Origin of the sequence: Actinomyces sp. 594, from assembly GCF_019325145.1 — a bacterium.
GTDB lineage: Bacteria > Actinomycetota > Actinomycetes > Actinomycetales > Actinomycetaceae > Actinomyces.
This window is the reverse complement of the sequence record NZ_PIZC01000058.1, coordinates 130,728-178,582: the sequence shown is the minus strand read 5'-3', so window position 1 is coordinate 178,582 and position 47,855 is coordinate 130,728. Positions and strand designations below refer to the sequence as shown.

At 70.0% G+C, this 47,855-nt stretch carries 35 protein-coding genes and 1 pseudogene; 21 read left to right on the top strand and 15 right to left on the bottom strand.

What is annotated here, in order from left to right:
- Together GZ998_RS10630 and GZ998_RS10625 are read left to right on the top strand one after the other, a co-directional pair.
- Nucleotides 1-876: pseudogene (locus GZ998_RS10630) on the top strand (glycerol kinase); the annotation flags it as partial.
- 82 nt (nt 877-958) lie between these two features.
- A complete protein-coding gene (locus tag GZ998_RS10625; RefSeq protein ID WP_219109819.1) occupies nt 959-3,199 on the top strand; it encodes an ATP-dependent DNA helicase RecG in 2,241 nt (746 codons plus the stop codon).
- Between the two features lie 68 nt (nt 3,200-3,267).
- Here GZ998_RS10625 and rsmD read toward each other — a convergent pair whose 3' ends face one another.
- A complete protein-coding gene (rsmD, locus tag GZ998_RS10620) occupies nt 3,268-3,882 on the bottom strand; it encodes a 16S rRNA (guanine(966)-N(2))-methyltransferase RsmD (protein WP_219109807.1) in 615 nt (204 codons plus the stop codon).
- 505 nt (nt 3,883-4,387) lie between these two features.
- Between rsmD and GZ998_RS10615 the strand changes: the two genes are divergently transcribed.
- From GZ998_RS10615 to GZ998_RS10585, 7 genes are all read left to right on the top strand, one after another.
- Complete coding sequence (locus GZ998_RS10615) at nt 4,388-7,861, top strand: glycoside hydrolase family 2 TIM barrel-domain containing protein (protein WP_219109806.1); 3,474 nt, start codon at nt 4,388-4,390, stop codon at nt 7,859-7,861.
- 200 nt (nt 7,862-8,061) lie between these two features.
- Nucleotides 8,062-8,613, top strand: a complete 552-nt coding sequence (coaD, locus tag GZ998_RS10610; protein ID WP_161923777.1) for a pantetheine-phosphate adenylyltransferase — start codon at nt 8,062-8,064, stop codon at nt 8,611-8,613.
- 13 nt (nt 8,614-8,626) lie between these two features.
- Nucleotides 8,627-9,214, top strand: coding sequence for an ATP synthase F0 subunit B (locus tag GZ998_RS10605; protein WP_161923778.1), 588 nt, complete (start codon nt 8,627-8,629; stop codon nt 9,212-9,214).
- Between the two features lie 102 nt (nt 9,215-9,316).
- Entirely contained in the window at nt 9,317-9,943 is a 627-nt protein-coding gene (locus GZ998_RS10600; protein ID WP_162679505.1) for a DUF177 domain-containing protein, read from the top strand.
- Nucleotides 9,943-10,830 (top strand): ribonuclease III, encoded by an 888-nt coding sequence (gene rnc, locus GZ998_RS10595; RefSeq protein WP_161923779.1) that lies wholly within the window; start codon nt 9,943-9,945, stop codon nt 10,828-10,830. The genes GZ998_RS10600 and rnc overlap by 1 nt, the downstream gene beginning before the upstream one ends.
- 14 nt (nt 10,831-10,844) lie before the next feature.
- A complete protein-coding gene (mutM, locus tag GZ998_RS10590) occupies nt 10,845-11,876 on the top strand; it encodes a bifunctional DNA-formamidopyrimidine glycosylase/DNA-(apurinic or apyrimidinic site) lyase (protein ID WP_219109805.1) in 1,032 nt (343 codons plus the stop codon).
- 63 nt (nt 11,877-11,939) lie between these two features.
- On the top strand, nt 11,940-12,593 hold the full coding sequence (locus tag GZ998_RS10585; RefSeq protein ID WP_161923780.1) for a response regulator transcription factor: 654 nt from the start codon (nt 11,940-11,942) through the stop codon (nt 12,591-12,593).
- Nucleotides 12,594-12,764: 171 nt separating this feature from the next.
- On the opposite strand, the gene GZ998_RS10580 is transcribed toward GZ998_RS10585, so the two are convergent.
- Genes GZ998_RS10580 through cydD form a run of 3 tightly spaced genes read right to left on the bottom strand, consistent with a single transcriptional unit; the run spans nt 12,765 to nt 18,305 of the window.
- Nucleotides 12,765-14,591: a GAF domain-containing sensor histidine kinase gene (locus GZ998_RS10580; RefSeq protein ID WP_161923781.1), complete on the bottom strand. Its 1,827-nt coding sequence runs from the start codon at nt 14,589-14,591 to the stop codon at nt 12,765-12,767.
- Nucleotides 14,584-16,479: a thiol reductant ABC exporter subunit CydC gene (cydC, locus tag GZ998_RS10575; RefSeq protein ID WP_219109804.1), complete on the bottom strand. Its 1,896-nt coding sequence runs from the start codon at nt 16,477-16,479 to the stop codon at nt 14,584-14,586. Before cydC ends, GZ998_RS10580 begins: the two co-directional genes overlap by 8 nt.
- Nucleotides 16,476-18,305, bottom strand: a complete 1,830-nt coding sequence (cydD, locus tag GZ998_RS10570; RefSeq protein ID WP_219109803.1) for a thiol reductant ABC exporter subunit CydD — start codon at nt 18,303-18,305, stop codon at nt 16,476-16,478. The genes cydC and cydD overlap by 4 nt, the downstream gene beginning before the upstream one ends.
- Nucleotides 18,306-18,647: 342 nt before the next feature.
- Between cydD and GZ998_RS10565 the strand changes: the two genes are divergently transcribed.
- Nucleotides 18,648-18,941, top strand: a complete 294-nt coding sequence (locus GZ998_RS10565; protein ID WP_162679508.1) for a hypothetical protein — start codon at nt 18,648-18,650, stop codon at nt 18,939-18,941.
- Between the two features lie 144 nt (nt 18,942-19,085).
- On the opposite strand, the gene cydB is transcribed toward GZ998_RS10565, so the two are convergent.
- Nucleotides 19,086-20,213, bottom strand: coding sequence for a cytochrome d ubiquinol oxidase subunit II (gene cydB / locus GZ998_RS10560; protein WP_219109802.1), 1,128 nt, complete (start codon nt 20,211-20,213; stop codon nt 19,086-19,088).
- A gap of 113 nt (nt 20,214-20,326) precedes the next feature.
- On the bottom strand, nt 20,327-21,823 hold the full coding sequence (locus GZ998_RS10555) for a cytochrome ubiquinol oxidase subunit I (protein WP_219109801.1): 1,497 nt from the start codon (nt 21,821-21,823) through the stop codon (nt 20,327-20,329).
- A gap of 605 nt (nt 21,824-22,428) precedes the next feature.
- Between GZ998_RS10555 and GZ998_RS10550 the strand changes: the two genes are divergently transcribed.
- From GZ998_RS10550 to GZ998_RS10520, 7 genes are all read left to right on the top strand, one after another.
- Entirely contained in the window at nt 22,429-25,365 is a 2,937-nt protein-coding gene (locus tag GZ998_RS10550; RefSeq protein WP_219109800.1) for an Rne/Rng family ribonuclease, read from the top strand.
- Between the two features lie 253 nt (nt 25,366-25,618).
- Nucleotides 25,619-25,939: a 50S ribosomal protein L21 gene (gene rplU / locus GZ998_RS10545; RefSeq protein WP_073327243.1), complete on the top strand. Its 321-nt coding sequence runs from the start codon at nt 25,619-25,621 to the stop codon at nt 25,937-25,939.
- A gap of 60 nt (nt 25,940-25,999) precedes the next feature.
- A complete protein-coding gene (rpmA, locus tag GZ998_RS10540) occupies nt 26,000-26,257 on the top strand; it encodes a 50S ribosomal protein L27 (RefSeq protein WP_161923786.1) in 258 nt (85 codons plus the stop codon).
- 110 nt (nt 26,258-26,367) lie between these two features.
- Nucleotides 26,368-27,927, top strand: a complete 1,560-nt coding sequence (gene obgE, locus GZ998_RS10535) for a GTPase ObgE (RefSeq protein ID WP_219109799.1) — start codon at nt 26,368-26,370, stop codon at nt 27,925-27,927.
- Nucleotides 27,924-29,174 (top strand): glutamate 5-kinase, encoded by a 1,251-nt coding sequence (proB, locus tag GZ998_RS10530; RefSeq protein ID WP_162679513.1) that lies wholly within the window; start codon nt 27,924-27,926, stop codon nt 29,172-29,174. Before obgE ends, proB begins: the two co-directional genes overlap by 4 nt.
- A gap of 1,332 nt (nt 29,175-30,506) precedes the next feature.
- Nucleotides 30,507-31,832: a glutamate-5-semialdehyde dehydrogenase gene (locus GZ998_RS10525; protein ID WP_219109798.1), complete on the top strand. Its 1,326-nt coding sequence runs from the start codon at nt 30,507-30,509 to the stop codon at nt 31,830-31,832.
- 53 nt (nt 31,833-31,885) lie between these two features.
- The gene (locus GZ998_RS10520; protein WP_161923789.1) at nt 31,886-32,284 is read left to right on the top strand and encodes a hypothetical protein; all 399 of its coding nucleotides are present in this window, start codon (nt 31,886-31,888) and stop codon (nt 32,282-32,284) included.
- 57 nt (nt 32,285-32,341) lie between these two features.
- Here GZ998_RS10520 and GZ998_RS10515 read toward each other — a convergent pair whose 3' ends face one another.
- The 9 genes from GZ998_RS10515 to GZ998_RS10475 all read right to left on the bottom strand — a co-directional run bounded on the left by GZ998_RS10515 (nt 32,342) and on the right by GZ998_RS10475 (nt 44,068).
- Nucleotides 32,342-33,004 carry a response regulator transcription factor gene (locus tag GZ998_RS10515; RefSeq protein ID WP_161923790.1) on the bottom strand — a complete coding sequence of 221 codons (663 nt, stop codon included), beginning with the start codon at nt 33,002-33,004 and terminating at the stop codon, nt 32,342-32,344.
- Between the two features lie 28 nt (nt 33,005-33,032).
- Nucleotides 33,033-34,505 carry a HAMP domain-containing sensor histidine kinase gene (locus tag GZ998_RS10510; protein ID WP_308807220.1) on the bottom strand — a complete coding sequence of 491 codons (1,473 nt, stop codon included), beginning with the start codon at nt 34,503-34,505 and terminating at the stop codon, nt 33,033-33,035.
- 87 nt (nt 34,506-34,592) lie between these two features.
- A complete protein-coding gene (locus GZ998_RS10505; protein ID WP_162679515.1) occupies nt 34,593-35,666 on the bottom strand; it encodes a serine kinase in 1,074 nt (357 codons plus the stop codon).
- A complete protein-coding gene (locus GZ998_RS10500) occupies nt 35,663-36,868 on the bottom strand; it encodes a phosphotransferase family protein (RefSeq protein WP_162679516.1) in 1,206 nt (401 codons plus the stop codon). The genes GZ998_RS10505 and GZ998_RS10500 overlap by 4 nt, the downstream gene beginning before the upstream one ends.
- 8 nt (nt 36,869-36,876) lie before the next feature.
- Nucleotides 36,877-38,757: an ABC transporter ATP-binding protein gene (locus GZ998_RS10495; RefSeq protein ID WP_202616269.1), complete on the bottom strand. Its 1,881-nt coding sequence runs from the start codon at nt 38,755-38,757 to the stop codon at nt 36,877-36,879.
- Nucleotides 38,750-39,871, bottom strand: a complete 1,122-nt coding sequence (locus GZ998_RS10490) for a glycosyltransferase family 4 protein (protein WP_219109797.1) — start codon at nt 39,869-39,871, stop codon at nt 38,750-38,752. Before GZ998_RS10490 ends, GZ998_RS10495 begins: the two co-directional genes overlap by 8 nt.
- Entirely contained in the window at nt 39,871-41,088 is a 1,218-nt protein-coding gene (locus GZ998_RS10485; RefSeq protein WP_219109796.1) for a glycosyltransferase, read from the bottom strand. Before GZ998_RS10485 ends, GZ998_RS10490 begins: the two co-directional genes overlap by 1 nt.
- Nucleotides 41,085-42,467 carry a glycosyltransferase family protein gene (locus GZ998_RS10480; protein WP_257505849.1) on the bottom strand — a complete coding sequence of 461 codons (1,383 nt, stop codon included), beginning with the start codon at nt 42,465-42,467 and terminating at the stop codon, nt 41,085-41,087. Before GZ998_RS10480 ends, GZ998_RS10485 begins: the two co-directional genes overlap by 4 nt.
- A 290-nt stretch (nt 42,468-42,757) precedes the next feature.
- Nucleotides 42,758-44,068 carry an anaerobic C4-dicarboxylate transporter family protein gene (locus GZ998_RS10475; protein WP_161923795.1) on the bottom strand — a complete coding sequence of 437 codons (1,311 nt, stop codon included), beginning with the start codon at nt 44,066-44,068 and terminating at the stop codon, nt 42,758-42,760.
- Nucleotides 44,069-44,432: 364 nt separating this feature from the next.
- On the opposite strand from GZ998_RS10475, the gene nadD reads away from it, so the two are divergent.
- The 4 genes from nadD to GZ998_RS10455 are packed head-to-tail and all read left to right on the top strand — an operon-like array spanning nt 44,433 to nt 47,736.
- Nucleotides 44,433-45,116, top strand: coding sequence for a nicotinate-nucleotide adenylyltransferase (gene nadD / locus GZ998_RS10470; protein ID WP_161923796.1), 684 nt, complete (start codon nt 44,433-44,435; stop codon nt 45,114-45,116).
- The gene (locus tag GZ998_RS10465) at nt 45,109-46,662 is read left to right on the top strand and encodes a hypothetical protein (RefSeq protein ID WP_219109795.1); all 1,554 of its coding nucleotides are present in this window, start codon (nt 45,109-45,111) and stop codon (nt 46,660-46,662) included. Before nadD ends, GZ998_RS10465 begins: the two co-directional genes overlap by 8 nt.
- Before the next feature lie 57 nt (nt 46,663-46,719).
- Entirely contained in the window at nt 46,720-47,100 is a 381-nt protein-coding gene (gene rsfS / locus GZ998_RS10460; RefSeq protein WP_161923798.1) for a ribosome silencing factor, read from the top strand.
- A 27-nt stretch (nt 47,101-47,127) separates the two neighbouring features.
- Nucleotides 47,128-47,736, top strand: a complete 609-nt coding sequence (locus tag GZ998_RS10455; RefSeq protein ID WP_161923799.1) for a histidine phosphatase family protein — start codon at nt 47,128-47,130, stop codon at nt 47,734-47,736.
- Nucleotides 47,737-47,855 lie beyond the last annotated feature (119 nt).

Here is a 47,855-nt window from a genome sequence, read left to right as displayed (position 1 = left end):
CCCCGTGCGGCCCTGCCTCGCCAGGGCCGCGCCCGCCAGGTATGTATCCACCACCTGCACCCGACGGCGCTTGCAGTCGCCCCCACCTGGGACGCCGATGAGCCTCCGCTGCCCTTCTCCGGTGCCGGTGACAGCCGGGTGGTCTCCTTCGAGCGGCTGGCCAATCGCCGCAATCGGGGGCTGCCCGTACACGGCGGTACGGATTCCGCCTCCCGTGCCGCCCAGCGCGTGGGTGTGATTGCTTGTACTCGTGCCCCCGGCCTCATAGAGCAGTTCGCGCGCACGGGCGCTGTGGTGGTCCTGAACCCGGAGCGCGACGGCATTGTCCGCGCCGCCGGCGACCTCGGTGTCGCCCAGGCCATTGTGCTGCCCTGCGATTCTCGGGCCGCTGCCAGTGCTCATGAAGCCGCCCGGTTCCTGGCCGCGCGCTCCGCGGTGTCCTCCGTGCGCGGTGCCGGGAGCGGCGAGGCCGCCCGCACAGTTCCGGATGGCGTGCGCCTGCTGGTGTGCGACACCGATGACGAGGCGCGGGTGCTGGCGGCAGCCGTCGCCGTCGCCGGACAGACCGAGAATGCTGAGCTCGGTGCGCTGGCCACCCGCACGGGAAGCGTGGCTGCCGGCGTGCGCACAACGGCCCTGACCGGATCGGAGGCCGAGGCGGACGCAGTCGCTGCCACCCTTACCGCCGTGCTGCGCCCAGACGATGAACTCGTCACCGTGATTCTCGGCCGTGAGGCCTTGCCCGATGTCGGCGCCATGGCGGCCGCCGCCGTGGTCCGCTACGCCGAGCAGCAGGGCCTGTTACCCGACACCATAGAGATCGTCATTCACGCGGGCGCCCAGGCCGCCCCCGACGTCCTCATCGCCATTGGGTGAGCCGGCGCCCATGACCCCCGAAGCCGGCAATCCTCCCGGGCGGCGTACCCCCCGCGGCGCCGTACCCCTGCTCGACCGCCCGCTGGACCGGCTCCTGGGAAAGGCAACCGCCGCCCAGCTCGCCAAGCAGGGGCTGAATACGCCCCGCGCCCTGCTGCGCCTGTATCCGCGCCGCTATGACATGTGGGGGGACCTGACCGACCTGCGCACCCTGAAGGACGGCGAGCAGGCCACCATTCAGGCGCAGGTGGTACGTGCGGCCTCGCGCCGCACCCGGGGCGGTAGGCCTCCTGCCCTGCTGGAGGCCACCGTCACCGACGGTAGCTCCAACATGGACCTGGTTATGTTCGGCAACCACGGCCAGATGCGGCAACGCGCCGAAAAGCTGGCCCCCGGCACCACCGTGCTGCTGCACGGCAGGGTCGGGCTCCACCACGGACGCAAGCAACTGGCCGGGTCCCGCTTCCAGGTCCTGGATGAGCTCGATGACGCCGAGCGTGAGGCGCTCCTGGCGCGGCCCATGCCGATTTATCCCGCCACCGAGTCCATGCCCTCCTGGATGGTGTCCCGAGCGGTACGCACCATACTGGAGCAAATAGGCCCCGAGGACGTGCCCGAGCCACTGCCCGAGCAGGTACTCGCCGCGGAGGGACTGATTGACGCCTACACCGCCTACAAGTGGGTGCACGCCCCTGAGGAGGCTGCTCAGTGGCGCGCCGCCCGCCGCCGCCTGCGCCACGAGGAGGCCCTGGTACTGCAGACCGCCCTCGTGCAGCGCCGCCTTCAGCACGCCGCTGAGCACACCTCCGTGGCGTGGCCGGTCCCCGGCAGTGACTCCCTGCTCGCTGACCTCGACGCCGCCCTGCCGTACTCCCTCACAGCCGGGCAGACACGCGTAGGTGCGCAGATCGCCGACGCCCTTGACTCCACCGCGCCAATGCAGCTTCTTCTTCAGGGGGACGTAGGCAGCGGCAAGACCCTGGTCGCACTGCGGGCCATGCTGCAAGTGGTAGGCGCCGGAGGACAGGCCGCCCTCCTGGCGCCCACGGAGATCCTGGCGGCCCAGCACCGGGCCTCCCTGGAGGCCCTGCTGGGCCCGCTTGCGCGCGCAGGCATGCTCGACGGCGGGCAGCGCGCCACCCGCGTCCGGCTGCTGACCGGCTCCACCCCGCCGGCGCAGCGCCGCCAGCTGCTGGCGGACCTGGCCGGCGGGGAGCCGAGCATCCTGGTGGGCACGCACGCCCTGCTGTCGCAGACGGTGCAGATCCCCCGCCTCGGGCTCATCGTCGTTGATGAGCAGCACCGCTTTGGCGTGGCCCAGCGTGACGCCCTGCGCGAGCGCGGCGGCGTTACTGATCCCACCACGCTCGCGCAGCGCACCCCGCATCTGCTGGTGATGACAGCCACACCCATTCCCCGAACCATTGCCATGACCGTGTTCGGAGACCTGGATACGGCGGTACTCGACGAGCTGCCCGCCGGCCGCAGCCCGATCACCACCCGGCTGGTGCCCTGGGAGCGTGAGTCCTGGGTGGAGCGTATCTGGCGGCGCGCAGCCGAGGAGGTGGCTGCAGGCGGGCGCGTGTATGTGGTGTGCCCGCGTATCGATGCCAACGACGCCGGGGCGGACCCGGAGGAACCGGACCCGCAGGCCACGGCGCTGCTGGACGAGGCCGGCGGCCTCCCGCCGGAGGAGGCCGCGGCACGGCCGCTCGCCGCCGTAGTCGACTGGGCACAGCGCCTGGCTGACGAGCCCGCGCTCGCGGGAGTGGGTATCGGCGCATTGACCGGCCGAATGACTGCGGCCGAGAAGGACACCGTCATGGCGGACTTCGCTTCCGGGCGCACCCCGGTGCTGGTCAGCACTACCGTGGTGGAGGTGGGCGTGGACGTGCCGGAGGCCTCGATGATGGTGATCCTGGACGCTGATCGCTTTGGCCTGTCGCAGCTGCATCAGCTGCGCGGGCGGGTGGGGCGTGGCGAGCGGGAGTCCGTATGCGTGGCGGTGACCGGGGTGCAGGTCGGCAGCCCGGCATACCACCGGCTGAAGGCATTCGGAGACATCACTGACGGTTTCCGCCTGGCGGAGGCGGACCTGGAGTTGCGTAGCGAGGGCAATGTGCTAGGTGCTGCCCAGTCGGGGCGGCGTAGCGACCTGGACCTGCTGCGCGTCTCCCGTGATGGCGCGCTCATCGCGCGGGCGCGGGCGCAGGCGGAGGCGGTCATCGCTGCCGACCCGACCCTGGCCGAGCATCGGGACCTGGCCGCCGCCATCGCCGACCGGCTGGACGAGGAGGCTGGCGCCTACCTGGAGCGGTCCTGACACGCTGGCGCGCACCGGTGCGGGGTCGGCGGGCCGAATCGTCCCGGCCCGCGGCGCGGGCGGGCCGATCAGTGCCCGGCCGACCCCGCGTCGGCCGAGGCGCCGTCGTCGGAAGTGCCGTCGTCTTCGGGCTCGGCGAACCAGAGCGTGGTCTCCCCGTATTTTCGCTCGGAGAAGCAGCGCAGCCCCGCGGGCCAGGACGGCTCGGGGGAGCGCGAGGAACGCTCGACCACGACCACCGCGTCCGGTGCCAGCCAGGGGTCCTGGTGGCGGGGGAGCGGGGCCAGCATGGCGGCCAGGGCGGCCTCGTCGACGTCATAGGGCGGGTCTAGCATCACCAGGTCCACGGGTGCGCCCGCGGGACCGGCCAGGAAGGCCTCCACCTTCGCGGTGGCGCTGCGCACGCCGCGCAGGCCGAGGGCGCGGATGTTGGCGTCGCACACGCGGGTGGCGCGGCGGGAGGCATCCACAAGGGTCACGTCCGTGGCACCGCGGCTGGCCGCCTCCAGGCCGAGTGCGCCCGAGCCGGCGCACAGGTCCAGCACGCGCGCATCGGCGACCACCCCGTAGTGCTCGAGCCGGCCGAACAGGGCCTCGCGCACCCGCTCGGAAGTCGGGCGGGTGCCGGCTGCGGGCACCTCGATCCGGCGCCCACCGGCGCTCCCGGCCACAATCCTGGTCATGGGGCGAGCCTAGAGGACTGATCCCCGAGACGCGGACCGAGAGGGAACGGTGCCGGGCCGGCTCCGCACCGCCGCAGTCGAGGGCGGAGCAGGGCGCCGCACGCTTAGCCGAATGTCTGAAGGTAGGGATCCGCGTGATTCTGCGGTTTGTCTGCCGGGTCAGGAGTGACGGGAAGTCTCCTGCGTGCGCCGGTCGCCTCGGCGCACGCAGGAGCGTCCACACCCGTTCACCCTCAATTCAGCGATTCCGCGTAGTTCCAATGAAAAGCTTTAAAATGGTGGGCTGCTAGCGGAGGCCTGAGCGTGCGGGGCAACCGTTACCGCCCCGCGGTTCCGGCTGACGCGTAGCTATCGACCTCGACCCGTCACTACTACCGGCCCGGGTGTGGGGCTGAGGGCGTGCGCTGCGTGCCGGCGAATGGCTCCAGTACCACTAGGCTTGGGGCGGATACGCGAACGCCGGGGTGACACCGGAGACACTCCGTTGGGATCGGGAGGAAGACACATGCCGCGCACCGTCATCGGAGCCGCTGACTTCGATCAGGGCATGCAGCCCGAGGCCGGGGCGGGCGGCCGGACCATGCACCCCTGGCTGCTCCCCACCGTGCCCGGGCCCGGCCGCGGCCGCCACTTGCCGCCGCGCGCCTGGGTCGCGCCCGAGAGTACGAGCGCCCCGAGCCTCTCCCTCAACGGCACCTGGGCCTTCCGCCTGTACCCGCAGGCGCACCCCGAGGGCTTGGACGAGCATGGCGAACCCATTGTCCCGGTCTTTGACACCGCCGACGCCTCCCTTGGCCCCTGGGGCGAGATCGACCTGCCCGCCCACTGGGTGCTCACCGGCGACGGCAAGCGCGGCCTGCCCTGGTACACCAACGTCCAGTACCCCATCCCCGTGGACCCGCCGTACGTGCCCGATGAGAATCCCACCGCGGACCACGTGCGCACCTTCACCCTCCCCGCCGACTGGCCCCTGGAACAGGGAGGCGCCCGCCAGGTGCTACGCCTGGACGGGGCGGAGTCCTTCGCCTCCGTGTGGCTCAACGGCACCTGGGTCGGCACCACCCAGGGTTCGCGCCTGCCCTCCGAGCTGGACGTGACCGGCCTGCTGCGAGCGGGGGAGAACACCGTGGCCGTTCGCGTATCCCAGTGGTCCCCCGCCACCTACGTGGAGGACCAGGACCAGTGGTGGCTGCCCGGCGTCTTCCGTGACATCACCCTGCTGCACCGGCCCGCCGGGAGGGTCGAGGACGTATTCACTCGCACTGACTACGACCCCGCCACCGGCACCGGCTTCCTTGAGGTCGACGTGGCCGCCCCGCCCGCCGCCTTCCCGGTGCGGGTTGAGCTTCCCGAACTAGGCCTGGCCGCCGAGCTGGCCGCTCCCGGCACGGCCCGCCTGACCGCGCCCGCGGCCCAGCCCTGGAGCGCGGAGGTGCCGCGCCTGTACGACCTGGTGCTCACCGCCCGGGAGGAGACCGTGCGCCTGCACGCCGGCTTCCGCCGCCTGGAGGTCATCGACGGCCAGGTACGCGTCAACGGGGCCCGCCTGATCATCGCCGGCGTCAACCGCCACGAGGTCAACGCCCACCGCGGCCGCGTCTTCGACGAGGCCTGGGCGCGCGCCGACCTGGCGGCCATGAAGGCCCACAATGTCAACGCCATCCGCACCTCCCACTACCCGCCCCACCCGCGCCTGCTCGACCTGGCCGACGAGATCGGCCTGTGGGTCATGGACGAGTGCGACCTGGAGACCCACGGCTTCGAGGCGCACGGCTGGCGGGGCAACCCCACCGATGATCCGGCTTGGCGAGAAGCCCTGATGGACCGTGCTCGCCGCATGGTTGAGCGCGACAAAAACCACCCGGCGATCATCTTCTGGTCTCTGGGCAATGAGTCCGGCACCGGGCGCAACCTGGCTGCGATGAGCCAGTGGATCAAGCACCGCGACCCCGGCCGCCTGATCCACTACGAGGCCGACTTCGCCGGTGCCTACACCGACGTCCACTCGCGCATGTACCCGACCCTGGAGGAGGTCGAGGCCATCGTCGGGTGCGGGGCGGAGACCACCGGCGCCGACCGCGCCGCTCCCGCCAGTACGCCGGTCGCCGTAACCGGACATGCCGCGGCGAGCCTGACACCCGCCCAGAATGCGCGCGTGCGCACCCTGCCGTTCATCATGTGCGAGTACCTGCACGCCATGGGCACCGGCCCCGGCGGCATCGACGACTACACTGCGCAGGTCGAGCCCAATCCCCGGCACCTGGGCGGATTCGTGTGGGAGTGGCGCGATCACGCCCTGGTCGACCCGCGCCCCGAGGCGGCCGGTGCGCTGCGCTACGGCGGCGACTTCGGCGAGGTCGTGCACGACGGCAACTTCGTGTGCGACGGGCTCGTCTCCGCCGACACCGTTCCCAGTGCCGGCACTACCGCCTGGGCCAATGCGGTCGCCCCGGTCCTGGCGACCTGGGGCGGTGACGCCGCGAGCCCGCGCCGGGACGCCGGCACGGTGCGGGTGCGCAACCGCTTCCATGCGCGCACCACTTCCGGACTTACGCTCGCCTGGCAGGTGACCGTGGCCGCCGCCGACGGTGCGGCCGCGGCCGGGACCGCGTCTGCCCCAGCGGCTCTGGCCGCCGGGGCGCCGGCTCCCGATGCCGCCGCCCACAGCGATGTGCTCGGTAGGCTCACTGCTTTCGGGGGAGCCGCCACCGGAGAGTCCCCGCTGCCCGAGCTCGCTGCTGGGGAGGACGCGGTGCTGGACGTGCCCGAGCTGGCGGCCGCCGTCGACCGCGCCTGCGCAGCAGGCCGTAGCGTCCACGTGCTCACCGCCGTGCTGGACCCGCTCATCCCAGGAGTAGCCGACACCGGGCCCCGCCAGGTCAACCCGGCCGACAGCGCCCCGCTGCTGCCCCAGGTGGCGTGCGCCGATGCCGCCGGGCGCCGAGTCGTGTCCACCCGGGAGGTGGAGGTTGCGGCCCCATCGACTGTCCCCACACCGACCGGGCCCGCATCAACGAATGCGCCCGCAGGCGACCACGCCGGGGCCGCGAGTGCCGCGGGCCCGGGAACGGCCACTCTTGGCGCGGCGCCGGTCCGGGTACGCGGCGGCATCAAGCTGGGAGCCGCCCTACTGGACGACCGCGGCCGACTCAGCGAGTTGGGCGGGATCGGCTTCGTCGGCCCGCTGACGACCGTCTGGCGCGCCCCCACTGACAACGACGAAGGGCACGGTCCCATCGACTACTGGCACGTACCACCGAGCCACACCAACCTCGGTGCGGGCGCCGGCCGCCCCGGCCCCTCCGCGGCCGACCGCTGGCGCCAGGCCCGCCTGCACCTGATGAGCGAGCGGCACGTGGCCACCGCCGTCGAGGGCGGCGCCGTCGTTGTGCGCACCCAATGCGGCGCGCCCCAGCAGGCGTGGGCCCTGGAGACCACCACCACGCTGACCGCCGAAGCCGGTGGACTGCGGTTGCGCACCGAGATCATCCCCACCGGGGACCTGCCCGCCGTGCTGCCCCGCCTGGGGGTGCGGCTGGGGCTGCCCGCTGGCCTGAACCGCGTCACCTGGTCCGGCATCGGTCCTGCCCCCGCCTACGCGGACCTTTCCGGGGCCGTGCGCCACGGCGCCTTCACCGGCGACGTGTCCATGCTGTGGCAGCAGCCGGTACGCCCCCAGGAGGGCGGCACCCGCCCCGGCCTGCGCCGCCTGCAACTCGGTGGCGACGCCGGACGTCTGACCGTCGCGATCCCGCCCGCGGCCCCGGTCGCCTTCTCCCTGAGCCCGTGGAGCCTGAATAACCTCACCGCCGCCGAGCACGCGGAGGAACTGCACCCGGACACCCACCTGTGGCTGCACCTGGATGCCCTGCACCACGGCATCGGCACGCGCTCCTGCGGCCCGGACGTGCGCCCGGAGGCCGCCGCTGCGCCCCGGCCGGTAGTCGTGGAGGCCTGGCTCGGCGTGCAGCCCGCCTGATGTCGTCATGTGGGCTGGCGCCGAGCCGTGCCGATGCGTCGGCGCGGGCGGGGCGCACGGCCGACCGGGCCGCCTCGCTTGCGGCCTCTTCGGTGGAGCCCTCTCGGTGGCGGGCCGGCGGCCACCGGTTGAGCACACTCGTCGTCCCTGTTTCGGCGCGCGTCCCCACCCGCTCGGGACCGTTCCGCTAGCCTCGCGGCGTGACGCTCGCGGTGTACCCCGGAACCTTTGACCCGATCACCCTCGGGCACGTCGACGTCGTGCGGCGCGCCGCTAGCCTGTTTGACCGGGTCATCCTCGGCGTTGCCCACAATGCGGCCAAGGACGCCTCCCGCCTGTTCGGTATTGAGGAGCGGGTGGCGCTGGCCCGGGCCGCACTGGCTGGTATTCCGGGGGCGGAGGTCGCCGTCGTCCCCGGCCTGCTCGCTGACTTCTGTGCGCAGCGGGGTGCAGACGCCATAGTCAAGGGCCTGCGCAACGGAAGCGACTTTGACGCCGAGGTGCCCATGGCTCTGCTCAACCGGGAGCTTGGCGCCCCCGAGACCTTCTTCCTGGCCGCTGCGCCCACACACGCCCACGTGTCCTCCTCGCTGGTGAAGGATATCGCCCGCCACGGCGGGGACGTGTCGGCTCTCGTGCCCGACGGCGTCGCCGCCGCCCTGGCTCGCGCTCTGCCCGCCCGGTCGCCGGGTCTCGTGGCGGAGACTCGCCCGACCACCGTCAGCGCCGACCCCGAAACCCTGTTGAACTGAAGGACGACTAACTGTGACTACCCGCGCCGATGCCGGAGACGACCTGCTACGCATCCTCGACGAGCTTGACGAGCTCGTCTCCACCGCACGCTCGCTGCCTATGAGCACTTCCGCGATCGTAAGCCGCCAGGACGTGCTCGAGCTGGTTGACCGCGCGCGCCAGGCCGTCCCCACCGCGGTGCACCGGGCGGAGGAGATCGTCGCGGACGCAGACGCGGTCCTCGCGCAGGGCCGCGAGGAGTCCCAGCGGATCCTCGCCCACGCCCAGGAGGAGGCGGAACGGCTGGTTGCCGGAGAGAACATCGTGCGCATGGCCAATGACCGCGCCGATGCCATCATCTCTGCCGCGGAGGAGCGCGCTAAACGGCTGCGGCACGGCGCTGATGACTACTCCGACCGCTCCCTGGCCGCACTGCAGTCGGAGCTCGACAAGCTCTCCGAACAGGTGCAGGCCGGCCGTGAGGCACTGGCCGCCCGCCTGGGGACCGCCGCAGACGAGGCGGCCGACGCCGAGCGTGAGCGCCAGGACGCCGCCCGACACTTCGCCGGCTGGTCCGTGGACCCGGCGGCCACCAGTAACTGGATGAAGGGCGGGCGCTAGGCTGTTACTCCCCTTCGCGGGTAGATTCGCCCCCGCAGTCGTACCGGGGTGCCCCGACCGCCGCAGCGATCCGCGTCCCGAAACCTTCCAGGAGGAGCACCAATGGCCAGCACGGCCGGACTCGTCGTAGACATCGTCGACCTGCCGCAGCAGGTCGGCACAATTAAGAACGTCCATCTGAACACCACTGCGCCGGCTGATCTGGGCGCTGAGATGATCGGCGCCCAGGAGGGCAGCCCCCTGACTGTGGACGCTGAACTGACCAGCTTGGATAATGGCGTACTGGTCCGCGGGAACGCCGAAATCCACTTGCGAGGTCAATGCGTGCGCTGCCTGCGCGATATTGCGGAGGACACGACCATCTCCTTCGATGAGCTCTACTTCACCCCAGAGGCGGCCCGCGCGCAGGCCGCGGAGGGCGATGAGGAGGCCGACGAGTTGTTCCTCGTGGGTGACGCCACTTTGGACCTGGAGCCAGCCCTGCGTGATGCACTTGTGCTCGCCCTGCCCTTCCAGCCGCTGTGCCGCCCGGATTGCGCCGGGTTGTGCTCGCAGTGCGGCGAGCGGCTGGATGACCTGCCCGCAGGTCACCACCACGAGCAGCTGGATCCCCGCTGGTCGGCGCTGGCCGCCCTGCTACCCGAGGCGCAGAGCAGTGCCTCCGCGGATGCCGGTGCTGCGGATGATTCGAAGGACCCGGACGCGCCGCACGATCAGGAGCAGCGCTGATGGGCTCACGGCGTAGGAAACGGCGTAACGAGTCAGCGGCGCGCGAGGACGTGGAGGCGCTCGTCTTCCGCTGGGGCGAGCGCATCGACCCGGATCTGCTCGACTTGGCGCTCACGCACCGGTCCTGGGCCCATGAGCACGGCAGTCCACCCACGAATGAGCGGCTGGAATTCTTGGGCGACTCGGTGCTCGGCATCATCGTCACCGAGAATCTCTATAACGCCCACCCGAACCTGCCTGAGGGGCAGCTGGCCAAGATGCGTGCCGCCACCGTGTCCGAGCCCGCGCTGGCGGCAGTCGCCCGGGACCTGGGCCTGGGCGAGTTCATCAAACTCGGCCGGGGTGAGGCCCTGTCCGGTGGCCGCGACAAGGACTCCATCCTGTCCGACACGGTTGAGGCCCTCATCGGCGCCACCTACCTGACCACCGGCCTGGAGCCGGTACGCGCCGTAGTAGAGCGCCTGGTGTCCCGTTTTCTCGACGACGCCTCAATGCTGGGCGCGGGCCTTGACTGGAAGACCAGCCTGCAGGAACTCGCCGCCGTCCACGGCCTGGGTAATCCCGTCTACGAGGTCACGGCTACCGGCCCCGACCACCGTCGCGTGTTCTCCGCCAGCGCCGCCGTTGAGGGCCGGGTGCGCGGGGAGGGGACCGGGACCTCCAAGAAGATTGCGGAGCACGCCGCGGCTGAGGCCGCCTACGCGGCTATTCTCGCTTCCCACGGCGATGGGGGATTGCACCTGCCTGGGGTCAATGAGGCATTACGCGCCGACCTGGGCGCGGAACCGGCCGGAGGCCCGCACGCGGCAGGTGCGGCGGAAACTGCACCGGTGCCGGCGCTTGAGTCCTTGCCGGATGAGGCTGCACCTGAGCCCGCGGCAGGCTGAGCTGGGCGGGACCAATGCCTGAGCTGCCTGAGGTTGAAACTGTCCGAGCGGGTCTGGCCCGTCATCTGACCGGACGGGTGGTGGAGCGCGTGGAGGTACTGGACCCGCGGCCGCTGCGGCGGCAGCGGGGTGGTGCGGAAGCCTTCGTGCAGCTGCTGGCAGGGCGTTCCTTCAGCGCCGCGGTACGCCGGGGCAAGTTCCTCTGGCTGCCGCTGGACGACGGTGCCGCACTAGTCGCCCACCTGGGAATGAGTGGGCAGCTGCTAGTCAGCGGCACCGCGTCCGGCCGGGAATCGGCCCAGGCGGGTGCGGAGGCCTCGCAGGCGTTCCTGGGCGACCCGGACGCGTCCCGTGTAGACCTGACTGCTACGCGTGCCCCGCAGCCAGTGGAGGACTCGGGCGCTCGCCCGCGCCACTTGCGGGTGCGCCTCCACCTGCGTCCCGTTCCCAGTGATGCGCCAGGCGGCGCCGTGCTAGACCTGGTTGACCAGCGCATGTTCGGCGGGCTGCGTATAAGCGACATGGTCCCAACCGCGGATGGTGCGCCGGGCGGCGCGGGCAGCTCAGCCCCGCTCATCCCCAGCGATGTCACTCACATTGCCCGTGACCTGCTTGACCCGCATCTGGACCGGCGCGCCGTCATCGCCAAGATCCGCGGATCCGCCAGGGCGGTTAAGACCCTGCTGATGGACCAGGGTGTGGTCTCCGGCATCGGCAATATCTACGCGGACGAGGGACTGTGGGCCGCCCGGGTGCACGGCCTGCGGCCGGGCAGGGCGCTGGGCCCGCGGGTGACGGCAAGGCTGCTGGACGCCACCGCCGAGGTCATGGGAAGGGCCTTGGCGGTGGGTGGAACCAGCTTCGATGCCCTGTACGTGGATGCCGACGGCGCCGCCGGCTTCTTCGCCCGTTCGCTGGCCGTATACGGGCGCGCCGGACAGGAGTGCCGACGCTGCGGCACGCCCCTGCGCACCGAGACGGTCGGGGGCCGCAGCCATGTGTACTGCCCCAGGTGCCAGAGACGGCCGCGGCAGGCACAGCACTGAGACGGGGCCGCCCGGCTCCGGTCGACTGTGACGTAGGTCCCCGCTGCTGATAGGCTCTGGTGTATGCAGAGTGCTTCCGCGACTGAAACGGTCCGCGTCATGATCGTGGACGATCATGAGATCGTCCGTCGAGGCATCGCCGAGATCATCGAGCGCGCTGACGGCCTTGACGTGGTCGCTGAAGCCGGCTCAAAGGCGGAGGCGATCCGCCGCGCCGAGCTCATGCGCCCGGATGTGGTGCTGGTGGACCTGCAGCTGCCGGATGGCACCGGCATCGAGCTCATGCAGGCTCTGCGCGAGTCGGTGCCGGAGGCACTGCCAATCGTGCTGACCTCATTCGATGATGATGAGGCCCTGGCGGAGTCACTCGACGCCGGCGCCCGGGCCTACCTGCTCAAGACTGTGCATGGTGCGGAGATCAGCGACGTAGTGCGGGCGGTGGCCTCCGGGAGAGTGCTGTTGGATGAGCGTACTGTGACTCGCCGTCGAGCCGATCATGACGACCCCACCGCAGATCTGACCAATGCGGAGCGCAAGGTGCTCGAACTGATCGGTGACGGCCTGTCCAACCGCGAGATCGGCGAGCGCCTTGGAGTGGCGGAGAAGACGGTGAAGAATCACATCACCTCGCTGCTGGCCAAGATGGGGCTGCAAAGGCGTACCCAGGTGGCCGCGTGGGTCGCCGGCCAGCGGGCTTCCGGCTGGCGCCGCAATTAATGATCCCAGAGCGATTCACCGGCGATTCGGAGTAACGGCCGTACGCGGCGCCAATCCCGGCGCCCTCATTGGCCCGCTGCGCCCCAGCGCCGCCCAGGGTGCCCGGGCAGTGGCCGCCTCAGGTCCGCGAGACGTCTGCATGAGCTCCTCCGATCCCGGCTGCGGGCGGGATCAGCTGTTTGGAATCAGGCCGGGAACCATACGCGGCCGTTCTAGCGGCACTCTCCAGGTGAAGCAGGTGCCGCGCCTCTCACCATCGGAGCGCGCACGCGGGCCGATTACGAAGCTGCCGCCGTGGCGACGCGCCCGCTCTGCCATATTCGCGGTCCCCGAGCGGCGGGTGACGGCGGGATCGACGCCGACGCCGTCGTCTCGGCAGACCACCTCCACCACCGGTGCACCCCGGAAGGGCTCGGCGTCACCCGAAGCGGCGCCGTCCTGGCCGGCGGGCGGCTGCGACGCAAGCAGGCCCTCTACCTTGACGTCAACCGTAACTGAGGATGCCTTGGCGTGCCGGGCCACATTCGACAACCCCTCCCGCACCACGGCGACGATGTCATCGGCGATATCGGGCTCAACCGCCGCGTCGATCACACCGATTAGCTCGTCCTCCCGCTCACGCCCCGCCTGCGCCAGGCCGTGGCCGTCCACGGTGAGGATCAAGGAGGGGGCATAGCCCAGGGACGTGCGGGCCAGCGAGGCCTCCCGGCGCAGCCTCTCCACCACGCTGACGTCCTCATCACGGTCCCGCAGGGAACGCACGATCGAGCGGATCTGCCGCACCGAGTCGTCCACCGCCGCCAGTGACGCATCCAGTGCCTGACAGGCGACTGACATATCCGTGCCCGCCGCGGAGCCCTCCCGGTCGAGCCGGTCACGCGCAGCCGACAACTGCATGCCGGTGGCGAACAGCTGCTGGATGGCCAAGTCGTGCAGGTCGCGGCCGATGCGGGCCCGTTCATCCAGCAGGGTCGCCATCTCCTCCGCATGCTGGGCGTCGGCCAGCTCAAAGGCGACCGTGGCCTGCCCCGCCACCAGTTCGGCGATCTCCAGGTCCTGCTGGGTGAAGCGTTCGGCGCCCTGCGCCCGCAGCAGCAGCATTACCCCTACGCCGCGGCCCCGGTGGATCATGGGTGCATACAGTGCCGGCCCGAACTGGGCGAGCTCCTGCACCAGCAGGTCGGAGGCACCCCAGGCGTCAGCCAGCGAGTCCTCGATCAGTCCGGTGCGGCGTGCCAAGGTCTTAAGGGCCCGTCCCTCGGGCGGAAAGAACGTGCCCACCAGCTCATCGGCATGATCGCCATCCGCGATCTCGCAGATCCACGTGTCACCCACACTGGGCAGCACCAGGGCGGAGGTGTCCGCGTGGGCGACCTCCCGCACCCTGCGTGCAATCAGGGTAAGTACGTCCTCCTCGTCCGCGCCGGAGAGAAGCATTGTGGTCAGCTCCTGCGAAACAGCCATCCACTGCTCCCGGTCCCGGGCTTCCCGGTACAGGCGCGCGTTCTCCAGCGCCACGGCCGCGGCCTCCGCCAACGTCAGCACCGCAGTGACATCCGCCTCCGTGAATCCTCCTCGCTTGTCGCACAGGTAGAGACGTCCGTAAATCTGTCCGCGTACGCGCAGTGGGGCGGAAAGGATCGCACCACAGGGCTCACCGTCGCCGGGAGTGTTGCGCAGCACCACCCCCGAGTCCTCCGGGCCGGCCCCCGGGGCGCCGACGAGCATGGTCGCCAACTCGTCGGCGGAGGCTGTGGCTGTGCCGGTGGTCAGGGATGCGGCCGTTAAGGGATCGACCGATGCCGGGGCGGCGATCGTTCCCCATCCGGCTCCGGTAAGCGCACAGGCGGAGTCCACGAGCCGGTTCAGCGCCTCCGGTACCTTCAGTGAGCTCGTCAGACGGAGGGCGGCTCGGAACAGGCGCACGGTGCTGCCCGTTGGTGCGTCGTGGATGTCGCTATAGGCGGGGTTGCCGGGGTATGAAGGTGCTTCAGCCATGTTTCTCGCGCTCCTGCTTAAGGGACCAGCGATATGCGGGATCGGACGCCGCGAGGCTCGCGTGGGTGCCGCGGCGCGTCACCGTCGCGGGGGCGCCGCGCGGGGAACCATCGGCATCGTCCGTGTGGTGTGGGTCGTTGGCGTCCTGTGGAGCGCCCAGGACCAGTACCTCGTCGGCGTCCGCCAGGGCAGACAGACGGTGGGTTACCAACAATACGCCGCGGGCATCGGCGGCGGGGTTGGTCGTGTCACCGCCCGAGGCTTCCACACCGGTGGTGGGGGCGTCTGTAGCGCCGGCGTGCAGCAGGTCCCCGACCAGGCGGTCGGCGGTGGCGGCATCCAGGTGCTCGCCGGGCTCGTCCAGCAGCATCAGCAGCGCGGGCGCGGCCAGGGCGCGAGCCAGCAGCAGGCGGCGCCGCTCGCCGCCGGAAACGGCCGTCGCATCCGCCCCCAGGCGCGTGTCCAGCCCATCGGGAAGACGGGCCAACCAGTCACCCAGCCCGGCCCGTGCCAGCAGGGTGACAGCCCGCTCGCGGGTAAGTGCGCCGTCGGCCACGCGCAGGTTCTCCAGCACCGTGGTGTCGAATACATGCGCGTCCTCCGCAGTCAGGCTCACGCGCCCGGCAGCCTCCGCCCGATCCGCACTCCACGGCGGCGCCCCATCCAGGGTCAGCTCTCCTCCCCGCGGCTCCAGCAGGCCGGCAAGGGTTAGCAGCAGCGTGGTCTTGCCGACGCCGGAGGGGCCCACGATGGCCAGGCGCCGCCTCGGCGTCAGGTCCAGGTCGACGCCGGAGACGACAACCGGTCCGCCCGGCCAGCCGACCGCCAAGTCACGCGCACGCAGGTGCGGACCGGAGGTGCTCGCGGCGGGCAGTGGGCGCGGCGTGGGCACGTGGGCGGCGGAGGCGGCGGCGTCTTCGAGCAGGGCCATGATGCGTACGGCTGCGCCCGCCGAGGTCACCAACTGGACAGACGCGGGGCCCAGGGCGGCCGAGGCCTCGAAGGCGCTCAGCGGCACCAGCACGATCACCGCCAGCCACACCGGGGCCAGGCGCCCGTCGGATACGGCTTGGGCGCCCACGAGTATGTTGCCGAGCACGGCCAGACCCATGGCGGTGGTGTCGATGACGGCGGCCAGGGCGGCGGGCCGGGCCGCCCGGTCACGGGTGGCGGCCAGGTGGTCCTCCAAGCCGGCCAGGTCGCTCATGGTGCGTGGCATGCGTCCGGAGACGCGCAGCTCGTCGGCACCGTCGAGCAGGTTCACGACGGCGGCCGACAGGTCGGTGGCCTGCTCCTGGCGTGCCAGCTCGGCGGCGCGCGCCGAGCGGATCGTCATCAGGGGCCCGGCGACGCCCGAGAGCAGCAGGCAGACCGCCAGGATCGCGCCCGCCGGCGGATACACGAGGGCCAGTCCCAGGCTGGCGGCCAGACCCAGGGCGGCGGCCACCGCGATCGGCAGCAGTGAGCGCACCACCAGGTCCCCAACGGCGTCCACGTCGGCGCCCACACGCGCCAGCACGTCCCCGCGGCGCAGCCCCGCAACCGTGTCCGTGCGGGCGCCGGCCAGAGTCTCATACAGCCGGGTGCGCAGCGCGCTCATGCCCCGCAGTGCCGTGTCGTGGGACAGCAGGCGCTCGCAGTAGCGCAGCACGGAGCGCGAGATTCCGAATAGGCGCACCGCTACCGGAGCCACCCCGAGAGCCACCACCTCCGGGGTCTGTGAGGCGCGGGCGATCAGCCAGGCGGCGACGGCGGACAGGCTTACTGCGCTGGCCAGCCCCAGCGAGCCGACGATTACGGATGCGGTGAATCGGGCGCCGCTCAGGTCGAGTAGATCCACGGCGCGGCGCAGGGCACTCCGCTCGGAGGCAGTCAACGCGGCACTCACCGGTCGCCTCCTGAGAATACGAGCATGTCCATTGGATCGGTGTCTGGATCGGTGTCCCCGGTAGCGGCGTCACTGGGTCCGGCGTGGCTGGCCTCTGGGACGAGCACGTCCCCGGTGGCGGGCCGGGAAGTTACCTCGATCACGTCGTCGGCCAGGGAGACGAGCGCCGCCCGGTGTGCGATCACCACGACGGTGCGGCCTGCCGCGCGTAGAGCGGCTACGGCATCGAGCACCCGCGCCTGGCTGGCGGCGTCGAGATGGGCGGTGGGCTCGTCGAGCAGCACCAGGGGGGCGTCGGTGACCAGGGCGCGGGTGAGAGCCAGTCGCTGGCGCTGTCCGACCGACAGTCCCACGCCGCCCTGGCCTACGCGCGTGTGCCAGCCTGCGGGCAGACCGGCGACGACCTCGTCGAATCCGGTGGCCGCGGCGGCATCCGCCAGGGCGGGCGGGACGGGGACGGCGTCCGCCGGGGCGTGCCCGCCGGCATCGGCCGGGGCTGGGGTGTCGGCGTCGGTTAGGGACTGGCCGAGGACGTTTTCCAGCAGCGTGCCGGGCACGATCACGGGGCGCTGCGGCACCCAGGTGATCTGCTCCCACCAGGAGGCGGAGGCGACGTCGGCCAGGTCCACTCCTGAGTCCGCGGCGGTGACCACCCGTACCCGACCCCGGTCGGGGGGTAGCAGTCCGAGTAGCAGCCCGGCGGTGGTGGTCTTGCCGGCACCGGAGGCTCCAGTCAGGGCCACCACCCGGCCGGGGCGGATTGTTGCCGTGAGGTCGGCGGGTGCCCAGGCGCCGCGGGCGGCCACGGAAACCTGCTCAAACTCGATGCGGGATGTGCACAGGTCGGGGGCGGGGGTGGTGCCCGGCGTCGGCGCGGGCTCCTCAAGCACCGCGAAGACCGCCTCGGCGGCGGCCACCCCATTGGCAGAGGCATGGAACTGGAAGCCGACCTGCCGCAACGGCTGGTAGACCTCCGGGGTGATCATGATGACCAGCAGGCCGGTGGCCAGGTCCATGCGCCCGTACAGCAGCCGGAAGCCCACCTCCACGGCGACGATTGCCACCGACAGGGTGGTGATGAACTCCAGCACCGCACCGGACAGGAAGGCCACCCGCAGCGTGGACATGGTGGTGGCGTTGTAAGCGCGGCCGAGTTCGCGCACCCGCCGGGCGGGGCCGGCCTGACGGCCCAGCGCCTTGAGGGTGGGCAGGCCCGCCAGCAGGTCCAGCAGTTGGCTGCCCAGGCGCTCCATGGTGCGCAGTCGGGCCTCGGAATGGGTCTGGGTGAGGCGGCCGATTAGGATCATGAATATCGGGATCAGCGGGATGGTGCAGGCCACTGCGATCGCGGAGGGCAGGTCTTGGGTGAGTAGCACCAGGCCGGTGGCCGGGGTGACAGTGGCCGCCAGCAGCAGCTGCGGCAGGTAGCGGGTGAAGTAGGGCTCGAGGTCGTCCAGGCCGCGCGTGAGGAGGGTGGCGGTGTCCGCGCCGTGGACGGCCCGCCAGCGCGGCCCAAGAGTGGCGGCGCGCTGCAGCACTTGGCGGCGCAGGTCGGTGGTGACGTCGGTGGCCGCCCGGTGGGCGCGCGACTCCTGCACGTACAGGACCAGTGCCCGGGCCGCTACCACCCCGGCCAGCGCCGCTATCGCGGGCCGCACGGTGCTAGCGGCGGCGGTGCCGGTGATGACCGGGGAGATGGCGTGGGCGATGAGGTACGCCTGGGCGATGACAAGCAGCGCGGTCAGCGCGCCCGTCACCGTTGTCGTGGCGATGTAGCGCCGAGCCGCGGCTGCGTAGCGCATGAGTCGGGGGTCCAACGGCTTCACCCAAACAGCATAGTGCCGCAGTGGGACCGTGGTCCCGGGAGTGGGTTCTTGATGGGGATTGGGGGTGGTGGGGCGCCGTCGCGCTCACAGCCTCGGCCTCAGCATTATTCGCTTGTATGTCAGGAGGCCGAAGTCGCATAACGGTGAGGAGTCAGCCGGCTGCATCCGGATGGCTCCCCGAGGCAGGCGGTTCAGTGTTTGCCGCACGCTTTGAAGCAGCCAGCACCAGATACCGGCAGCGGTGCTGAATCCGTACCCCACGCCGATGGGGAGGGGCAGGCCGACACAGCGTTCGTCGCCGTCGTCTGGCCCCGTCTGCCGGCGTAGAAGTACATTTGGGATGTGGCTAGCTGGGATGAGTTGACCGATGAATTGATCGCCGTCGTTGCTGATTGTCGGGGCGCGGACTCCGAGGACGCCCGCAACCTGAACCTGATATGCGAAGGCGACGTGGGGGCTGCATGCGAATGCGCGATCTCAACAATCGCCTGGTACGGCATCATCGTCCCGGAACGGATCATCGAGATGACCCGCGAGCTGTGCGCAGATGCTCGCGACTTCACCGAGTACAACGAGCTCATGGAGTCCCAGGAGGAGGCCCGCAGGGCTGTGGGCCCGCCAACGTCGGAGGGCTGAGTGCGTCTGCTCCGCTAATTAGCGGTCTGCTGAATGGCTGTGGGCCGTTCAGCGAACCTTGAACTGGCGTACCCAACGGTGAAGTGGCGTAGTAGACGGCGTCGTCGGGCCACGGGCGAGCGTCGGCCCGCCTCGGTGAGCGCCTCAGTGATCGGCGGGCGCGGGCTGGGCGTTGTCGCGCACACGTGTGGGGTGCAGTCCACCGGCGTCGGGGTCGATCCGTTCGGCGTTGATGCGCGCGGAGAAAGTCCGGTACCCCCAGATCGTGTAGAAGAGCACCACCGGCAGGAAGACGACTGCGGCAACCGTCATGATCGCCAGGGTGGCGTCGGCGGAGGCGGCCTGCGCGATGGTCAGTGAGTAAGCGGGGTCGATCGAGGAGCGCATGACGTCGGGCGTCATGGCCGTGAAGATGAGCGCCCCGACTCCAGCGATACCGGCGAAGTGCAGGCCGAAGGCAAGCCCCTGCCGACCGCGGAACGAGGCCACCAGGGAACCGACGAGCGCCAACGCCGCCACTACCAGTGGCAGCCAGACCCAGGCGGTGGCCGAGTAACTGGTCGCCCACGCGCCCCACACGGCCGCGACCGCCGTCGAGGCGACCCCGCAGCGACTGGCGAAGGCACCCGCCCGCACGGACAGGTCGCCGGCCGTCTTCAGCGCGGTGAACAGGGCTCCGTGAGTGAGGAACAGCAGGCAGGTGGCTGCGCCGCCCAGCAGCGTGAAGGGCGTGAGCAGGCTGAAGAACCCTCCGGTGAGCAGGTGGGAGGCGCCGAGGATCAGCGCGTCGGCAGGCACTTCACCGGCCGGCACGGGCGCGCCGGTGGCGGTGTCGACCACCTCGATCTCCATGCCCTGCACCATGTTCGCGAAGGCCGCACCCCACAGGATCGAGGGCAGCCAGGCGGCAATGGTGTGCGCCCAGTCCCACCGGTCGCGCCAGGTCTGATCGTTGATCCGGCCGCGCCACTCGATGGCGCACACGCGCACGATCAGGCACAGCAGGATCAGGAACAGCACTAGGTAGGCGCCGGAGAACAGGGTGCCGTACCACTCGGGGAAGGCGGCGAAGGTGGCGCCGCCGGCGGTCAGCAGCCACACCTCGTTGCCGTCCCAGTGGGGGCCGATGGCGCGCACCATGGCGCGCCGCTCCCGCTCGTCACGGCCGAGGATCTTCAGCAGCATGCCCACGCCGAAGTCGAAGCCCTCCAAGGTCAGGTAGCCGACCCAGAGGATCGCAATGAGGATGAACCAGAGGACGGAGAGTGTCACGGTGGGCTCCACGGGTTAGTCGGATTGTGCGTTGGTTGGTGGCAGAGTCGGCGGGCAATGGCGTCGGCCGCCGCAGGCCTTGGCAGCGGCTGGGGTGCGCATCGGTCACGGGACTAGTACTGGAACGACAGCAGCGTCTCGGCGTCGTCGGCCGGGCGCCCGGCAGCGTCTTCGACGACGTCGGGCACCTGGGTGCGCACGCCCTCGCGAACGTAGCGGCGCAGCAGCAGGAACCACACGACGCCGAGGGCGGCATACAACAGCGTGAAGCCGATCAGCGACGCCAGCACGGTGCCGGGGGAGACGACCGTGGAGACGCCGTCGGCGGTGAGCATATAGACCTGGGAGACGGGATCGGCAAGGTTAGGCACCACCACCCAGGGCTGCCGCCCCATCTCGGTCATGATCCAACCGAACGAGGCGGCGACGAAGGGCAGCCACATGCTCCACAGGGCGATCTTGCCCAACAGCGGGGAGTCGACCAGGCGGTCGCGGCGCGTCAGCCACAGGGCGACGACGCCGATGGCGACGGCGAGCATGCCCAGGCCGATCATCAGGCGGAAGGACCAGAAGGTGATCATCTCGTTGGGGGTGTAGTCCACGCCGTCGCCGTAGCGCTCCGCGTAAAGCTCCTGGGCGTCGTTAAGACCCATGATCTCGGCGTTCGGATCGTTGGTGGCCATGAAGGAGTACACATAGGGGACGGTGATCAGATGCTTGGCGGTGCCGTCGGCGCAGGAGCCGAAGGCGGCCACGGTGAAGCCGGCGCCGGACTCGGTCTCGCACAGCATCTCGGCCGCCGCCATCTTGGCCGGCTGCTCCTCGGCCACAATCTGCCCCTGGATGTGGCCGGAGCCGGCGGTCAAAATGCCGGCGATGACCATGGTCACCGCACCGAAGCGCGTCATGCGGCGCCACAGGTGTCTGGCCTCGAAGTCCTGCCCGGCCCGCGTGGCCTTGATCATCCACCACGCGGACACTCCCAGGATGAGCGTGCCCGCCACCAGGAAGGCCGAGGCCAGCACGTGCGCCACGGTGACCCACAGGATCTTGTTGCCCAGCACCTCGAAGAACCCGCCGACACCGTCCAGCTCCGCCCGACCGGTGTCCGGGTTGACGACGGCGCCCACCGGGTGCTGCATCCAGGAGTTGGCGGCGAGGATGAAGAAGGCGGAGAGGTTGGTGCCCAGGGCGACCATCCAGATGCACAGGTTGTGCAACTTGGGGGACAGGCGGTCGCGACCGAAGATCCACAGGCCCAGGAAGGTGGACTCCATGAAGAATGCCAGCAGCGCCTCGAAGGCCAGCGGAGCCCCGAAGATGTTGCCGACGAACCGGGAGTACTCCGACCAGTTCATGCCGAACTGGAACTCCTGCACGATGCCGGTGGCCACGCCGAGCGCGAAGTTGATCAGCAGAAGGTTGCCGAAGAACCGGGTGGCCGTCCGCCACTGCTCGTTGCCGGTGCGCAGGTGGAGCGTCTCCATGAGCGCGACCAGCGGAGACAGGCCGATTGTGAGCGGTACCAGGATGAAGTGGTAGACGGTGGTGATGCCGAACTGCCATCGAGCCACGTCGAGGGAGTCGAGCGCCATGGGTGCGAGGCTCATCTGCGCCGCCTTTCGCGAGGACCACGGGAAATATAAGAGGAACCTTATAGGGGCTCCCCGGGAGATAGGTCAAGTATAGGGTGACGGTGTGTCGCGAAAAGATACGACTCGTTGCACGGCTGTGCGTCGGCCTGGGATGGAGCGGTCGGTTGTCAGAATTGGTGACAAACGCGCGCCCCGACGTCCCGGCTCGAATCTGAAACCGCGTGATTTCGACGTTTTGGTGATGGCGCGTCGGCGGCGCGGGTGCGTTTGTCACCGTTTGTGACAGTGCTGGGGTGGCGTGCGCCGGTTGGCCTGTCCGCCGTGGGCGAGACGACGGCGCTACCTGTGCGACGGTGGCCCGGCCGGCTTGCACCTGTGGGATACTGCCCCTGGCACCGGCGGTCCCGTACCGGCAGTCGGTGTCCGACCCTCGGCCGAGACCGCCCGGAAGAATTGCGCCGCCCAGAGCGCCGCCGCACTTCCGCAATGTGCGAGTTCCGCCGCAGGCCGGCGCCACAAGGCGCACATGTAGGCTTTTAGCTCCCCGCCAGGGGAGCGCGACCGCGCCATGGCGCCGCGGGTACGGCGGAGCCATAGTGCCCGAAAGTGCAGATAGACCCATGTCACCCTCGTCTTCGCGCTCACACGACGCACACGCTCAGGGCTCCGAGGAGACAAGCACCCCCAAGCGCCCGGCTCGCCGGCACCGTCGAGTCACCGCCGCCGTAACCACGCCCGAGACCGCTCCCGACGCGCCGAGCAGGGTCTCCGACGTCGCAGACGCCGAGGCGCAGGCGGCTGTGCCGCAGGCAGAGGGTGTCGAAGCCGCTGACTCCGACGCGTCCGTGGGAACGCCCGCGGAATACGACGCCCCGGCGGTCGACTCCGCCGACTCCGCCGATGATGCTGCGCAGGCGGAAGCCCCCGATGCCGCGGAGAGCGAAGGCGCCGATGCCGTACAAGCAGAAGATGCAGAAGATGCCGAGGCCCCCGAGACCGAGGGCAGCGAGGTCGATGGCGCCGACGACGAGGCCGAGGACGCGGCAGACCCTGACCCTGAGTCCGACTCGGCCTCCGAACCCGAGTCTGAGGCAGACGCCGGAGCGTCCGCGTCGGTGCTGGAGGAGGACTTGCCGGAGCCGGAGGAGCCGCAGCTACCCGCCGCATCGCTCCTGTTCCAGGCCCCTGATCCGGCGCTGGCCCGGCGGCGCCGCAAGGTGAGGGTCGCCGCGACCACCCCGGCCCAGGCCCAGCCGGCGGAGCCGAGCGCCGAAACCGCCTCGCGCCGGGACCAGGACGCCCCGGCCGTCAAGTCCGGCGCCGCCGCCTCGGCCGGCGCTGACTCCGGTGATGCCGACGCCGCAGATTCCGGCGAGGCCGTTGCCGGTACCCGCGCTGGTGGCGGGCGTCGGCGGCGTCGTCGCGCGACCGCCGCCTCCACCGCGCCCGAGCACGTGGAAGAGACCTCCCCCGCCAGGCGCCGCAGCCGCAACGCCGACCCGGCCCGCGATACCGACGCCGAAGAGGCCGCATCCTCCCAGCCCGCCCCGACCGAGGGCGCGGAGGGCGAAGAAACCACTGAGGCCGCCGAGAACAACAAGGACGCCTCCACCGGCCGCCGCAAGCGCCGCCGCGGCGGACGTGGGCGGCGCGCCCGCTCCCGCGCCGAAGGGCGGGGTACCACGACCGAGAGCGCCGACGACGCAGACGAGGTCGGCGAGGTGGCCGCCGACGTCGCAGACAGCGCGCCCGCCGACCAGGCCTCCGCCGAGACACCGGAGGAGAGCGCCGGCAGCTCGCGCCGTCGGCGTCGTCGCTCGCGTAGCCGCTCCGACGCCTCCCGGGACGAGATCACCGCGCTCAAGGGCTCCACCCGCCTGGAGGCCAAGCGTCAGCGCCGCCGTGAGGGACGTGCTGCCGGCCGGCGTCGGCCCATCATCACTGAGGCCGAGTTCCTTGCCCGCCGCGAGAGCGTCGACCGGCAGATGGTGGTGCGCGAGCAGGACGGCCTGAACCAGATCGCGGTGCTCGAGGACGGGTTGCTGGTGGAGCACTACGTGGCCCGCCACACCCAGGCCTCGCTGGTGGGCAATGTCTACGTCGGGCGCGTGCAGAACGTGCTGCCGTCCATGGAGGCTGCTTTCGTGGACATCGGCAAGGGCCGCAACGCCGTCCTGTACGCCGGCGAGGTCAACTGGGACGCCGCCGGCATGGAGGGCAAGCCGCGCCGCATCGAGGACGCGCTGTCCAGTGGGGACGCGGTCCTGGTGCAGGTCACCAAGGACCCCATCGGTCACAAGGGTGCGCGGCTGACCAGCCAGATCACCCTCGCCGGCCGCTACCTGGTGCTGGTGCCCGGCGGCACCATGACCGGCATCTCCCGCAAGCTCCCCGACGCCGAGCGCAACCGGTTGAAGAAGATCCTCAAGCGGATCGTCCCGGACGACGCCGGCGTGATCGTCCGCACCGCCGCCGAGGGCGCGGGGGAGGAGCAGCTCGCTGACGACGTGAAGCGACTCGTGGCTCAGTGGGAGAGCATCGACAAGAAGTCCTCCCAGGTGCTCAAGGGCTCCGGGAAGGCGCCCATGCTGCTGAAGGAGGAGCCCGAGCTGGCCGTGCGCGTGGTGCGCGACGTCTTCAACGAGGACTTCCGCAAGCTGATCGTGCAGGGCCCCGACGCCTGGAAGACCATCTCCAACTACGTGTCCGACCTCAGCCCCGAGCTGACCGACCGGTTGGAGCACTGGGTCAGCCCGGAGGACGTGTTCACCGCGCACCGCATCGACGAGCAGCTCGCCAAGGGCTTTGACCGCAAGGTCTGGCTGCCCAGCGGTGGCACGCTGATCATCGACCGCACCGAGGCCATGACCGTGATCGACGTCAACACCGGGCGCTTTACCGGGGGTGCGGACGGCACCCTGGAGGAGACCATCACCCGCAACAACCTGGAGGCGGCCGAGGAGATCGTGCGCCAGCTGCGGCTGCGCGACATCGGCGGCATGGTGGTGATCGACTTCGTGGACATGGTGCTGGAGTCCAACCGCGACCTGGTGCTGCGCCGGCTGGTGGAGTGCCTGGGGCGCGACCGCACCCGCCACCAGGTAACGGAGGTCACCTCCCTGGGGCTGGTGCAGATGACCCGCAAGCGCGTCGGGCAGGGGCTGGTGGAGGCCTTCTCCACGCCCTGCGAGTGCTGCGGCGGGCGCGGCTTCATCGTCCACGAGCACCCGGTGGAGAACCAGGCGGTGGACATGTCCGCCTCCGCCTCGCGCGGCGCCGGCTCCGGGCGGGGCCGCCGCGGCCGCGACGACGACGGCGCGAAGTCCGAGGGGAAGTCCGCCAAGGGAGCGGGCAAGTTGGCCAAGTCCTCCGGCAGGTCGGGACGGTCTGGGGGACGCGGCAAGTCCGCGGCTGCGGACGGGGACCGGGATGATGCCGCTCGCTCGGCCGTGCGCGGTGCGCTGGCGCAGATCGCGGCGGCTTCCGAGCATGCGCACGAGCACGACTCGGACACGGATGGCGGCGCTGCCCCCGACTCCGCCGACGCGGGCGAGTGAATGGCTGGGGCGGTGGCCGCTGCGTGAGCAGCGGTCGCCGTTCCGGCGCGGCGGACGCCCGGCACCCGCGGGGCGCGCCCCGCGAGCTGTGAGGTGCGGAAGAACACAGGTCTCGCAAGCCCCTACAGGTTGGTGTTGCCCGCCGGATCGCATAAAGTAATCCGGCGGTGCGTTCCGCACCATTGCCCAGGTAGTCGCCCGCGAGCGGTGGAGCAGTGCTCCCGGGAGCGAGCGGCTAGAAGATACGACAGAGATGAGCAGTCAAGTGGTCTACGCGATCGTCAAGGCCGGCGGCCGTCAGGAGAAGGTCTCCGTCGGTGACGTCGTGGTTGTCGACAAGCTTGCCGGCGAGGTCGGCGACGAGGTAACCCTCGCCCCCGTCATGCTGGTGGATGGAGACAAGGTGACCGCTTCCGCGGCGGACCTGGCCAAGTCCTCCGTCAAGGCCGAGATCGTCGGCGACGAGAAGGGCCCCAAGATCAACATCCTCAAGTTCAAGAACAAGACGGGCTACCGCAAGCGCCAGGGTCACCGCGCCAAGCTCACCGCCATCAAGGTCACCGCGATCGGCTGAGCGGGTCGCCCCGCCGCAGTATCCTCTTAGGCAACAGCGAAACAGAAAGAAGCCCGACACATGGCACACAAGAAGGGTCTTGGTTCCTCCCGCAACGGCCGCGACTCCAACGCCCAGCGGCTCGGCGTTAAGCGCTTCGGCGGCCAGTTCGTCAAGGCCGGCGAGATCATCGTCCGCCAGCGCGGCACTCACTTCCACCCCGGCAACAACGTGGGCCGCGGCAAGGACGACACGCTGTTCGCCCTGACCGCCGGCAACGTCAAGTTCGGCACCTTCCGTGACCGCAAGGTCGTCAACGTGGTCGCATCCGAAGGCTGACGCAGCCTCCAGCATCATGACGGTATCCGCGAGGGCGGGCGGCTTTGGCCGTCCGCCCTCGCGCATGCCGGCCCCGGGGAGGTCGCCCCGTTCACTCCGAGGAGTCGTTCATGCCCAGCTTCATTGACCGGGTGGTCCTGCACGTCGCCGGCGGCGACGGCGGAAATGGTTGTACGTCGATCCACCGTGAGAGGTACAAGCCGCTGGCCGGCCCCGACGGCGGCGACGGCGGAAATGGCGGCAGCGTAATCCTGTCCGCCGACCCGCGCGTGACCACATTGCTCACCTACCACCGCGCACCGCACCGGCGCGCCGAGTCCGGCACCCCCGGCCAGGGCGGCTGGCACCGGGGTGCCGACGGCGAGGACCTGGTGCTGCCGGTGCCGCTGGGCACCGTCGTCAAGGACTCCGAAGGCGGCGTGCTGGCGGACCTGACTGAAGTCGGCGAGCGCGTCGTTGTCGCCGCGGGCGGGCCCGGCGGCCGCGGAAACTTCTCCCTGGCCTCCCCCAGGCGCAAGGCCCCCGGCTTCCACCTGCTGGGCGAGCCCGGCGAGTCACATGACGTCACCCTGGAGTTGAAGACCGTCGCCGACGTGGCCCTGGTCGGCTACCCCAGTGCCGGCAAGTCGTCCCTGATCGCCGCCATGAGCGCTGCACGGCCCAAGATCGCCGACTATCCCTTCACCACGCTGACCCCCAACCTGGGTGTGGTTGAGGCCGGCCAGGTCCGCTACACCATGGCGGACGTGCCCGGGCTGATCCCGGGCGCGAGCGAGGGCAAGGGGCTGGGCCTGGAGTTCCTGCGGCACATCGAGCGCTGCGCTGTGGTAGTGCACGTGCTGGACTGCGCCACTCTGGAGCCGGGGCGTGACCCGGTCAGCGACTTCGACACCATCGAGGCCGAGTTGGCCGCCTACGCCGAGCGCCTCGGGCGCGACGAGGCCGACCCGGCGCTTACCGGACTGCCGCCGCTGATGGAGCGCCCGCGCGTGGTGGTGCTGGGCAAGGCCGACGTCCCCGATGCGGCCGATCTGGCCGAGTTGGTGGAGGCGGACTTCAAGGCCCGGGGCCTGCCCGTGTTCACCGTCTCCGCCGTCTCCCACGCGGGGCTGTCCCAGCTGTCCTTCGCCCTGGCGGATTTGGTGCTGCGGGCCCGCGCCCAGGTCCCCGCCGCCGAGCCCGTGCGGCCCGTTATCCGCCCCGCCGCCGTGGGCCGCCGCGGCGGGCAGGCGACTGCGACCGTGTCCGTCATCCAGCACCCCGCCGAGGGCACCGTCTACCAGGTGCGCGGGGCCAAGCCGGAGCGCTGGGTGCGGCAGACCGACTTCTCCAACGACGAGGCGGTCGGCTACCTGGCCGACCGGCTTGCCGCCGGCGGCGTCGAGGATGAGCTGGCCAAGGCCGGCGCCCACGCGGGGGACACCGTGCTGATCGGTGCGGTTGAGGGCGGCGTCATCTTCACCTGGGAGCCGTCCATGACCACCGGCGCGGAGCTGCTCGGCGCCCGCGGTACCGACGCCCGCCTGGAAGACCGCCACCGCCGTACCAACGCCGAGCGGCGCGAGCGCTACCACGAGTGGATGGACGCCAAGGAGGCGGCCCGCCAGCAGCTGCGCGACGAGGCCGCTGAGGGGCTGTGGACCGACGCCGCCGACTGGGAGGACGCATGAGCACTCCGCTTGCCAATGCCGCGGGACAGTCGCATGGGCCGGGCCGGGGCGCCGGGACTAGAAACGGGGCCGTATACCAGGGCGCGGGCGCAGATGCGCGCGCAGGCGGTGTTTGCCTGCGCCCCGACGCCCTGCCGGAGGGGGCGCGCGTCGTGCTCAAGGTCGGCTCCTCCTCACTGACTCGCCCCGACGGCGGACTGGACCTGAACCGTATCGACATCCTGGCCGGGCTGCTTGCCGGCATGCGCCGACGCGGGCACGACGTCGTACTGGTCTCCTCCGGTGCAGTGGCCGCCGGCCTGGTTCCGCTTGGCCTGGAGACTCGCCCCGGCGAGCTGCGCCTGCTGCAGGCCGCCGCATCCGTGGGGCAGGGGCGCCTGGTTTCCCGTTGGCAGACTGCTCTTAGCGCCTATGGGGCGGTGACTGCACAGGTGCTGCTGACCGCTCAGGACGTGGCCGTGCGCAGCCACTACCGGACCGTGCGCGCTACCTTCGACGCCCTGCTGTCCATGGGGGCGGTGCCCGTGGTCAATGAGAACGACGCCGTAGCGACTGCCGAGTTCAACCTGGGCGATAACGACCACCTGGCCGCCCTGGTGTCCCACCTGGTGACCGCCGACGTGCTCATCCTGTTCACGGACGTGGACGGCATGTGGACGGCCCGCCCGGGCACGCCCGGCGCCCACCCAGTGCGTTACGTGGGCGGAAGCGACGAGCTTGCGGGGGTGCGGGTGGATGGCGACGCCGGCGCCCTTGGAACAGGCGGCATGGCCACCAAGGTGCAGGCAGCCACCATCGCCTGCGCCTCCGGCACGGCCACGATTATCGCCAACGCCGACGACGCTCCGCGCCTGCTCGGCGGACGCAACATCCCCTCCGACCTGGGTACCTGGTTCGCCCCCACCGGGCCGCACCGCTCCAGTCGGCGCCTATGGATGGCACATGCCTCCATGCCCGAGGGCAGGGTGCTGGTCGACGTCGGTGCGGCGCGTGCCGTCACGGAGGGGAAGAAGTCGCTGCTGCTGCCCGGCGTGGTCGGCGTGGACGGGGACTTCGAGTCTGGTTCCGTGGTGGAGATCGTGGGGCCGCAGCGGGTGCTCGCCCGCGGTATCTGCCGCTACGCGGCCTCCGAGATCGAGGAGGTGCTGGAGGCCCGCGGCCGGGGCGCCCCCGCCCCCGGCGACCACGTGGCCCCGGTGGTGCACCGCGATGACCTGGCTGAGCTGCCCCGCACCGCCGGCGACTGAGACCGCTGCAGCAGGCCCGCGCCCGGGCTGTCTGCGCACGGAGGTGCGAGATTCAGCATTTCAGCGTGGAGACGTCGCCTGGAGCTCCTCCCGCATAGCATCCAGGCGGGCCACTAAGCGGGCCAGGCTGGGGCTGGCATTGCTCGCCCCTCCCACGTCCCGTTCTTCTAGGGCGAACTCGTTAATACGTACGGCGTACGAGCCATCAGCGGGTCCTCGTTGCCTTGGGCAAGCCAGTGGGGTCGCCAGGGGAGATGAGGCCGTCCACGACGCCCGACATGGCAAGCCCGAGGCCGAGCTCGTCGACCGCGTGTGGGATCAGGGATAGAGGCTTCGCCCCGGAACCGTCATCAGTAACGGTGTTAGGACAAGTACCTCGGCAGGGTTGATGCCCTCGTCGTTCAGGATCCCTGGCGAGTGTGTGGACAGGACGATCCGCAGCTCAGGAGAGCGGCGCACTTGCGCCAGGACTGACGGCAGGAGTCGCACAATCGAGCTGTTGAGAGAACGCTCAGCCTTCTCCAGTAGCAGCACTCCTGGATTCGCCGGTGCCTTAATAATGGGCCACAATGATGGCCCGCAGCAGGCCGATGAGGCGCAGAGTACCGTCGGAGAAGTCCGCCTCGCTCTGCCGGGAGGGTATTAGGGTTCTTCGTGTTTGTGGGTGTGGGGACAAGGGCTCGGGTTGTTGTGTGGTGGTCGTTGTCGGGTCGGTGAGGATGTTGTCGGGCCGGTGTCCTGGTGCGTATGCCGTTGCCGGGCATGCCCGGGTCGTTGAGGGATCGACCGGCGTCGTCGACGCACTATCCGTTGCCCCGGTTGGATCGTCATCGTGCGGTTGGGCCGCCTTAAATGCGCTCCCAGACGGTCTCCCAGACGGTCCGAGTGACAAAACGCGGGGGGAGGCTGTGAGCCCGGGGGATCACTGGAGGCCCCGGTGGGCGCCGGGAAGTCGGTGGGCGCCGGAGACGGCGTCGGGTTGGCCGCCTCGGCCTCTGCTGCGCCGGCTGGACGTTAACAACGCTACTTTACGGCCTGCTGTATACCTCGCAGCCCTTCAGCAGGCCGTTAACAGGCGTTGTTAACCCCGAAGTGGCGTTGCAGATGATCCGGCGTTGTCGACGGCCGCCCGCCGGCAGCGAGGACGCTTCCGACGGGCGCGGGACGTGCTAGGGCCGGCGCCTGACGCACGTACGCCGTTGCGAGGGCCCTCCCGGGCGAACGGTCCGCAGTCGCGGGATGAGGCTGCAGTAGGACTCAGCGTCCTCAGCCAGCGTCTGCTATCGGACCGCGCCTACCCGCACGGCGCGGCGGGGACTACAGTCTGGTGTCATGACGACTTCACCCGTAGATGCCGCCAACGATTCAGCCAACGACGCCGAAGCCCTGGTCGCCGCCACCGCCCGCGCCGCCCGCCAGGCCCAGCGCGCCCTGGCCGGGCTCAACCGGGAGCGCAAGGACGCCGCCCTGCACGCCCTGGCCGACGCGCTGGCCGCCCGCGCCGACTTGATCCTCGCTGCCAACGCCCGGGACCTCGAACGCGCCCGCGCTGCCGGCATGAAGTCGGGACTGATAGACCGCCTCGCCCTAGATGGCGATCGCATCGCGGCCATCGCCAGCTCCCTGCGCGAGATCGCCGCACTGCCCGATCCGGTCGGCCAGATCGTCGACGGGCAGACCCTGCCCAACGGCCTGCGGGTGCGGCGTGTGCGGGTACCGCTCGGCGTAGTCGGCATGATCTATGAGGCCCGCCCCAACGTCACCGTGGATGTGGCCGCCCTGACCCTGAAGTCTGGTAACGCCGTCGTACTGCGTGGCGGTAGCGCGGCCGCGGACACCAACGCTGCCATCATCACGGTGCTGCGCGACGCCCTGACGGCGGCGGACCTGCCCGCCGACCTAGTCACCACTATCGACCCGGCGGGCCGTGCCGGCGCCACCGCCCTCATGCATGCGCGCGGCCTGATTGACGTGCTTGTACCCCGCGGCGGGGCGGGCCTGATCCGTGCGGTGGTGGAGGAGTCAAGCGTCCCAGTGATCGAGACCGGCTCAGGCAACTGCCATGTGTACGTGGATGCGGCTGCTGACCTGGCTGCTGCCGTTGAGATCATCGTCAACGCCAAGACCCAGCGGGTCGGTGTGTGCAACGCCGCCGAGACTCTGCTCGTACACCGGTCTGCCGCCTCCGCCTATCTGCCTGCTGCGGCAGACGCCCTGTGGGAGCGCGGAGTCACGCTGCACGTTGACGCCGGCGCGCGCGCCTACCTAGAGGAGCAGGCCTCCGCCCAGGGCCGCTCGGAGCTGCTGGTGGACGCCACCGAGGCGGACTGGGAAACCGAGTACGGTAGCCTGGACCTGGCGGTGCGCGTGGTTGACGCCATCGATGACGCCATCGCCCACATCGCGGAATACTCGACCGGACACACCGAGGCGATCCTGACGCAGGACGTCACGGCGATGAACCGGTTCGTCGTCGGCGTCGACTCGGCCGCTGTAATGGTTAACGCCTCCACCCGTTTTACGGACGGCGGGCAGTTGGGGCTGGGGGCTGAGCTCGGCATTTCCACCCAGAAGCTGCACGCCCGCGGGCCCATGGGCCTGGCGGCGCTCACCACCACTAAGTGGATCGTCGAGGGGGAGGGGCACGTCCGTCCCTGATCCCGGCGGCCTACTCCCCGTAGCCGGGGCGGTATCCCAGGAGGACAGAACCCGTGAATCCTGATCGTGGCAGACCGTTGGCAGTACTAGTAGCCGTCGCGGCGGCGGTGCTGCTCGTGTGCGTAGGTTTGCTGGTATTCCGTCGGCCGGCGGGGCTCGGCGACGAGCCGGGCATCGCCATGACCCCAACCGCCTCCGCTACCGCCGCGGCTGCGCGCAGTGCCGGGCCGCTGATGACGCCACCCGCAGCCACCGTCACGGCAACCCCCAGCGCCGGTAGTGACGACGACGGCGACGGTGCTGCCGCCACGCCGCAGGTGGTACAGCCGGCGCCGCCTCAGGCCGTCACCCCGCAGACGAATGGAGGTTCCGGCGCCCGCACCGATACCGATGACGATGATGACGACGACAAGGACGACGATGATGACGACGACGACAAGGACGACGACTGAGCGCAGTGCGTGCTCCCGGACGGGAGCACCGCAGGAGGAGCGCCGGGCGCCGGACCGTCAGCTCAGTCGGTAGCCGACTCCGCGTACTGTCTCCAGCCTGTCCTTGCCGAGCTTGCTGCGCAGGTAGGAGACGTAGACATCCACTACGTTGGAGCCGGGATCGAAGTCGAGTCCCCAGACGTTGGCCAGCAGCTGCTCCCGGCTGAGCACCTGGTCGGGATGACGCATGAACACCTCTGCAAGAGCGAACTCTCGCGCGGACAAGTCCACCCATTCCCCGTTCACCCGCACTCGGCGGGTGCGTATGTCTAGGGCCAGGTCCCGGTGCACCAGGAGGCCGGGATCAGGGGCGGCGGTCTCCTGAGGGCGCAGTCGCAGCCGGATGCGGGCCACGAGCTCGTCGAAGGAGAAGGGCTTGGGCAGGTAGTCGTCGGCGCCCCCCTCCAGGCCGGCCACCCGATCGGCCACGGAGGAGCGGGCGGTGAGCATGATGACCGGCGTGCTCACACCCTGACCGCGTATGCGTTCAAGCACCTCGAAACCGTCGATGTCCGGCAGGCCCACGTCAAGCAGGATGATGTCCGCCTCGCCGAGCAGTGCCATCTCTACGGCGTCCGCCCCGTTGTCCACGACTTTGGGCACGAATCCGGCGGCCTTGAGCCCCTTGGTCAGGAAGGAGGCGATACGGGCCTCGTCCTCTACGATCATTACTGCGGTCATGCGTCAAGCATGGGTGTGGTCATGGTATTCACCCGTCCCTTTCTGCCGCGCCGGGCCGTGCCGGTTCAGGGAGTCGCACGGGAATGCGCAGCGTGAAGGTTGATCCTCTCCCAATCTCGGAGGCGATGTCGAGCCCGCCGCCGTGGGCGTCGGCTATGTTCTCCACGATACTCAGCCCCAGCCCCGAGCCCGCGGCACGCCTTTGCGCCTGGGCTGTGCGGGCGAAGCGACGGCGCACCTTCTCCAGGTCCTGCGGCGCGATTCCGATGCCCTCGTCACGTACCCACACCCGCAGTTCGGTGTCCGTTCCAAAGCCTGCCCCGATCGCCGAGCCGAGCCAGATCCGGGAGTCCTCCTCGGAGTACTTAACGGCGTTAGCCGCCAGCTGCAGCCAGGCCTGGGTGATGCGTGCCGGGTCAAGCATGACCGTGCCCGATGCGCACGCCTCCAGTCGCCAGCGCCGCTCGCCCAGGGCGCTGGCCTTATCGAACACCTGCATGGTCAGGGTCTCCGCATCCGTGGCCTCGGGGGTCACGAAGTCGCTCTGGGAGCTGCGCGCCAGCTCCAGCAGATCTCCCACCAGCGCGCTCATCCGGTCCAATTCGTCCAGGGCCAGCTCGGAGGTCTGGCGCACGTCTTCAGGGTCAGCGGGGTCGATGAGCTCCAGGTGACCGCGCACCACCGTGATGGGGGTGCGCAGCTCGTGCCCGACGTCGTCGAGCAGCTCCCGCTGTGCCTCCACCGCCCGCTGGACGCGATCGAGCATGCGGTTGACTGCGGCTGCCAGTGCGGAGAGGTCATCGCGGCCGCGAACGCGCACTCTGGTGGTCAGGTCGCGCTCGTCGATTGACTCAGTGGCGTTGCGAAGCTCCCAGATGGGGCGTAGTAGCCGACCGATGCTGAGCCATGCCAGCGCGGTCACTAGCACCACTGTGACGGAGGCGGCCGCCGCGTAAAGCCGCATGGTGCGCCATACGCCCGCCTCGGCCGCGTCGAGGTCGACGGCCCGGACTAGTGCCGCTGTGGTGTGCCCGTCAGACAGAGGTACTACCAGTACCCGGTAACGGCCGCCAGCTGTCTTGACGTCGCTGATGGTAGAAATGCCGGAATTCGCCATCGGCAGCAGCTGCTCGACTAGCTCGGCATCGGACTCCGGGCGCATTTCGATGCTGTCGGCAGACACCAGCCGCACGGCGCCGTCCATAATGCCCAGCTGTCCCTCGCCGGAGCCGAGCACGGAGTGGCCCATGTAGGTCTGGAGCACTTGGCCCGGATCGGTCAGCGGTGTTCCGGAGGCGGGGTCTACGCCCGTGCTCGCCAGGCGTCGCAGTTCCTGGCGAGCTAGTACCAGGCGGTCGTCGATATCGGCGTGAGTGGAGCGCAGATCCAGCATCCACACGGCGGCTCCCGAGGTGGCCAGCGCCACCGAGGCAACCAGGACAATTGTCCACATGATCCGGGTGCGTATGGTCGCCCGGGAGAACGGGGCGGTGACCTTCACCCATCTATTGTGCCCGTTGCGGTCCCGATCATGCTGCTTGACCGGGACCGCTTCGGGGCGTGTGCCGCCCACCCGTGGAGTCGGCACTTATTCCCCCGGGGCGCGGTCCGCCCAGGCGTCACCGGGTGAGGCCACTAGCCGCAGGGACTCCCGGGTCCAGGCAGGCAGCCAAGTCTCGGCGCCGGGGCGGAAGGCGTGCACGTGGATCAGCCGGAGCCGGGAGGCCAGGTAGTACGCGGACAATCGTGGGCGGCTGGCGAGCTGGCGGCCCAGGTCCTCCAGGAGGGAGGCTACCCGACCGTGCGCCGTCGTGCTGAGCCGGTTCTGAGCAAGCATCAGGTCCACGTGCGCGGCCAGGTTGCCCACGTCAAGGGCGGGCTCGGCCAGGCAGGCGGTATCCAGGTCCAGCAGGGACAGGGTGCTCCCGTCCCACAGCAGCTGGGCGTCGTGCAGGTCCCGGTGGGATGCGGCTAATGGGTCGCCCGGCTGCTCCAGCACCGCGCACACTCGGGCTACGGCGTCCCCGACCCGCGTCGAGGCCATGGTGGTTCCTGCAAGCATCCCCAGGTTCAGTGTCCGCCGCCGCCAGCTGCGCAGTACCTCGGCCTCGTCGGCCCCGGTGTGCTCCGGCAGCGCCTCGGGGCGGACGACGGCGGGCCACAGCTGCACCAGCCTCTCCCAGCCGGCCATTCCCGCGTCGCCCAGGTCGCGTAGGGAGCTTCCCGGCAGCAATTCTAGGTCCAGGCGGGAGGCGGAGCGGTCCAGTACCCGAGCGGTACGCAGGCCCGCACGCACGAAAGGCCGCGCCGCCTGCGGGTCCGCCAGCCGCGCGGCCCGGCCGGGACGCACCAGCTTGCGCACCCGGTCCTGCCCGAGCACTACGGCCCGGCGGCCTGCGCGGTGGACGACCAGGCGCCCGTCACCGTGCGGGTACAGCAGCCGGGCAGACAGATCGGGTAGTGCCGGGTCCTGCGCGTAGGCCAGGGTGTACACGCTCCCACCGGCGTCGATCCGCCCGGCCCGCAGGCGCCCATCGGAGTCCCTGGCCTCAAAGACCAGGCCGCGGTCCCGATCCGGCCAGGCCCGCTCCAGTCCGGGCAGGGCGCGCAGCGCTGCCACAGCCGGTGTGGGAGCGGCGCCTTGCGTGCCTGAAGTGCTCATGATGCCTCCTGGGAGCAGTCGCGGTAGGGGCCCTGGTCAGCGGCGGCCCCCTTACCTGCGTAATACGCTGCCGCCAGCGCCTCGATCCGGTCCGCCTCCAGCGCGATCCGGCGGCGCCAATGCGGATCACCGTGACGCAGCGGGTCCTGAATGCGCGCCAGCCGGGCGCGAGCGACGGCAGCCAGGAGCTCGGTCCGGGACGGCAGGCTACCGCCGGCGTCGGCGTATCCCTCCAGCAGCGCGTTGCCGGCCTCGGCGCAGGCCACGGCCAGGTAGGAGCCCAGGTCGAGCGCCGCGGGCGCCAGCCGGACACGGTCGAAGTCGGTCAGCCAGATCTCGCCGGTGCTGCGCTCCAGGAGCACCTGATCGGGGGAGGCGTCGCCGTGGGCGAGCACCTTCGGTCCCCGCAGCGTCCGGCCCGGCAGGAGCTCGCCGAGTCGGCGCACCCGGGCGGCCAGGGCCGGGTCGAGGTGATTGAGGATGCGCGTGTGCATCAGGGCCAGGGCCTGGGAGTCGGAGTCGTCGTCGTCAAGATCCCGGCGCAGTGCAGCGGGCAGGTCGGCAGTGGCGGCGTGCAGGGCTGCCAGGGCGGCCCCGGCGCGGGCTGTGGCAGCCGGATCGTGGTGGCGGCTCAGGTCCGTGTCGCCGACGAAGCGCTGGAGGCTGATGTGCCCGGATACGGCTCCGCCCGGATCGGGGGGTGCCGGCGGCACGGGGACGTATCGGCCGGCGAACTCCTGCAGCGCCTCGCTGCGGCGCTGCGAGCCGGCAGTCACCCGCACCACGCCGCGGGACGTGCGGGCAACCAGGCGGCGCAGCGGGTTGTAGCGCAACAGGTTGCCCTCCAGGCCTGCCAACAGATCCTCGCTGCGGGCCAAGGCTATGTGCTTGGCGAGGCTTGGATCGGCGGCAACCTCACCGGCCTGGAACAGCAGCCCGTCCCCGGTGTCGTACTGGGTGGTGCGCAGCCCCAGGCGCTCGGCTCGGCGAGCGGCCTTGCCGGCCTTGTCACGACTGGCAGGCCACAGCAGTCGGGCCCAGCCCGCACTGCGGTCACGGCCCGCCTGCAGCAGGGAGACGGTGACTGACACGCCGGGCTTGATACGCACCCGGGCGGCTCTTACTGGCGCTTGTACGAGCTCACTGAGGCGGTCCGGATCCAGCACCGCGTCCACGGCGTTGCGGGTGCTACTGATGTACATGGGTCCTCCTACTCGTGTCGCCGTGATGGCTTTCTCGTGCGATTACGGTTCGGGTCGGCCATGCGGCGCCCACCCGCGTCGGTACCCGGATCGTCGGTGGTCAGCAGCTCCTTCTGGGCGGCGCCGGCGGCAGCCCAGGCGCGGAAGGCCGCAGACTCGTCCAGGAGCTGCTGCGGCGGGCCGTCGAGACGGACCTGACCGTCCTCGATCCACACCACCCGGTCGGCGCGCATGGCGACTTCGGTCTCATGCGTGACCGCCAGCAGGGTGCGCCCGCGTGAGAGCCGGTCGACGGCGTCGAGCACTGCCGTGGAGGAGGCCGGATCCAGGCCGGTGGTGGCCTCGTCGAGGATGACCACCGGGGCGTCGCGCAGCAGGGCCCGCACAATGGCGACGCGCTGGCGCTGCCCGCCGGAAAGGGTGCCGCCGCGTTCGCCGACGACCGTGTCGTAGCCGTCGGGCAGGGAGGCGATGAACTCGTGCGCCCCAGCCGCCACGGCGGCGGCCTCGATCTCGGCATCGGTCGCCTCCGGCCGGCCCATGCGGATGTTCTCGCGGATAGTGTCGGCGAATAGCACCGCCTCCTGGTGCAGCACGGAGACCTGGGCGCGCAGCTCGGTCAGGTCCAGGCTGGTCAGGTTGTGACCGTCCAGGCGCACCCTGCCGTCCGCCGGGTCGAGCGCCCGCACCACCAGCGAGGTCAGGGTGGACTTGCCCGAGCCCGAGGGACCGATGATGGCCACGTGCTCGCCGGCTCCGATCTGCAGATTTACCCCGTGCAGGATCTCGTTGCCGTCATACTCCGTGACCACGTCCTCGAATGCCAGGGAGCCGCGCACATGCCCGAGCGGCACCGGATCGACGGGGGAGACGATGTCTGGGTGCACGTCCATGAGGTTGGCGACCCGCTCTCCGGAGGCCGCGGCCCGGGCGATGCGGCCGGTGTACTTGGCCATATCGCGCAGCGGCTTCATGGTGGTGCGCAGATAGGTGTTGAACAGGACCAGGTCACCCGGGGTCATGGCCCCGGCTAGGACTCGCAGTCCGCCTCCCACCAGCACCACCGCCGAGGCCAGGCCCACGATCACATCGGTGGTGCGCTCCAGGCGAGCAGCCAGCCGCAGGGAGCGCACACCAGCGTGTAGTGAATTCTGGTTGGCGTTGACGAAGCGGTCCTCGACGATCGGCTCCAACCCGTAGGCCTGCACCACCTTGATGGTGCTCAGCGCCTCCTGGGCGGTGTTAGCCAGCTGCCCCTCGGACTTGCGGGTGCGGCGGGCCGCTGAGGTGATCTTCTTGGAGCTGCCGGAGGAGGTCAGGAAGAACAGGCTGATCGCGGCTACTACCACCAGTGACAGCAGTGGGTCCAGCCAGACCATCACGCCGAGCATGACCGTCAGGGTGAGCACATTGGCGGCCAGAGGCAGCCCTGCTGTTACCGCCACGTCCTGCATGCGGGCCACGTCGGACACGAGTCGCTGGACCGTGTCGGCGGAGCGGTTACGGGAGTGGAACTGCTGGGAGAGCGTCTGCACGTGGTGGAAGACGCGGCGTCGTAGCGCAATTGCGGTGCGGGACCCGGCCAGTGCGAAGGACACAGTGGCCAGGTAGTTGCACAGCGCCCGCATGGCGACGATCGCAATGAGCGCTGCCCCCAGCCCGAGCAGGCGTGCCAGGTTGGCGGGCGCGTAACCGGTTGCGGCTCCCAGCGAGGACAGCACCGAGTCGATCACGATCTTCATGGGCCAGGGCTCGGCCACGCGGAAGGCCACCTCGGCCAGCAGTGCGATGGTGCCGCCCGCCACCAGTTTCGCCTGCGGCCGCAGGTCCGGAGCCACCAGTCGCAGGGTGCGGCTCAGCGCGGAGCGGGTAATCTGCGGCTCAGGCATGCTGCGCCTCCGTCAGGGTCAGTATCTGAGCGACGACGGCGTCCCAGCTATGGTGCTTCTCCGCGCGACGTCGGCCCAGCTCCCCGCGCCGTGCGCGCAACTGCGGGGCAACGGCGAGTGCGTCCAGGGCAGCGGCCAGGGCCGCAGGGTTCGATGGCGGCACCAGCATCCCGATGCCGTCCAGCAGCCGGGGCAGCTGGCCTACGGCGGAGGCGACCACTGGCAGTCCGGCCGCCAGGTACTCCAGCACCTTGAGCGGGGAGAAGTACTGCTCATCCTCTCCACCCAGGTCCGGGTAGGGGGCGACGCCGACGGCGCTGCCGGCCAGTGCGGCGGGAATCTCCTGGGGAGCGAGCGCCCCCCGGAAGTCAACATCCAGGCCGAGTTCCTCCGCCTGGGCGTGCAGCGCGTCCCGCTCCGGCCCGTCACCGATGATGCGCAGGGTCCAGCTCTCCTTGGCCAGGGACGCTGCGCGCAGCAGGTCTGCCACGCCGTGCCACGGCTTGAGCGTTCCCACGAAGGCGACGACGACGCCGTCGGGGTCCTCGGGGAAGGGGCGGATACGGTCGGGGTTGACCCCATTGGGGATGGTCACCGCCCGCGGGGCGTCGACGTGGCCGTGTACCCAACGGCGTACCGGCTCGGAGACGCATACGGTGGTGCGGGCGGCGCGCACCTGGGCGCGCAGGGCCGCGACCGCGCCCTCCTCGTTGACCAGCTCACGATGCTGGCGCTGCTCGTCTATAAGCGGGGAGTTGACCTCCAGCACGCCGGGGATGCCGGCCTCGGCCAGCTGCGCCAGGGCCCTGGAGAAGAGGGAGTAGCGCTCGTAGACCAGGTCGGCGCCGTCGGCGAGCGCCTGTTGTGCCAGCAGGCGGGAGGCCTCCGCCTGGGCGTCTTCGCGCGCGGCTGCATCGTCGGCGTTCACGCGGGTGATGTGCACGGGAAGGTCGGTCAGGTCCGCCGGCACCAGGTTGCCGCGGCGCACCGCGTACACGGTGACTACGTGGCCGGCGCGCCGTAGGGCCCGCACGACTTCCTGAATGTGGACGGACGCGCCCTTGGAGCCGAATACGGGCACGCCGGGGTCGGCGCAGATGTAGGCGATACGCATCAGTGAACCTCTTCAAGCTCGGGGTTTGACTGCCAGGCGGAAAGGACTGCTGCCTGGCTGCGGGAGTCGAAGTCCCGCTCGATCAGGGCGCGGGCGTTGCGGGCCAGCGGTGCTGGGTCAACAGTGCCCTCCGCCAGTTCCCGCAGGGCGCGTGCGAGGGCCTGCGGGTTGCTGTGCGGCAGCAGGATCCCGGTGTCGCCGTCGCGGATGACCTCCGGCAGCCCGGTGACCTCGGTGGCGATTACGGGTGTGCCGCAGGCCATGGACTCCAGCACCACCGTGGGCAGGCCGTCGATATTGCCGTCCTCAGCGGGCTTGCTGGGCGCGGCAAACACCTGGGCGCGGCCCAGCAGGGCGCGTACCTCCGCCTGGGTGAGCGGACCCAGCAGATTGACGCGGTCTTCCAGTCCTAGGGCGGTGATCTGCCCTGCCAGGCGGTCGTGCTCCTCGCCCTCGCCGGCAATGTCCACCACGACCGGTACGCCGGCCTTGGTCAGGATGCCGACGGCGTCGATGAGGTCATCGAAGCCCTTCTTGGCCACCAGCCGCCCCACCGCCGCGACGTGCAGCGGGCCGTCAGCGGGGGCAGGGGGACGGAATGGGAAGCGGTCGAGCTCCAGGGCGTTGTACCGCAGCTCGATGCGTGCTCCGGTGCCGGCGAGCAGCGAGTGCAGGTAGCGCTCGTTGTAACGGCTGATGGCGATGACCCGGTCAGCATCGGCGCAGATTCGGCGCAGCCACAGCTGGTCGACCGACTCGTGGAAGATGTCCTTGGCGTGGGTGGTCACCGTGTAGGGGATACCGCTCAGCCGGGAGGCGATCCAGACCACGCGGCCCGCCAGGGAGGCGAAGTGTGCGTGCAGGTGGGTGATGCCGGCGTCGCGGGCGCTGCGGGCCAGTGCCGCACCCTGGGCAACCTCGTCTCCGGGCAAGTCGGCCACTGCGGGGAGGATCTCCGCCAGGCGGGTGCGCATGGCCGGCTCGTTGACCGAGCCGGCCAGCTGCTCCCACATGTCAATGGCGCGGCGCGGGCGCGGAACCCAGTTCACCTGTGCCCTGACGCGGGCGATCTCGGGGTGAAAGCGGGAGTCGGTGGTGGGGCGCAGCGCGAAGATCGTCAGGTCGTCGCCCAGCGCCTCCCGGGCGAGCATCTCAGTGACCACGAAGGTTTCTGAGAAGCGGGGGTAGACCTTTAGTACGTAACCGATGCGGGTCATGACGCTATCTCCTGAAAAGAGCTTGGGGAGGTGAGTTGAGTGCGTAGCAGCGCGGCGGCGCGGCGAGCGGCGACGGATAGCCCGTCGGTGTCGAGGCTGGTGCGGGGCATCCGCCGATTAACGGCCCCGGCGGCCCAGACGCTCAGCTTCTTGGGGCTGAGCTCGTTGGTGCGCATGACGTCGACGGCCTTGACCTGCTCAAGGGCGCGAGCGCGGATGAGCTGCTCAAGCCGTGGCTGCTCACGGGGAACGATGAGCGCGGGAGTGCCGGTGGCCAGGATCTCGCAGGAGGTGTTGTAGCCACCCATCGCCACTACCGCGGAGGCGCGCTCAATCCACCGGCTCAGCCCGGGTAGTGAACGGTGCACCTCGGTGGCGGGACCGGCGGCGGTGTGCACGGCGTCGAAGCCGGCCTCGTCCAACTGGGGTCCGGTGACCAGCACGTGGCGGTAGCCGGGCGGCGGGGTCATGCGGGCGGCACTGCGCAGCAGCTCGAAGCCGTCTGAGCCGCCACCGACGGTGGTCAGGATGAACGGGTCCGATGGCACCCTGCGGCCGTGGTCGAGCTGGCTGCGGCCGTTGGCCAGGTAGCCGGTGAACACGGCACGATCACGCAGGGACATGGGGATCTCACCGGTTGCGATGGGATCGTGCACGGCGGGATCGCCATAAACCCACACCTCGTCGATCAGCTCGCGCAGGTTGGCGGGAGTGTCCAGGTTGCGCCACTCGGCGGCGGCGACCTCTGGCGCGTCGAGTACTTCGCGCAGGCCGAGCACGATTCGGGTGCGCGGGGACGTGGCGCGCAGGTGCTTCAGGGGAGCGCGCAGCTCCTTTCGGACACCGTAGATGTGGCGGTCTACGATCACCAGGTGCGGGGCGAAGCGTTGCAGGGCGGAGGCCACTAGCCCCGAGCGCAGCGTCGCTAGCGAGTCGGGCGTGCCCCGCAAGCCGCGCGGCCGGTAGCCGCCGGAGCTCTTTGTGAATCCCGGCAGAACTAGCCAGTCGAAGCCGGCGGGCAGGGAGAAGCCGGGGGCCGGGGACACTCCGGCCACTAAGAGGCCGGTGACTGAGGCGCCGGTGAGTGCGGGCAGGTCTGCGGCGAGCCTGTGCGCCAGCGCCAGATTGCGGCGCAGGTGCCCTAGCCCCTGGGCGTCGTGGCTGTAGAGCACCACCCGGATACTTGGCGGGCTGGGGCGCAGGGTCAGGGCGTGTGAGGATGTCGCGGCGTTAGCCGGTGGAACGGGCACGGGGCCGTGTACGCCGACCGGTAGTGCTGAGGGGTACGGCGCAGTCTGCCTCGCGTGCGGCGTCAGGGCGTGTACTGCGCGCGGCAGGTGGGGCTTCAGCGCTTGTGTCAGGGGAGATTCACTAGTCATGGGAGTCTTCTTTCCAATCGCCTGGCGGCTTCGGTTAATAGACTCCTGCGGGCTCAGAAGGTGACGATGAGATGACTATGAGAGTTCTCTAAGACGGCGTACCGGCCCGTCACCGGGGCCTGCGAAACGCCTGGGCCGGCAGCCTTTGCCCGGCCCGGACGCATGTAGGAGGGCGCCCGAGGTGATGCTCGGGCGCCCTCCTGGGCCTGCTGCACTCCGGATCGTCAGCCTGGACTCCGGACTTTGGCCGGGTCAGCCGACGGGACTTAAGGCGCCGGCGCGTTCGCCGGTCAGACGATGAACGGGGCGGCTAGGAAGCCCAGTGCCACGCACACGATGATGGCGGCGGTGCCCGGAAGCACGAAGGGGTGGTTGAGAACCATCTTGCCCACTCGTGTGGATCCGGTGTCGTCCATCTCCATGGCGGCAACCGTCGTCGGGTAGTTGGGGAGCAGGTAGTAGTTCGCCACGGCTGGGTAGGAGGCAACCAGCGCAGTCCCCGGAAGGCCCAGGGCGACCATCAGAGGCATGAACGCCCGGGTGGTGGCGGCGTGCGAGAACATCAGCGGCGCGGCGAAGTAGAAGAACACCGCAACCAGCCACGGCGCGGCCTGGAACGGGCCGGACAGGGCGTTGGAGATGGTCTCCTCGTACTGGTTGACAAAGGCATTGCCAAGCCAGGCAAGACCCAGGATGCACACGGCGGCTGTCATACCGGCACGGAAGGTGTCCTGGGTGGCGATCTGGGTGGTCGGCTTCTTAGCCGCAGCGCAAATGACCGCGGCGGTAGCCAGCATGATGGTCATGATCGCCGGGGTGGAGCCCATCGGCGGGTCGGACATGATGCCCAGCTCGGGGGAGGAGATGGTGGCGTAGGTAACCACCGCAATGAGGGCGCCCAGGAAGATGAACAGGCTGGGGACTGCACTGGGAGCCGCCTGGTAGTTGGCTGCCGCGGCAGCCGAGGGCTTGACCAGGCCCTTGGCCTTGCGCTCGATGTAGACCGGGTCGTCCTCAAGCTCGCTGCCCTGGAAGTAGGCGACGACGGCGCCGACCATGCAACCGATGAAAGTAGTGGGGATGACGATGGCCAGGCACTGCAGGTAGCCGATGTTGATCGGCTCCAGCGCGACGACCAGGGCCACCATGGCAGCTGAAATCGGGGAGGCTGCCACACCGACCTGGGAGGAGACTACGGCGATTGATAGTGGGCGCGACGGGCGGATGCCGTGTCCCTTGGCCACGTCCACGATGACGGGGATGACTGAGTAGGCGGTGTGTCCGGTGCCGCACAGCAGCGACATCAGGTAGGTGACGATTGGCGCGAGGAACACGATCTGCTTGGGGTGTTTGCGCAACAGCACCTCGGTCAGGTGCACCAGGTGGTCCATGGCGCCCGCCAGCTGCAGGGCGGCAACTGTGCAGATCACTGACATGATGATGCCGATCACCTCCCAGGGGGCGTCATCTGCGGAGGTGTGCACGCCGGTCAGGACCAGTACGAGGATGCCGGCTCCGCCGGCGAGGCCGATACCTACGCCGCCCATGCGTGCGCCAATGACTATGAACAACAGGACGACGGCCAGATGGAACCAGATCATCGTCGGTCTCCTTTCGGGATGAGGCTGTGTGGTTCTAATGCTGTCCTCATGCGCTTCCGGCCGGTGACCGCAACGGGAAACACCGTTCTTGCCGCTGATCTGGTCAGGGACTTGTGTGGGGCGTGGCTGGGAGGATGACGACAACCTGCTGTGATCGTAGCCATATTTGGGTGTGGGCGCGCGCATTTCGTGTCGGTGATGTCATGACTAATAGGCCGTATCGGACATCTCAACATTGGCGTGCAGCGTGTGAGAGTCGGTATCGGTGCCCGCGGCGTGGCAGTATGTATGCGCCCGTGCGCAATCGGCGTGCGGAGTGGACCGGAGGAGCGCGCGTGGCGACAGACAACGTGAAGGGGCGCCTGTGAGCGACAGCAGCGCGCGTCCCCTGCGCATCGGGATCATGGGGGGCACCTTCGATCCCATCCACCACGGACACCTCGTTGCCGCCTCCGAGGTGCAGGACGTCTTCAACCTTGACGAAGTCATCTTCGTGCCCACGTGGGCGCAGCCCTTCAAGAAGGACAGAAGGGTCTCCCCAGCGGAGCACCGTTACCTCATGACGGTCATCGCAACCGCATCCAACCCGCGCTTCACGGTCTCGCGAGTGGATATCGACCGGGGCGGTACCACCTACACAATTGACACGCTCCACGACATCATGGCGGAGTATCCCGGCGCGGAGCTGTACTTCATTACCGGCGCCGACGCCCTGGCGCAGATCCTGACCTGGAAGGACAATGAGGAGATCATGTCCTTGGCTCACATGGTCGGAGTGACGCGTCCGGGTCACGTCCTGACGGATACGGGTCTTCCGGCCGACAAGATCTCACTGGTGGAGGTTCCCGCGATGGCTATCTCGTCCACTGCTTGCCGCAAGCGGGTCGGACGGGGCGGCCCGGTGTGGTACCTGGTACCCGACGGCGTGGTCCAGTACATACGCAAGTACGGTTTGTACCGGACGGTCGAGAGGTCTGCATCAACCACGTCCATGACCGCCCATGTGGCGCGTGAGCAGTCCCTGAGGAAGGAGAACGAAGGTGAGTGAGAACACCGACGTCAACCAGACTGAGCCCGGCGCGTCGGCTGCCCCCGCGCGTCGCAGTCGTCGCGCTATGCGCGAGGCGGAGCGGGCCGCCGAGCGCGAGGCCTTCCTGACCGGGCAGCAGCCATTGCTTACTCGGCGGGAAATGAGGCGCCTGCGCGAGGAGGCGGAGGCCCTGCAGCGTGCGCTTGAGTCCGGCGAGATCACTCCTGAGCAGGCGCGCGCACTCCAGGATCCGCTCGCTGACCAGCCGGTTATTCCACTGCCCTCGCACGAGTCCTCCGGGTCCCGCGCCGCCTCGGCAACACCTGCCACTGACGGCGCTGCGGACCGCACGCCGACGCCGGCCACTGCACAGACACCGGCAGACCCGGGTGCGGCTGCCGAGGACCGGGCCGAAGCTGGTGCGGAGGGCCGGTCGGAGGGTCAGGCCGCGGCAGCGCAGACCACGCCCACTGACACCTCTGACGATGCTGCCGACGCGGTGGCCTCACCCGCGCAGCAAGCTGAAACTGCCGCACAGCCGGGACGCGCGCCGTCCGCACAGACACCGGCCCTGGTGCCCACGGCTGAGCAGTCCGCACCGCCCGAGTCGGCGGAGTCGGCGGAGGATGGTGCTGCCGACGTGGCTGCGGCTGCAGGCGCGGCCAGCGCCCCTTCCCCGCAGGCGGCGGACGCCAACCTGACTGAGGCGCAGAAGGAGGAGCTGGCCTCGTTGCCCACCGGCGTCATGGAGGCCGTTGACGCGCCGGTTTTGTCTGAGCCTGAGGCCGCGCAGCCTAGTGCGCTGCCGACCCGGCGTTCACTGCGTAATCGACTGGCTGCAGAAAACGCCCCTACGGATGGGGAGCGGCCACATGACGCTGCTGCTGACGAGCACGAGCCAGGTGCGGGCGAGGACGGAGCTGCAGGCGCCGGCGAGGCGCCGTCCCAGTCAAGTGACGAGCAGGCGCAGCACGAGGGCGTGGACTCGGTTCCAGCAGCGGAGGAGAACCCCGCTGCCGTGCCGGCGCGGCGTCCGATTGTGCGCATTCCGTCCGCTGCGCAAGGGGTGCGTACGGTTGACACCAACACGGGTGAACTGACCGTGGTTCAGCCGGTCATTCAGCCTGATGCAGCTTTGCAGGTCACTGGCCACTCCAGTGCGGACGCGGCGGCAGACTCGGAACACGAGTCGGCCAACTCGGCAGATGCAGCTCAGGCAGAAGCACCGGAAGAAGCTGAGCCCCAACCCGACCCCACCGAGGTATACGGCGGTATTGACAATCCCCAGTGGCGCTCCCTGGACGTGGCAGACGCCGCGGTGCCGGAGGCCGCGTCGTCTGCGGCTACGGCGGCAGGGACGGAGGCTGAAGCGGTGCCCGAGGCCGCTGCCGACTCGAAGGTGGCAGCGGACGGCGGGTCTCGGGTGGGGCATACGCTGCTTATCATCCTGCTGGCCGTAGTGATCGCGCTGGTTGTCCTTGCCATCGTGTGGTACCTGCGCAGTAATGGCGTCATCGGCACCCTGTCGCAGGCGCTCAGCGCCTGGATGCCACTGCTTACCTGATCACCCCTTGCCACTAGAGTTATCGCAAAGCCATGCACCAGCTGCAGAAGGAGCCCCGTGCCCGCTACTGAACACGCCGTTGAACTGGCCGTGGCTGCCGCCCGTGCCGCCGCCGAGAAGAAGGCGCAGGATGCCGTCGCGATCGATGTCTCTGAGCGCCTGGCCTTCACGGACATCTTCCTCATCGTTTCCGCCGGGAACGAGCGGCAAGTGCGCGCCGTGGTCGACGCCGTCGAGGAGGCGATGCTCAAGGCCGGCGCCAAGGCCCGGGTTCGGGAGGGTCTCGAAGAGGCCAATTGGGTGCTGCTGGACTATGCCGACGTGGTTGTGCACGTGCTGCAGGATGAGGACCGCGAGTACTACGGGATTGAACGTCTTTGGAAGGACTGTCCGCTCGTGCCCCTGCCTGCCGCCGAGCCGACTTCCGCCCAGGGCTGAGATCAGCCTGCTTGGGATGCTTAGAACATGACACGGCTGGTTCTGTGGCGGCACGGGCAGACCGACTACAACGCCGGTATGCGGGTGCAGGGCCGCATTGACATTCCCCTCAATGCCGCTGGCCTTGAACAAGCACGCGCCGCCGCGCCCGGGCTTGCCGCGCTGGACCCAGTACGTGTCGTCTCTTCTCCGCTGACCCGCGCCCGGCAGACGGCGCAGGAGCTGGCGGAGCTGACCGGCAGGCAGATCGAATTCGACGAGGGTTTACTCGAACGCTCTTTCGGTCGTTGGGAGGGGCTCTCACGCTCGGAGATGGAGGCCAGCTGGCCCGAGGAGTTTGCCGCCTGGCGCGTGGGTGAGGACCCCATTGGAGTGGGCGTGGAGACCAGGGCGGCAACCTCGGCGCGTGTCGGCGCCGCCCTACGGCGCATTGTCCGGGACACGGAGGCTAGCGCGGAGCAAACCATCGTGGTTGTCTCCCACGGCTCGGCGATCACCCTTGGCGTTAGCCACCTGCTGGAGCTGGACTGTGAGGCGTGGTTCGGCTTGAGAAGCATGGACAACTGTCGCCATGCGGTGGTGGCTCCGGGGGAGCGGAAGCCAGGCTGGATGCTAGCCGAGTGGAACGTGCGGTGAGCGGCGGGGTGCGGAGTCGGTGCGCAGCCGCCGCGGGCACACGGGTGAGGCACGGCACGTGTTTTTGATTTGCTCGGAACGGTCCTGACTTCGTAGAGTTTGGGCGTTGCCCACGCAAG

Coding starts and splice junctions, on each gene's coding strand:
- GZ998_RS10515 (WP_161923790.1), bottom strand. CDS start 33,004: ATGACCGCAGTAATGATCGTAGAGGACGAGGCCCGTATCGCCTCCTTC.
- GZ998_RS10495 (WP_202616269.1), bottom strand. CDS start 38,757: ATGCCTGAGCCGCAGATTACCCGCTCCGCGCTGAGCCGCACCCTGCGA.
- GZ998_RS10525 (WP_219109798.1), top strand. CDS start 30,507: ATGACGACTTCACCCGTAGATGCCGCCAACGATTCAGCCAACGACGCC.
- proB (WP_162679513.1), top strand. CDS start 27,924: ATGAGCACTCCGCTTGCCAATGCCGCGGGACAGTCGCATGGGCCGGGC.
- GZ998_RS10615 (WP_219109806.1), top strand. CDS start 4,388: ATGCCGCGCACCGTCATCGGAGCCGCTGACTTCGATCAGGGCATGCAG.
- GZ998_RS10455 (WP_161923799.1), top strand. CDS start 47,128: ATGACACGGCTGGTTCTGTGGCGGCACGGGCAGACCGACTACAACGCC.
- GZ998_RS10600 (WP_162679505.1), top strand. CDS start 9,317: ATGGCCAGCACGGCCGGACTCGTCGTAGACATCGTCGACCTGCCGCAG.
- GZ998_RS10475 (WP_161923795.1), bottom strand. CDS start 44,068: ATGATCTGGTTCCATCTGGCCGTCGTCCTGTTGTTCATAGTCATTGGC.
- rnc (WP_161923779.1), top strand. CDS start 9,943: ATGGGCTCACGGCGTAGGAAACGGCGTAACGAGTCAGCGGCGCGCGAG.
- GZ998_RS10555 (WP_219109801.1), bottom strand. CDS start 21,823: ATGAGCCTCGCACCCATGGCGCTCGACTCCCTCGACGTGGCTCGATGG.
- GZ998_RS10580 (WP_161923781.1), bottom strand. CDS start 14,591: ATGGCTGAAGCACCTTCATACCCCGGCAACCCCGCCTATAGCGACATC.
- GZ998_RS10490 (WP_219109797.1), bottom strand. CDS start 39,871: ATGCGTATCGCCTACATCTGCGCCGACCCCGGCGTGCCCGTATTCGGC.
- mutM (WP_219109805.1), top strand. CDS start 10,845: ATGCCTGAGCTGCCTGAGGTTGAAACTGTCCGAGCGGGTCTGGCCCGT.
- GZ998_RS10550 (WP_219109800.1), top strand. CDS start 22,429: ATGTCACCCTCGTCTTCGCGCTCACACGACGCACACGCTCAGGGCTCC.
- rsmD (WP_219109807.1), bottom strand. CDS start 3,882: ATGACCAGGATTGTGGCCGGGAGCGCCGGTGGGCGCCGGATCGAGGTG.
- GZ998_RS10585 (WP_161923780.1), top strand. CDS start 11,940: ATGCAGAGTGCTTCCGCGACTGAAACGGTCCGCGTCATGATCGTGGAC.
- GZ998_RS10505 (WP_162679515.1), bottom strand. CDS start 35,666: ATGAGCACTTCAGGCACGCAAGGCGCCGCTCCCACACCGGCTGTGGCA.
- rpmA (WP_161923786.1), top strand. CDS start 26,000: ATGGCACACAAGAAGGGTCTTGGTTCCTCCCGCAACGGCCGCGACTCC.
- rplU (WP_073327243.1), top strand. CDS start 25,619: ATGAGCAGTCAAGTGGTCTACGCGATCGTCAAGGCCGGCGGCCGTCAG.
- obgE (WP_219109799.1), top strand. CDS start 26,368: ATGCCCAGCTTCATTGACCGGGTGGTCCTGCACGTCGCCGGCGGCGAC.
- GZ998_RS10500 (WP_162679516.1), bottom strand. CDS start 36,868: ATGTACATCAGTAGCACCCGCAACGCCGTGGACGCGGTGCTGGATCCG.
- GZ998_RS10480 (WP_257505849.1), bottom strand. CDS start 42,467: ATGACTAGTGAATCTCCCCTGACACAAGCGCTGAAGCCCCACCTGCCG.
- GZ998_RS10485 (WP_219109796.1), bottom strand. CDS start 41,088: ATGACCCGCATCGGTTACGTACTAAAGGTCTACCCCCGCTTCTCAGAA.